The 55395-nt window shown below is 41.4% G+C and carries 40 protein-coding genes and 1 pseudogene; 20 read left to right on the top strand and 21 right to left on the bottom strand.

What is annotated here, in order from left to right; all coding sequences use genetic code 11:
- Positions 1–215: pseudogene (locus tag HPS56_RS10555) on the top strand (xylose isomerase); the annotation flags it as partial.
- Positions 216–424: 209 nt separating this feature from the next.
- Here the strand turns inward: HPS56_RS10555 and HPS56_RS10550 are convergent.
- From HPS56_RS10550 to HPS56_RS10520, 7 genes are all read right to left on the bottom strand, one after another.
- Entirely contained in the window at positions 425–1600 is a 1176-nt protein-coding gene (locus HPS56_RS10550; protein WP_172276279.1) for a GDP-L-fucose synthase family protein, read from the bottom strand.
- A 93-nt stretch (positions 1601–1693) separates the two neighbouring features.
- Positions 1694–2791, bottom strand: a complete 1098-nt coding sequence (gene gmd, locus HPS56_RS10545) for a GDP-mannose 4,6-dehydratase (protein ID WP_172276278.1) — start codon at positions 2789–2791, stop codon at positions 1694–1696.
- A 116-nt stretch (positions 2792–2907) separates the two neighbouring features.
- Positions 2908–3975, bottom strand: a complete 1068-nt coding sequence (locus tag HPS56_RS10540) for a mannose-1-phosphate guanylyltransferase (protein WP_172276277.1) — start codon at positions 3973–3975, stop codon at positions 2908–2910.
- An 85-nt stretch (positions 3976–4060) separates the two neighbouring features.
- Positions 4061–4690, bottom strand: a complete 630-nt coding sequence (locus HPS56_RS10535; protein ID WP_172276276.1) for a DedA family protein — start codon at positions 4688–4690, stop codon at positions 4061–4063.
- Positions 4687–6132, bottom strand: coding sequence for a tetratricopeptide repeat protein (locus HPS56_RS10530; protein ID WP_172276275.1), 1446 nt, complete (start codon positions 6130–6132; stop codon positions 4687–4689). Before HPS56_RS10530 ends, HPS56_RS10535 begins: the two co-directional genes overlap by 4 nt.
- 10 nt (positions 6133–6142) lie before the next feature.
- Positions 6143–7858 carry a glutamine--tRNA ligase/YqeY domain fusion protein gene (locus HPS56_RS10525; RefSeq protein WP_172276274.1) on the bottom strand — a complete coding sequence of 572 codons (1716 nt, stop codon included), beginning with the start codon at positions 7856–7858 and terminating at the stop codon, positions 6143–6145.
- 133 nt (positions 7859–7991) lie between these two features.
- Positions 7992–9230, bottom strand: coding sequence for a clostripain-related cysteine peptidase (locus HPS56_RS10520; protein ID WP_172276273.1), 1239 nt, complete (start codon positions 9228–9230; stop codon positions 7992–7994).
- A gap of 77 nt (positions 9231–9307) precedes the next feature.
- Between HPS56_RS10520 and HPS56_RS10515 the strand changes: the two genes are divergently transcribed.
- The 3 genes from HPS56_RS10515 to HPS56_RS10505 all read left to right on the top strand — a co-directional run bounded on the left by HPS56_RS10515 (position 9308) and on the right by HPS56_RS10505 (position 14250).
- Positions 9308–10015 carry a glycoside hydrolase family 25 protein gene (locus HPS56_RS10515; RefSeq protein WP_172276272.1) on the top strand — a complete coding sequence of 236 codons (708 nt, stop codon included), beginning with the start codon at positions 9308–9310 and terminating at the stop codon, positions 10013–10015.
- Between the two features lie 20 nt (positions 10016–10035).
- Positions 10036–11184: a zinc ribbon domain-containing protein gene (locus HPS56_RS10510; protein ID WP_172276271.1), complete on the top strand. Its 1149-nt coding sequence runs from the start codon at positions 10036–10038 to the stop codon at positions 11182–11184.
- 483 nt (positions 11185–11667) lie between these two features.
- Positions 11668–14250, top strand: a complete 2583-nt coding sequence (locus tag HPS56_RS10505; protein ID WP_172276270.1) for a glycoside hydrolase family 95 protein — start codon at positions 11668–11670, stop codon at positions 14248–14250.
- A 246-nt stretch (positions 14251–14496) separates the two neighbouring features.
- On the opposite strand, the gene HPS56_RS10500 is transcribed toward HPS56_RS10505, so the two are convergent.
- Both HPS56_RS10500 and HPS56_RS10495 read right to left on the bottom strand, forming a co-directional pair.
- Positions 14497–15195 carry a tRNA1(Val) (adenine(37)-N6)-methyltransferase gene (locus HPS56_RS10500; protein ID WP_172276269.1) on the bottom strand — a complete coding sequence of 233 codons (699 nt, stop codon included), beginning with the start codon at positions 15193–15195 and terminating at the stop codon, positions 14497–14499.
- A 54-nt stretch (positions 15196–15249) separates the two neighbouring features.
- Complete coding sequence (locus HPS56_RS10495) at positions 15250–17571, bottom strand: transglycosylase domain-containing protein (protein ID WP_172276268.1); 2322 nt, start codon at positions 17569–17571, stop codon at positions 15250–15252.
- A gap of 151 nt (positions 17572–17722) precedes the next feature.
- Between HPS56_RS10495 and pyrB the strand changes: the two genes are divergently transcribed.
- The 6 genes from pyrB (at position 17723) to HPS56_RS10465 (ending at position 23706) form a co-directional block, all read left to right on the top strand.
- Positions 17723–18670: an aspartate carbamoyltransferase gene (pyrB, locus tag HPS56_RS10490; protein WP_172276267.1), complete on the top strand. Its 948-nt coding sequence runs from the start codon at positions 17723–17725 to the stop codon at positions 18668–18670.
- 71 nt (positions 18671–18741) lie between these two features.
- Complete coding sequence (locus tag HPS56_RS10485; protein ID WP_172276266.1) at positions 18742–19203, top strand: aspartate carbamoyltransferase regulatory subunit; 462 nt, start codon at positions 18742–18744, stop codon at positions 19201–19203.
- Between the two features lie 230 nt (positions 19204–19433).
- The gene (glyA, locus tag HPS56_RS10480; protein ID WP_172276265.1) at positions 19434–20714 is read left to right on the top strand and encodes a serine hydroxymethyltransferase; all 1281 of its coding nucleotides are present in this window, start codon (positions 19434–19436) and stop codon (positions 20712–20714) included.
- A 49-nt stretch (positions 20715–20763) separates the two neighbouring features.
- Positions 20764–22563: a glycoside hydrolase family 10-like protein gene (locus HPS56_RS10475; protein ID WP_285822041.1), complete on the top strand. Its 1800-nt coding sequence runs from the start codon at positions 20764–20766 to the stop codon at positions 22561–22563.
- 30 nt (positions 22564–22593) lie between these two features.
- Positions 22594–23148, top strand: a complete 555-nt coding sequence (ruvC, locus tag HPS56_RS10470) for a crossover junction endodeoxyribonuclease RuvC (RefSeq protein WP_172276264.1) — start codon at positions 22594–22596, stop codon at positions 23146–23148.
- Between the two features lie 69 nt (positions 23149–23217).
- Complete coding sequence (locus HPS56_RS10465) at positions 23218–23706, top strand: hypothetical protein (RefSeq protein ID WP_172276263.1); 489 nt, start codon at positions 23218–23220, stop codon at positions 23704–23706.
- A 72-nt stretch (positions 23707–23778) separates the two neighbouring features.
- Here HPS56_RS10465 and HPS56_RS10460 read toward each other — a convergent pair whose 3' ends face one another.
- From HPS56_RS10460 to HPS56_RS10445, 4 genes are all read right to left on the bottom strand, one after another.
- The gene (locus HPS56_RS10460; protein ID WP_172276262.1) at positions 23779–24939 is read right to left on the bottom strand and encodes a DUF6057 family protein; all 1161 of its coding nucleotides are present in this window, start codon (positions 24937–24939) and stop codon (positions 23779–23781) included.
- A gap of 47 nt (positions 24940–24986) precedes the next feature.
- Positions 24987–27074 carry an alpha amylase C-terminal domain-containing protein gene (locus HPS56_RS10455; protein ID WP_172276260.1) on the bottom strand — a complete coding sequence of 696 codons (2088 nt, stop codon included), beginning with the start codon at positions 27072–27074 and terminating at the stop codon, positions 24987–24989.
- A gap of 93 nt (positions 27075–27167) precedes the next feature.
- Positions 27168–27614 (bottom strand): NanQ anomerase/TabA/YiaL family protein, encoded by a 447-nt coding sequence (locus tag HPS56_RS10450; RefSeq protein WP_172276258.1) that lies wholly within the window; start codon positions 27612–27614, stop codon positions 27168–27170.
- Between the two features lie 66 nt (positions 27615–27680).
- Positions 27681–28769 carry a phosphatidylinositol-4-phosphate 5-kinase gene (locus tag HPS56_RS10445; RefSeq protein WP_172276256.1) on the bottom strand — a complete coding sequence of 363 codons (1089 nt, stop codon included), beginning with the start codon at positions 28767–28769 and terminating at the stop codon, positions 27681–27683.
- A gap of 181 nt (positions 28770–28950) precedes the next feature.
- Here HPS56_RS10445 and kdsB point away from each other — a divergent pair, with 181 nt between their 5' ends.
- On the top strand, positions 28951–29691 hold the full coding sequence (gene kdsB, locus HPS56_RS10440) for a 3-deoxy-manno-octulosonate cytidylyltransferase (protein ID WP_172276254.1): 741 nt from the start codon (positions 28951–28953) through the stop codon (positions 29689–29691).
- 499 nt (positions 29692–30190) lie between these two features.
- Here the strand turns inward: kdsB and tilS are convergent, their stop codons facing one another.
- From tilS to HPS56_RS10425, 3 genes are all read right to left on the bottom strand, one after another.
- Complete coding sequence (tilS, locus tag HPS56_RS10435; RefSeq protein WP_172276252.1) at positions 30191–31591, bottom strand: tRNA lysidine(34) synthetase TilS; 1401 nt, start codon at positions 31589–31591, stop codon at positions 30191–30193.
- 23 nt (positions 31592–31614) lie between these two features.
- The gene (locus tag HPS56_RS10430) at positions 31615–32796 is read right to left on the bottom strand and encodes a class I SAM-dependent rRNA methyltransferase (protein ID WP_172276250.1); all 1182 of its coding nucleotides are present in this window, start codon (positions 32794–32796) and stop codon (positions 31615–31617) included.
- Between the two features lie 118 nt (positions 32797–32914).
- Positions 32915–33547, bottom strand: coding sequence for a 3'-5' exonuclease (locus HPS56_RS10425; RefSeq protein WP_172276248.1), 633 nt, complete (start codon positions 33545–33547; stop codon positions 32915–32917).
- Positions 33548–33660: 113 nt separating this feature from the next.
- On the opposite strand from HPS56_RS10425, the gene HPS56_RS10420 reads away from it, so the two are divergent.
- The 9 genes from HPS56_RS10420 to HPS56_RS10380 all read left to right on the top strand — a co-directional run bounded on the left by HPS56_RS10420 (position 33661) and on the right by HPS56_RS10380 (position 48835).
- Positions 33661–36147, top strand: a complete 2487-nt coding sequence (locus HPS56_RS10420) for an FtsK/SpoIIIE family DNA translocase (protein ID WP_172276246.1) — start codon at positions 33661–33663, stop codon at positions 36145–36147.
- A 67-nt stretch (positions 36148–36214) separates the two neighbouring features.
- Entirely contained in the window at positions 36215–36805 is a 591-nt protein-coding gene (gene lolA1, locus HPS56_RS10415) for an outer membrane lipoprotein periplasmic chaperone LolA1 (protein WP_172276244.1), read from the top strand.
- A gap of 34 nt (positions 36806–36839) precedes the next feature.
- The gene (locus HPS56_RS10410) at positions 36840–37154 is read left to right on the top strand and encodes a DUF4491 family protein (RefSeq protein ID WP_172276242.1); all 315 of its coding nucleotides are present in this window, start codon (positions 36840–36842) and stop codon (positions 37152–37154) included.
- Positions 37151–37621 carry a 23S rRNA (pseudouridine(1915)-N(3))-methyltransferase RlmH gene (gene rlmH, locus HPS56_RS10405; protein ID WP_172276240.1) on the top strand — a complete coding sequence of 157 codons (471 nt, stop codon included), beginning with the start codon at positions 37151–37153 and terminating at the stop codon, positions 37619–37621. Before HPS56_RS10410 ends, rlmH begins: the two co-directional genes overlap by 4 nt.
- Positions 37622–37865: 244 nt before the next feature.
- A complete protein-coding gene (locus HPS56_RS10400) occupies positions 37866–39203 on the top strand; it encodes an NADP-specific glutamate dehydrogenase (protein ID WP_172276238.1) in 1338 nt (445 codons plus the stop codon).
- 268 nt (positions 39204–39471) lie between these two features.
- Positions 39472–40344 carry a sigma-70 family RNA polymerase sigma factor gene (locus tag HPS56_RS10395; RefSeq protein ID WP_172276236.1) on the top strand — a complete coding sequence of 291 codons (873 nt, stop codon included), beginning with the start codon at positions 39472–39474 and terminating at the stop codon, positions 40342–40344.
- Between the two features lie 221 nt (positions 40345–40565).
- Complete coding sequence (locus HPS56_RS10390; RefSeq protein ID WP_172276234.1) at positions 40566–42560, top strand: DUF5686 family C-terminal domain-containing protein; 1995 nt, start codon at positions 40566–40568, stop codon at positions 42558–42560.
- Positions 42561–42612: 52 nt separating this feature from the next.
- The gene (locus HPS56_RS10385; RefSeq protein WP_172276232.1) at positions 42613–45864 is read left to right on the top strand and encodes a UvrD-helicase domain-containing protein; all 3252 of its coding nucleotides are present in this window, start codon (positions 42613–42615) and stop codon (positions 45862–45864) included.
- A gap of 58 nt (positions 45865–45922) precedes the next feature.
- Entirely contained in the window at positions 45923–48835 is a 2913-nt protein-coding gene (locus HPS56_RS10380) for a PD-(D/E)XK nuclease family protein (protein ID WP_172276230.1), read from the top strand.
- A 65-nt stretch (positions 48836–48900) separates the two neighbouring features.
- Here HPS56_RS10380 and HPS56_RS10375 read toward each other — a convergent pair whose 3' ends face one another.
- From HPS56_RS10375 to HPS56_RS10355, 5 genes are all read right to left on the bottom strand, one after another.
- Entirely contained in the window at positions 48901–50541 is a 1641-nt protein-coding gene (locus HPS56_RS10375) for a dipeptidase (protein ID WP_172276228.1), read from the bottom strand.
- An 18-nt stretch (positions 50542–50559) separates the two neighbouring features.
- Positions 50560–52212 carry a M23 family metallopeptidase gene (locus HPS56_RS10370; RefSeq protein ID WP_172276281.1) on the bottom strand — a complete coding sequence of 551 codons (1653 nt, stop codon included), beginning with the start codon at positions 52210–52212 and terminating at the stop codon, positions 50560–50562.
- Positions 52213–52267: 55 nt separating this feature from the next.
- Positions 52268–53116, bottom strand: coding sequence for a carboxylating nicotinate-nucleotide diphosphorylase (gene nadC / locus HPS56_RS10365; RefSeq protein ID WP_172276226.1), 849 nt, complete (start codon positions 53114–53116; stop codon positions 52268–52270).
- A gap of 63 nt (positions 53117–53179) precedes the next feature.
- Positions 53180–53662, bottom strand: a complete 483-nt coding sequence (locus HPS56_RS10360; RefSeq protein WP_172276224.1) for an outer membrane beta-barrel protein — start codon at positions 53660–53662, stop codon at positions 53180–53182.
- A 63-nt stretch (positions 53663–53725) separates the two neighbouring features.
- A complete protein-coding gene (locus tag HPS56_RS10355) occupies positions 53726–55195 on the bottom strand; it encodes a carbon starvation CstA family protein (protein ID WP_172276222.1) in 1470 nt (489 codons plus the stop codon).
- Between the last annotated feature and the right edge of the window lie 200 nt (positions 55196–55395).

Genomic DNA, 55395 nt, shown 5'->3' with positions numbered 1-55395 from the left:
TTCTCAACGCAGCGGCGATACTCGAGGAGAGCGAGCTTCCCGCAATGCTTAAGGAGCGTTATTCAAGCTTTGACAGCGGTATCGGCAAGGACTTTGAGGATGGCCGTCTTAGCCTGGAGCAGATTTACGAGTACGGCAAGAAGGTTGAGGAGCCGAAGCTCACCAGCGGCAAGCAGGAGAAGTATGAGACTATCGTATCTCTGTATACGAAGTAATCAATATTGATATATTAAAGTATCATTATATAATAAAGCAACGCATCTTTGAAAATGCGTTGCTTTATTTTTTCCTACCTTAAAACAAATGGTGTTTCATGGCTCTATTGACGGTTTCTGGTTAAATTAATATGGTCTCCATATTATATTCAATATTACTTGTTTATCAGATGACCAATGCGTTCCCGAAATACCTTTATGTATGACAATTACTTTTCAAGACTTTCCTTATACCAATTGAAAAGTTTTTGCACTCCGTCTTCAATTTCAACTTTGTGAACCCATCCAAGCGAATGCAGTTTCTCGACATCTATAAGCTTACGTGGAGTTCCGTCTGGCTTTGAGGCGTCAAATTCTATTATACCCTCAAATCCTACTGCCTTTACAACCAGTTCGGACAATTCACGAATGGTAAGTTCTTTGCCTGTTCCGACATTTATATGACAGTTTCGTATTTCTCCGAGCTGCGGTATCGCGCCACCTCTTCCTTCACTGTTATTGCGGTCAACGGCACCTGTCGTCCCCTTTCCATAGAAGACAGAAGAATACTTTTCTATTCCTATAATATCCTTGAAATCAACATTCAGCAATACATGTACACTTGCATCTGCCATATCCTCGCTCCACAGGAACTCGCGGAGTGGGGTACCGGTTCCCCAAAGTAAGACTTTATTGTTGCTTATGCCATACTTTTCAAGAACATTGAGAATCTCATCATCAGAATTATTTCCCGTGACGCCCTCCACCGGACGTTTGTTCATGTCTGTCCGTATGGCATTCCAATTATCGTCATGTATTAGTTTTGCAAGATATACCTTTCGCATCATTGCCGGCATTACGTGGCTGTTTTCCAAATGAAAATTATCGTTAGGCCCATAAAGATTTGTCGGCATCACGGCGATATAGTTTGTTCCGTATTGAAGATTATAGCTCTCGCACATTTTCAATCCGGCAATCTTAGCTATTGCATATTCTTCATTGGTATATTCCAATGGTGATGTCAGCAAAGCGTCCTCCTTCATCGGCTGCGATGCATTCTTCGGATAAATGCAGGTGGAACCGAGAAACAGCAGTTTTTTCACTCCGTGTGAATAAGCATTGCCGATAACGTTACACTGCATCATCATATTCTGCATAATGAAATCAGCCCTGTATAGCGAGTTTGCCATTATACCTCCGACAAATGCCGCAGCAAGAACAACGGCATCCGGACGTTCCTCATCAAAAAACTTCTTCACGGCCACTTGGTCTGTAAGGTCGAGTTCTTTGTGTGAGCGTCCGATAAGATTGTTGTATCCTCGTGTTTTAAGATTATTCCATATTGCCGAGCCTACAAGGCCATTATGTCCGGCAATATATATCTTAGAATTTATATCTAATGCCATTTTATGTATATTTTATATGTAGATATTGCCGGACAGCCATTTCTATTCATGCCCGGCAATATCATAACTTATACTATACTGCTATGAAAATAATTATTTTACAATACCTTTTTCAAGGTACTCGGCAAGATTTGTGCGTACCTTCTGAGAGGCATCCTCTGCTGCAACCTTTGCCATATCATTGTCAACCATTATATTTACAAGTTCCTCAAAACTTGTCTTGTTGGGATTCCATCCTAACTTTGCCTTTGCCTTCGTCGGATCACCCCAAAGATTTACAACATCCGTAGGACGGAAGAAATCAGGAGAAACCTCAACAAGCACATTGCCTGTAGCTTTGTCTATACCCTTCTCGTCAATACCCTCACCATGGAACTCAAGTTCTATTCCAACACGTTTGAAGGCGTGATAACAGAATTCACGTACTGAATGCTGTATTCCAGTCGCAATAACAAAGTCTTCCGGCTTTTCGTTCTGGAGGATAAGCCACATACATTCTACATAGTCTTTTGCATATCCCCAGTCACGCAGTGAACCAAGATTGCCAAGATACAGTTTATCCTGCTTGCCTTGCTTGATGCGTGCCGCAGCCAAAGTAATCTTTCGGGTAACAAAAGTCTCACCACGGCGTTCGCTCTCATGATTGAAGAGAATACCCGAACAGCAGAACATGTTATATGCCTCGCGATACTCCTTTACAATCCAAAAACCATATTGCTTTGCTACGGCATAAGGGCTGTATGGATGGAACGGTGTGTTTTCATTCTGCGGAACTTCTTCCACCTTGCCATAAAGTTCTGAAGTGGAAGCCTGATATATTCGGCATGTTTCTGTAAGGCCAAGCAGTCTTACCGCCTCCAATACACGCAATACGCCCGTTGCATCCACATCAGCAGTAAATTCAGGAGAGTCAAAACTTACTTGAACATGACTTTGAGCCGCCAGATTGTAAATCTCTGTAGGCTTTACTTTTGCAATTACTCCAATGATACTCATAGAGTCGCCAAGGTCGGCATAATGAAGATGGAAGTTTGGCTTACCTTCAAGATGAGCGATGCGCTCGCGGAAATCTACAGATGAACGGCGTATGGTTCCATGTACATCATAACCTTTTTCAAGCAATAATTCGGCCAAATACGAACCGTCTTGTCCTGTAACACCTGTGATAAGGGCAACTTTTCTCTTTTCCATTTTCTTCTTTTCTTTAATTGTTTAAAATAATTATCTTTTCTTAATTTCACATTTCCGAGTAACGGTCAAGAATATATCCTGTCTGTAATTGTTTTACGGATTACACAGGCCGTGATTCAATTCTGTCCTGAGAATTGTTTTATTCTCTGCTCTTCCGATAATTTACAGATCAGCAAAGTATTGTCATTTTCCGCCACGATATATCCGTCAAGTCCCTGTATGACAACCTTCTTTTCCTGTGCTGTATGTACAATACAATTGTTGGTTTCAAAAAGATTTATATCATTGCCTATGCAACTGTTTCCATAAAGATCCTTTTTTGTCTGGGCCAAAAGCGAGCCCCATGTGCCGAGATCACTCCATCCGAAATCCGATGGACGCACAAAAATCTCCTCTGCCTTTTCCATAATGGCATAGTCGACAGATATATTTTCACAGTTGGGGAATATACGGTCTATTTCCTCCTGTTCGTGTTCTGTGCCATATACAGGCATGAGCTGTTCAAACAACTTTGCCATTGTGGGCTGGTATACTCTGAATGCATTAACAATAGTATGTATGTTCCAGATAAATATTCCTGCATTCCAAAAATAATTGCTTTTCTTTATATACTGCTCAGCTGTAGCCAGATCCGGTTTTTCCCGGAATGAGTCGACACGGAATATATCCTTATTACGCAATGAGTTGTGTGCAAGATTTGCCTGAATGTAGCCATAGCCCGTCTCAGGACGGTTAGGTCTCATACCTAAGGTAACAATGGCATCAGATTCTTTTGTGAACTTAAGACAATCCGAAACAACTTTCTTGAATTCATCCACATTCATCACTATATGGTCACTTGGAGTAACCACAATATTTGCCTTGGGGTCTTCTTTCTTTATACGCCAACTTACGTAAGCAATGCAAGGAGCCGTATTTCTTCGACATGGCTCACATAAGATGTGGCTTTCTTCAATATCCGGCAACTGTTCCTTTACTATGTCCTTGTATTGGCGGTTGGTCACAATCCATAGATTCTGTGAAGGACATATACTGCAAAACCTTTCTGCAGTAAGCTGAAGCAAAGATTTCCCGACACCCATGACGTCTATAAACTGCTTTGGTTTATCTGAAGTGCTCATCGGCCAAAAACGGCTGCCGACACCTCCGGCCATAATTACCACATGATTGTTATTGTTTACCATAATCAAAACCTAATTTTATTACTATACTAATTTATAATATACACATTCTTCTTATAATCCGGCGAACATGCTTGGCATATTCGTGCTATGCGTCTTTTTTTCTTTTCATTAATGATTTTACGATGAAGCAGCCTACACCTATAAGCAAAATACCCAAAATGAATATTTTGAGATAATCCGCATACTCTGTAATTTTCTCATTGAGCTGTTCCTGTGGTACTATGGTATGCAGATACCATCCCAAACCTGCAAGTACACTGTGCCAGCATCCGGCTCCAATAGTCGTGTAAATGAGAAATTTCCAATAATTCATCTTTGCCAGTCCCGCCGGTATGGAAATCAGATGACGTATCACAGGCACAAGTCTGCCGGTAAGTGTGGCAGTGACTCCATGCTTATTAAAAAAGACCTCGCTCTTTTCTACTTTCTTTTGATTCAGAAGACACATCTTACCCCAGCGGCTGTTGGCAAATTTATAAATAAGCGGCCTGCCGAAGAAATATGCCACCACATAGTTGATAGTGGCTCCTATGTCTGCCCCTATGGTGGCAAACAATATCACAAGCCATATATTCAGATGTCCGGCAGCAGCATGATAAGCAGCCGGAGTCACGACAAATTCAGACGGTACCGGAATGACAGTACTTTCAAGCAACATTAGGAACAGGATTGTTCCATAATTGAGATGTTCCAATAATTGTGTTATAAAATTCACAGTTCTTTATTTTCTATTTTATTCGTTATATATTTAAAAATATCTTTTTCCTGAATGTCATGAGGAAGCATATTATAAAAAGCAATTCTCAGTTCCTCCGGACAAATACGTTCTGCAAGTTTTAGATACTCCTTTGCCTCATCATAGCGTTTCAATTCCATACAGCACATTGCCATATATCCGAATCCGCCTTTCAAGGCACCTTCTTTGTGCCCATTCCGATATTTTGTGAAAATATCATATACAGAATCGTAGCATCCGCAATCAAGCATAGACATCATTATTTTAATTAATGTGTTATGGTAGTCTTCAGACATAGAGAATGCTTTAATAAATTGACTGTGCGACTCATTGACCATACCGTTTGAAAGATATATGTGTCCTTTCATTATCTCTGTCTCGGTATCATCATCGCCATATTTTTTGCTTTCATCTAAAAACCTGATTGCCTCATCCACATTATTCTCGTCATTTAAGATCAATGCCATTTCTTGATAAGCCCGCAAGACATTTTTCGGGTTACATCCGTCCGCATGTTTTATCAGCCAACAGAAAAAATGTTTTGCGGCTTCTGTTTTTCTCAGCGAACAAAAAGATATTGCTATGTTTATAACGGCAAAGTCATCGTCCGGCGCAAACTGAAGATATTTTCTATAATACTTTATTGCCTCTTCAAAATTCTTGGTGGTGAATAAAGTATTCGCCTTGGTGATTAACGCCTCGGGAGTATCAGGATTAATGGCAAGTGCATAATCAATACTTTCAAGTGCCGACTCATAATCCTGATTCATATAGTCTGCCGTTGATTTCATGTTCCAGTAATATTCAGAATAAGGGTCCTCGTCCAAAAGCCGTTGAAAAATATCTGATGCCTCTTTATATCTCTCAAGCAGGAAAGATATCTTTCCCCGCAGTTCCCTTACATCAGTGGCCTCCTGATCATCTATCCTTGCCAACCACTCACTTGCATGCTTTCCTTCATTTCTGTCAAAAAACATCTCCGCAGCACAGAAACAGAAGTCATCTGTCTCAGCATCCATATCCATGTCTTCAAGATTTTCATAGATATGAAGCAATTCCTGCTCAGCCGCAACCATGTCACCGCCACACAGTATAATCTCCGCATGAAGGACATTGGCTTCGAATGCGTTTTTGTCCTTTATTTGTTCATAGTATTCTTCTGCAAGCGAGATATTCTTATTATCCAACGCCTTCCGTGTTTTGAACACCAAAGGGAAAAGACTGCCGGGATATATTCTAAGCGCGAAATCTACAGTGGCTTCAGCACGCCCGTTGTCTCCGGTCATCTGGTAATAGTCAGCAATATCTGTCAGGTCGTCAGCATCCATGAAAGCGGGTGAGCCGCTTTCAAGTGATGCTTCATACTGTTGCAGTAAATTCCTGAATTTATTGCTGTTGAAATAATCGTCGCTTATAAGCATTTACTACATTTTATTTGTTTATCTTTGCCCAAGTATCCTTTAAACCTACCGTACGGTTGAACACAAGATGCATAGGCGTAGAGTCTTTGTCGATTGTAAAATATCCGATACGCTGGAACTGCAGGAAATCTCCAACATTTCTTTCTTTCAGATAGCTCTCCACATAGCAGTTGTTCAGAACCTTAAGAGATTCGGGATTAAGCAACTCATGGAAATCACGTTCATCCGCAGCGGTATTTTCCACATTGAACAAACGGTCGTACAGTCTGACCTCCGCTTTTTCGCAATGTGCAATGCTAAGCCAGTGTAATGTGCCCTTTACCTTTCTGTTTGCCCCTTCCATTCCACTGCGGCTTGTCGGGTCATACTCTGCATAAATCTCCTCGATGTTTCCTTCCGAATCTTTTTTACATCCTGTACACATTATTATATACGAGTTCTTCAGACGTACTTCCTTGCCCGGTGTCAACCGGAAGAATTTCTTTGGAGCATCTTCCATGAAATCGTCACGCTCTATCCACAGTTCACGACTGAATGTTATCGTATGCGTTCCGTCAGCCTCGTTCTCCGGATTGTTTACCGCTTCAAGCTTTTCAGTCTGCCCTTCCGGATAGTTCGTTATTACAAGTTTCACCGGATTAAGCACAGCCGACACACGGCATGCTTTCTTGTTCAGGTCGTCTCTAACAGCAGCTTCAAGAAGGGCATAGTCATTAAGGGCATCAAACTTCGTATATCCGATTGAGTCTATAAAATTACGTATACTCTGTGATGAATATCCTCTGCGTCGCATTCCGCATACGGTAGGCATACGCGGATCATCCCAGCCTTCCACAAGATGCTCGTCTACAAGTGTGTGGAGCTTGCGTTTGCTCATTACGGTATACGTAAGGTTCAGACGGTTGAACTCAATCTGTCGGGGACGGTTGTCTGTGATGTTGCCGGCCTCGCCTTCATACTCTTTCAGCAAATCTATAAATTTGTCGTATAGCGGACGGTGGGGAACAAATTCCAATGTACAGATAGAGTGGGTCACACCTTCAAAGTAGTCGCTTTGTCCGTGAGCGAAATCATACATGGGGTATGCGTGCCACTTCGTTCCGGTACGGTGATGCGGAGTATGGATAATACGGTATATCACCGGATCCCGAAAATGCATGTTGGGATTAGCCATATCCAGTTTCGCACGCAAAACCATCGAGCCTTCCACAGATTCTGCCGTATTCATCTCATTGAATAGTCTGAGGCTTTCTTCCACAGGACGGTTCCTGTACGGACTTTCCGTACCGGGACATGTGGGAGTGCCCTTTTGGGCTGCTATCTGTTCGGAAGTCTGTTCGTCTACATAAGCCAGACCTTTCTGTATCATCCATACGGCAAAATCCCATAACTTTTGGAAATAATCGGAGGCATAATATACATTTGCCCATTTGAATCCCAGCCATTGTATATCATTCAATATTGAATCCACATATTCAGTGTTTTCCTTTGAAGGATTCGTGTCGTCAAATCTTAGATTACATACCCCTCCATATTTTTCCGCCGCACCGAAATCCATACATATTGCCTTGGCGTGGCCTATATGTATATATCCGTTCGGTTCCGGCGGAAATCTTGTCTGTATCTTACCGCCGTTTTTACCTTCAGCCAAATCTCCTTCAATTATTTGTTCAACGAAGCTTATACTTTTCTTTTCTTCGTTATCTCTGCTGGTATTGTCTGCCATAGTGTTTTTAATGTTTATGTTTAGTCTGCAAAGTTAATTGAATTTATGTGAAAAACAAAACAAAGTTGTTTATTTTTAGCAACTTCCGCTTTATAGATAATACATGTCAATTTCAGTCCTGACCGGTTGATAATTATTTGAAAACTTTATCCCACCATTGCATTTGCTTTATCTTTATATTTAGGTCGAGTCCGGCTTCATCGTATTCCTTCATGGGAATGAACATGCTTATTCCACCGTATTTTTCCTCTGTGACAGTAAAGTCTCTGAAGTTTACATAGCCGTTCGTGTCCCATCTGTTGCTGGATTTTCTATGTATTACAGTGCGGCCAAGGACATCTTTCCATTGTCTGTAAGTGCTTTCTGAAGTATTTGCTCTGACAATATCGTTCATGTCATACATAAACCTCTCTCTCTTACTGCTAAAATAATAGATGACATTGTTTGTCGTGAATGTCCCGGTTCCGATTTCAGTGTTTATCTCATGCAGTAAATATCTTGTTGCCATGGCAAGATTTTCCAACTCCTCCGTCTTTATTACGGAAAGCGGGGTGTGCCGGCCATAGTCTGTTGTATGCTCGTTATACCTGTCAACAATACCGAAACAACATTCCTCGATATTCTCACTTTTAAACATTTCCGGCACGACAGTGGAGTAGGGAGCTCCTTCGCCCGGTATCTCGGCAGGTGAACCGACAATATATTTTGCGGTATTTCTCAATTCATAGGCACTTTCAACACATTGAAAACAACAGCAATCGGCAAAAAGGAAATCAAATCTTTCAGGCAGGCGTTCAAGAACTTTTGCCATTTGAGTTATGTTCATCCATCTTGCATTGCTAAAATCAGTGGTATTGTTTCCTGTGTCTATACCGTATGCCTTATTCATGCCGGACACAGATTTATATGTATCTGCTATAGTGTCATTGCTTATGACCCATCCTGTAGCATGTCCCCAAAGCACCAGCCCGTAGCTCGAAGCCGGATAACGTTTCATTGTCCACAAAAGGATTTCATACATTTTTTCCGGATCACATGACAGAAAGTCGGAATCGTTGTTATAGAAAACATCCCTTACAATTTCGCCATTGCTTATTTTCACAATGTATGGAAATTTGTTTTTATCCGCCAAGTCTACGAAGGCGACCAAATTTGTGTTTGGAGATATTTTAGTCGAACCTTCCGCCATTTCCTGCAAGTCATCAAGGGCAATTTGCGACAGGTCGTTTTCTGCGGACATGTAAACGATAACCGTACGGGACACAGAATCGTGGAATTCAGAAGGATACGGTATGGAATCCCCCGTTTCATTTTCGTCAGAGCATGCAACAATAGCGAAAACACAGATTATCAGGGTTAATAAATATTTCATAATCTATAAATTTCCTGCAAAGATACACTTTATTTTATATATAGTTTGTATCTTTGCACCCAAATTTATTTTGACTGATGAAAAAACTGTTACTATTGGCTGCGGCCGCAGTCATTTCAATATATTCCAAAGCTCAGGATATCGATATCAAAGAACAGTGCGAGGATACCTGTACACATGTTCATGGTATAGATCTAAGCCATTATCAGGGCGAGGTATTTTGGGAAACGATAGGAGAGAACGCAAAAATGGCTTATGTCTATCTGAAAGCGACAGAAGGGGGAGACCATATAGACCGGATGTACGAACAAAATATAAATCTTGCAAAAAAATACGGAATAAAGGTCGGAAGTTATCATTTCTATCGTCCAAAGACACCGCAACAGAAACAACTTGAGAATTTTACCACACAGTGTATTGCGGTGCAACAGGACATTATACCAATGATAGATGTTGAGACCCATGCCGGCTTAAAGTCAGAGGAATTCTGTGACTCTCTTCTTAAATTCCTTGATTTGGTAGAACAGGCATACGGACAGAAACCGTTGATCTACACAGGTACAAATTTCTATAACCGGCATCTCTCAGGTATGCTTGACGATTATCTCATCATGATAGCACAATATACAGACCGTGAACCGGAACTGAATGACGGACGTGATATAACCATGTGGCAATATACCGGCAAAGGACGTATAACCGGAGTGAAAGGGTATATAGACAAAAGCCGTTTCATGGGGCGGCACGGCTTGCGCGAGATACGTTTCATACATGAGGAAAAATAGAATAAATATTAAATATCAACATGGCAATAATAAAATGTCCAGAGTGCGGTCATCAGGTAAGTAATCGGGCCGCAACTTGTCCGAGCTGTGGTATTCAGATAGCCGGCAAAGTGATGAAGTGTCCCGAATGCGGAGAATTCGTATTCACAGATCAGGAAATTTGTCCAAACTGTCATTATCCGTTACATAAGGCTTCAATACCGGCGATACATACCGGAGAACCGGCAGATATCATTTCAAAGATACCGTCTCATAAGGCAGACAATAATGAGAATGGCCATAGAAACAGTGCGAAGAAATACCTACCGTATGTCGTTGTATTTATGGTGATATTGATGTCTGTATTTGTATTTCTGTATTTCAGCAAAAAGATAGAGTCACAGAATGAAGCGGATGCTTACCATGCCGCTGTTGAGAGTAACGAGCCAACGCTTCTACAACAGTATCTCGACATGTATCCTGACGCCCCAATAGCTCATCGTGATTCGGTAATGATGAGCCTTGACTTGTTAAAGAAAGCTGATTTGGAATGGACAAATACAGTTGTAAGCAACTCAAAGACTGCTTTCATGAAGTATATTGACGCACATCCGGAAAGCGTACACATAATGGAAGCGGAGTTTAAAATCGACTCTATAGACTGGGCGGAAGCCACACGTAAAAACACCATGGAGGCTTTAAAGGCTTACATCGACACTCATCCTGACGGGGAACACATTGCCGAGGCCCGTCAGATGGCAGATGAACTTGAATCGCAGGAAGTAAGTGCCGCCGACAAGCAAATGATAGCCACATTATTCACCACATTCTTCAATTCGATATCATCAGGTGATGAGGAAACACTTGCATCTACTCTTGCACCGATGATGAAAAGTTTCCTGCATAAGGAAAATGCCACAAAAAACGATGCCGTCACGTATATGCGTAAACTACATTCCTCACAACCGGATCTGAAAAAGATCACAATGCGTGCAAATAACGATTGGAAGATTAATAAGGTGAGGATTGACGAGTCTGCATTTGAATACAATGTGGATTTCTCTGCAGATCAGCATATCGAATGCACAAGCCCGGACAACAGCAGCCTTACAACATTGAAAGTTACTGCAACAGTATCGTCTGACGGGAATATCACTGGCTTGAACATGAAAAAAATGGCTGAGCGGTAAAAAATCAAAATACTTTTACATATTGACACGCTTGTGAAATTCTTCTTTGATGAATAGGCCATTCACGCCCAATGAATGGCCTATTCTCTTTCAATGAACATGCCATTCATTAAGCATGAATGGCATGTTCATTTTTGGCATAGTTTTATCCATATTTAAAGCATTGAGTATCAACATGTTACAAATTCCGCAAAATCACATAGATAATTACGGGAACAATGTATGATTTTTTATTACAAATAATACAAGAAACAGAATGTTTCTACCATATAATATTATGTGTAAATGTGGCTGACACACATTATCTGCATTATCCGGGGAATGCAATTCCCGCAATATACAACAGACAATCACTACGGTTTTATATAAAACAAGAATTATATATGTGATTTCTACATATTCCGACATATTTTATACCTTAGCCATTGCGTTATTTTGTAATTTTGCATTATTAAGAGTAATCCACTAAAACAAATATCTATAATGAATTTCAAGAACAAGACCTTAATCCTGTCGGCAGTACTTTCTGCCGGAATTTCCGTCGCCCGATCAGCTGTGGCCGACACCATCAAAAAACATACTCTATGGTATACGACTCCGGCAAAACACTGGCTTGAGGCATTGCCTTTAGGCAACGGCCGGCTTGGAGCAATGGTATACGGTGGGGTAGAGAGCGACACAATCCAGCTTAATGAAGACACATTCTGGAGCGGTTCACCATATAATAACACCAACCCCAACGCACTTCGGGCCCTTCCTGAAATACGTGCCGCACTTGACAGCGGGAACTATCAGCGTGCACAGTATCTTGCCATGCATAACATAACGGCCGACCGCGGCATTACCGGTCATGGAATGATATATGAGTCTGTAGGCAACCTTATATTGACGTTTCCACACAAGGAAGCAACGGATTATTACCGCTCATTGTCGCTCAATGATGCTGTGGCAACAACACGCTACAGAACTGGAGGAACAGGATATGAGCGGGAGATTTTCACTTCGTTTACCGACAGCGTGACCATGATACGCCTTAAGGCAGACAAAAAAGGGAAACTTGATTTCGAAGTGTCATTTATAGGGCCGTTAAAGAAGCAACGTGTAACCGCACATACATCACTTAGCGAAGGACGTAACGACGAGTTGCGTATTTACAGCCATCCAACGGCATCAAATTCAGAAAACATTCCTAACGGCCTTCATTGCACGACCTTTGTCAGAGTGATTCCACAAGGAGGCACACTCAGAGGGTCCGACGGACGTATATCCGTAAAAGGGGCAACAGAGGCTGTGATAATTGTATCATCGGCAACAAATTTTGTGCGTTTCGACAATATAACAGGCGACAGCGATAACCGTGCCCGCGGAATGCTCAAACGCTTTCTCGCAAATGGAAATCCTGTAAAGACATACGACAAAGCGAAAACCAGGCATAAAGACTATTTTCATAAGCAGTTTAACCGCGTTGCTATTGACCTCGGTCAGAACCCCGTTCAGGAAGCAAAGCCAACCGATGTGCGTATACGTGAGTTTTCCGAGACGTCAGACCCGTCCTTGGCTGCCATGTATTTCCAGTTCGGCCGCTATCTGCTCATCTGTTCATCACAAAAAGGCTCACAGCCGGCCAATCTGCAGGGTATATGGAATCCTGACGCAGACCAGTATCCGGCATGGGACTCTAAATATACGACCAATATAAATGTAGAGATGAACTACTGGCCTGCAGAAATATGTAATCTCAGCGAATGCCATGAACCGTTTCTCAAAATGGTTGAGGACGTGAGTATAACAGGACGTCGCTCTGCTTCTGAAATGTATGGGGCACGTGGATGGACATTGCATCATAACACAGACCTATGGCGTGCCACAGGTGCCGTTGACTATGCATCCTGCAGTGTCTGGCCGACTTGTAATGCCTGGTTCTGCTCACACCTTTGGGACCACTATCTCTTTACCGGTGACCTTGCTTTCCTTGCCCAAAGGGCATATCCTGTAATGGCCGAAGCATGCCGTTTCTACTTCGATTTTCTTGTCCGTGAACCCAAAACCGGCTATCTTGTAGTATCACCGTCCACATCTCCGGAAAACAATCCCGGCTTTGAAAAATACTACGACAATGTATTCGGTAAAGAGCAGAAAACAGCTATATTCGCTGGTGTGGCTATGGACAATCAAATGGTGTACGACCTTCTGCTCTCAACCCGCCGTGCAGCAGATATTCTTGGAATTGACAGGGAATTTGCAGACAGTCTTGATAATCTACGCAATCAACTTCCACCTATGATGATAGGAAAATACGGACAGTTGCAGGAGTGGCTTGAAGACTGGGACAAGGAATTCTCAAGTCATCGCCATGTGTCGCACCTGTGGTGTGCCTATCCCGGTCATCAGGTATCACCGTATACCAATCCTGAGGCAACGGCTGCCGTCCGTAAATCCCTCATTGGGCGTGGCGACGCATCACGTGGATGGTCGATGGGGTGGAAGGTCTGCCTTTGGGCACGTTTGCATGATGGAAACCACGCCTATAAACTGATACGTAACCAGATGAAGTTTAAAGATTCGAACGCTACTATAAAGGACCAGGACGGGGGTACATACACAAACATGTTTGATGCCCATCCGCCATTCCAGATTGACGGTAATTTCGGATGTTGTGCAGGTATTGCAGAGATGCTTGTGCAGAGTCATGACGGCTGCATACATCTTCTTCCCGCACTTCCGGACGTGTGGAAATCGGGAAAAGTATCAGGCTTGAAAACACGCGGAGGATTTGAAATCACAGATATGCAGTGGGCAGACGGCAAATTAAAATCAGTAACAATCCGTTCTTTTATCGGTGGGAACCTGCGTCTGCGTTCGGAGGTGTCATTGAGGTTTTCTGACGGGAAAATTCCAGCAAAAGCTTCAACGGCAGAGAATCCTAATCCGCTTACACGTGCTTATGATATTCCGGCACCATTAATAAAAGATTCATCAAAACTTATTCACGTGTCTTTGCCGAAATGTAATATTTATGATATTCCTACAGATCCGGGAACAGTCATAACACTGACAGCCGAATAACGCTTCAATATCAATCTAAGATGTCACCGGAAAATTCCGAAAGTTTTTTGGTGGCATCTTATTTTTATTACAATCAAAAACAATTAATGTATACAAGATACTTATAAAAAGTAAATATTTGCATATTAGGCAACAAATGCACTTTTTAAATATAACGGGGATTATGATAAATAGAAATTATAAGGAATCCCCCTTTTGCCAATTTTCCCTATATATTTTTATAATGAAATGACTGGATGAAAAATATTATTTTAGATAAAACTCTGATGTAAGCTTTTCATAAGTATCATCACCTATTATTATTTCCGGTTGTTGCTCAAAATCAATCGGTTGTCTGGTATATGACAAAAGAACGCGCTTTGGAGATTTCCTTGGTGATGTTTTTATCGGACATACCTCCGCTGGAAACAATCCGGCAAATATTGCTGCTGTATCGGCATCCGCACGCATTTCATAAGGAAGAATTATTGATATTATTCCATTGGAAGACATCATTCGTAACGCATGGCGCATAAGGTCTATAAGCGGCAGGCTATCAGAATGACGTGCATTCGTGCGTTTTCTGTCGGGACAGTGAAGGCTGTTTTTGAAAAAAGGCGGATTACATACAATTAAATCATAAGTCTTGTCTGGATTATATTTTTGTATCGGACACAAATACACATTTATCCGTGCCCCAAACGGAGAAAGCACGGCATTGGATTTCGCCTCTTCAACAGTCTCCTCGTCAATATCTATTGCATCGATAACTGCATTAGAAAAACGTTGTGACATCATTATTGCAATAAGTCCGGTACCTGTGCCCACATCTAAAATATGAATCGCATCATCGTCTGTACCGCTGCTTAGCGGAGTTGCCCATCCGCCAAGCAACACCCCATCTGTACCGACCTTCATGGCACAATGATTCTGATTTATGGTAAACTGTTTAAATCTGAACTGCATTCCTTTATTTTCTTTAATTATGAAACTTATGAAATACTTTTTAAACAGATATAATCATTCAAACACTTCCTCTATATCAAACTCATCGTCAACATTGGTGCTGTCGGCATCTGCCGAACAAGGATTATAGTCATCTGGGAGCTCAAACTTTGCTTTGTCAGAATATGGCAGAGACTTATCTGAAAATACCTTTTTCATATAATATGCCCAAATTGGCAAGGCCATGGTTGCCCCCTGCCCCATCCGCATTGTGTCAAAATGAATGTCACGATCATCACCGCCAACCCATACACCGCTTACAAGCTCAGGTGTCAACCCCATGAACCAGGCATCGCTATTGTTGTTGGTTGTGCCGGTTTTTCCACCCATGTCACAATGAATATTGTATTTAAAACGTATTCTGCCGCCTGTTCCTCCGTTTATTACACCACGCAGCATATATAGCATTTTAGATGCACCGTCATTACTTATAACCTCATTCATCCGGGGTTGGAACGTTGCAATTATATTACCTTCATTATCTTCTATGCGCGTAACAAACAATGGGGCGCATCTGATACCATGATTGGCAAATGTTGTATATGCACTAACCATTTCTGCCACAGAAATGTCACAAGGTCCGAGACATAAAGCCATAGAAGGATGTATTTCAGGATTATTTATACCATATTTATGAAGCAAATCTACAAATGCCTGCGGACTGAGCTTTGACATAATGTATGCTGAAATCCAGTTGTTTGACTGTGCCAGTCCCCATTTTAACGGAACCATCTGACCATACCGGCTATGGCTGGCGTTACGCGGAGTCCAGTTGCGTCCTGCCACCACATAGGTCTGTTGCACATTCGGAGCAAGGTCACATGGCGACATTCCGTTTTCCATAGCAAGGGAATAGAGAAAAGGCTTAATGGTAGAACCTACCTGACGACGCCCTTCTGTACACATATCATAGTTGAAGTGAACAAAATCCGGCCCTCCTATATATGCTTTGACAGAACCGTCTACAGGACTCATGCTCATGAATCCGCAACGAAGGAATGATTTATAATACCTTATGGAATCAAGAGGGGTCATGGTCGTATCTATCTCTCCATGATACGTAAATATACTCATCTCCACCGGTGTGTCAAAAGCTTTCCTTATATCGCTTTCTTTTATTCCTGCTTCTTTCATACTCCGGTATCGGTCACTCTGATATACAGAACGCGTAAGAATTCTATTTACTTGCGCGGACGTGAGATTGCCGGAAAACGGTGCTGTCTTCTTATGACGGTTTTCACGGTTAAATTCAGGCTGGAGGAATTTAACAAGATGTTCATCAACAGCCAGTTCCGCATAATTTTGCATACGCGAATCAATTGTTGTATATACTTTTAATCCGTCTGTATATATATTATAAGGCTGACCGTCTTTATTCTTGTTTTTATTACACCATCCGCATAACGGATCTGTCTCCCAATTTATGGAGTCCTGTACATATTTGGGATAGTTCCACGAAGCGTAATCACTGCGTATCGGCTGTTTCATCGTCATATACCGGCGCAGGAACTCACGAAAGTATGTCGCAATGCCGTCCTTATGATCTGACACATGAAAGTTTAAGCCGAGAGGCTCCGCACTATATTTCTCATACTCGGATTTCGAAATATATCCAGCCTTGTTCATTTGTGACAATACTACATTACGGCGCTCGAGACAACGTTCAGGATGCCTCACAGGATTAAAATAAGAAGGATTCTTGCATAACCCTACAAGCATTGCGGATTCCGTTACCGTAAGATTGCGTGGGTCTTTTCTAAAATATGTATTTGAAGCCGTCTTGATGCCTACAGCATTATGCAGGAAGTCAAAATAGTTAAGATATAGCGCGATAATCTCGTCTTTGGTATAATTACGTTCCAACTTGACGGCTATCACCCACTCTATCGGCTTCTGCATTAATCTTTCCGTCACATTCGAGGCTTTTGCGGAATATAGTTGCTTGGCAAGCTGTTGGGTTATTGTGGAACCGCCTCCGGCACTGGTCTGTCCCATTATTCCACGTTTTACCACGGCACGTCCAAGAGCAATGAAATCAATTCCGGAATGTTCATAAAACCGCTCATCCTCTGTAGCGATAAGAGCCTGAACAAGTGACTTCGGCAATTCGGAATAGTCAACACATATACGGTTTTCCTTATTGATATTCCATGTTCCCATAAGTTTTCCGTCAGCCGAATAAACTTGTGTGGCAAAACGGTTTATCGGATTCTGTAAATCCTCAAGTGGAGGCATATACCCTATTTTTCCTTCCGAAATGGCCCAAAATATAAATCCTCCGCCAATGAAGATCAAAACAAAAACTGTCCATAAAAGTTTTATGAATATCTTTCTCATATAATTTCTTATTCCTTAAAATTACATGCAAAAATAAATAAATTAAAGCATATATTAAAAATTTATGAAGGTTTTCTATAAGCACACTGCTTAAATATGGGATTTTTGTAGTAACTTAGCAGGCGAAAAGAATATAAACAATAACTATCGGATGGAAAAACATAATTTTGTTACGATTGCCGATATGAGCAGGGAAAAGATTCTCTATATGCTCAATATGGCACAAGAGTTTGAGAAAAGACCCAACAGGGAGATATTGAAGGGAAAGGTAGTTGCCACGTTGTTTTTCGAACCTTCAACACGAACACGCTTAAGTTTTGAGACAGCCGCTAATCGTTTAGGAGCAAGAGTTATCGGCTTTGCCGACCCTAAAGTGACAAGCGGCACAAAAGGAGAGACACTTAAAGACACAATTCTGATGGTCGCCAATTATGCTGATGTAATTGTGATGCGTCACTATATAGAGGGAGCCGCACAATACGCAGGTGAAGTGACAAACGTACCTATAATAAATGCGGGAGACGGGGCACATCAACATCCGTCACAGTGTATGCTTGACCTTTATTCCATATATAAAACCCAAGGGACACTGGAAAATCTGAATCTGTATTTGGTAGGAGACTTGAAATACGGACGTACAGTCCACTCGCTGATAATGGCGATGCGCCATTTTAATCCTACATTTCATTTTGTCGCACCCAAAGAGCTTGCCATGCCGGAAGAATATAAGATTTATTGTCGCGAATATGGAATAAGATTTGAAGAGCACAATGAATTTAATGAGGATATAATTTCCGATGCCGATATTTTATATATGACCAGAGTTCAGAAAGAACGCTTTTCTGATTTGATGGAATACGAAAGAGTGAAAAACGTATATATACTTAAGTCAGATATGCTGTCAAAGGCAAAATCAAACATGAGAATACTGCATCCTCTGCCACGGGTAAATGAAATAGCCTATGATGTGGATCTGAATCCGCATGCATATTATATCCAACAGGCCGGTAATGGTCTTTTTGCACGGGAGGCCATATTCTGTGATGTACTTGGGATAACACTTGATGAAGTCAAAAATGACAAGACAATCATTTTGTGATTTATTGCCATATCTTTTTTGATATACAAAAAACATTAAGGAAGTAATAACAAAAATATACACTCATAACCATGAATGCCAACAAAAAAGAAAGACTGGTTGCGGCAATACAAAACGGAACTGTCATTGATCATATTCCATCAGAGAAGATATTTCAGGTTGTTGCATTATTAGCATTGGAAGATCTTGCCACTCCCGTGACTATCGGATGTAATTACCGTTCAAAAAAACTGAATAAGAAAGGTATAATCAAAGTAGAGGATAAATTCTTCACCGACGAAGAAATTTCACGTCTGTCGGTCGTTGCTCCCAATGTAATATTAAACATCATCAAGGATTTTGAGGTTGTAGAAAAGAAAATGGTGACAACCCCCGACATGTTGAAGGGCATCGTCAGATGTAACAATCCCAAATGTATAACGAATAATGAACCCATGTATACTGTTTTTCATACAGTAGACAAGGAAAAAGGTATTATAAGATGTCATTATTGTGAAAAAGAGCAGTTTATAGACAAAGTTGAGCTTGTATGACATCTGGAAATAAGAAAGATAAAGAAACGTTTATCGGTTCTTAAGTAAAGTTTTATCCGGATTGCTTGCATATCCGGATATTTCTTTTTATTTTTGCATATTATTTAAGTATTTATATTACAGGCCAAGGCAGAATATCTGTTAAACATTACAAAAGAAGTAAAGTTCAGATATGATGTAGGGTTTATTTGTTTAAGGATAATATTAATTCCCAAATATCAATAACCACAATGAAAAGAGATCAGGAAATATTCGACCTAATCGAGAAAGAACATCAGCGCCAGCTGAAAGGAATGGAACTTATTGCGTCTGAGAATTTTGTAAGTGATGAAGTTATGGAGGCAATGGGTTCATATCTTACAAACAAGTACGCAGAAGGATATCCAGGTAAGCGTTATTATGGCGGATGCGGAGTCGTAGATCAGGTTGAACAACTTGCCATAGACAGAGTAAAACAACTCTTTGGTGCTGAATATGCCAATGTACAGCCCCATTCCGGAGCACAGGCCAATGCAGCAGTATTGTTGACGGTATTAAAACCGGGAGATACATTCATGGGACTTAATCTTGACCATGGCGGTCATCTTTCTCACGGTTCTGCTGTTAATACATCTGGAATACTTTATAATGCCATAGGCTATAACCTCGATAAGAATACCGGAAGAGTAGACTATGACGAAATGGAAGCACTCGCCGTTAAACATAATCCGAAGCTTATTATCGGAGGTGGTTCTGCCTATAGCCGTGAATGGGACTACAAACGTATGCGGGAGATTGCCGATAAAACAGGTGCCCTGCTTATGATAGACATGGCACATCCGGCAGGACTTATTGCCGCCGGTTTGCTTGATAATCCGGTCAAATATGCACATATTGTCACTTCGACCACACATAAGACATTGCGTGGCCCACGTGGAGGTATTATACTTATGGGTAAGGATTTTGAAAACCCATGGGGCTTGAAGACACCTAAAGGTGTTGTTAAAATGATGAGTCAATTACTTAATTCCGCAGTCTTCCCCGGAACACAGGGTGGTCCGTTGGAACATGTCATAGCAGCAAAAGCCGTAGCTTTCGGAGAAGCATTGAAACCGGAATTTAAGGAGTGGGCAACACAGGTAAAGAAAAATGCAAAGGTTCTGGCAGACGAACTGACAAAACGTGGCTTTACTATTGTAAGCGGTGGAACTGACAATCATTCAATGTTGGTTGACCTTAGGTCGAAATATCCTGAGCTTACAGGTAAGGTAGCAGAGAACGCACTTGTAGCTGCAGATATAACCGTAAATAAGAATATGGTGCCATTTGATACAAGAAGCGCATTCCAGACCAGCGGTATACGCCTGGGTACTCCTGCTATGACAACACGCGGAGCAAAAGAGGACATGATGATTCTCATCGCAGAATTGATAGAAGAAGTTCTTAATGATCCGGAGAATGAGAATGTTATTGCAAAGGTACGTGCCAAGGTCAATGAAACCATGAAAAACTATCCTTTGTTTGCGTATTAATATTCCATATATTACACACAGTATTATACAATATCTTCAGAAGCATATAGTGAAGAGGTTAGATTTACATGCAACCATTTTATTGGGAAAGCGTTGTCTGACGCTCTTCACTTTTTTTATCGTCCCGACAATTGGAAATGCCGATGACAATTTCTTTGGCGTTTCCAAATCTGTATTGTTCAATCCTGCAAACGAAGTATACCCCAAACATGAGGTAAGGGCTGTATGGCTCACAACAATAGGAGGCATAGACTGGCCTCACACCTACTCAAGAAGTACTGTTTCCAAACAAAAACAACAACAGGAATTGTGTTCGATACTCGACAGTTTAAAATTGGCAGGAGTAAACACCATATTGATGCAGACGCGCATACGTGCCACAACTATTTATCCTTCCGGATTAGAACCATGGGACGGATGTCTGTCTGGAAAACCGGGTATGTCTCCGGGATATGACGCCCTGAAATTCGCCATAGATGAATGCCACCGGCGCGGAATGGAATTTCATGCATGGATAGTGACAATACCTGTTGGCAAATGGAACTCATACGGATGCAGAAAGTTGAGAGAACGACATCCTGGAATACTGACCAAAATAGGTGATGAAGGATATATGAATCCGGAGAAAAAAGGAACCGCCGTATATCTTGCAAAAATATGCCGTGAAATTGCAACCGGCTATGATGTAGACGGTATCCATCTTGACTATATACGTTATCCGGAAACATGGAAAATAAAAATACCTTTATCATCTGCACGTGCAAATATCACCAACATAGTAAGTGCTATAAGCAAGGCTGTCAAAAAGGAGCGGCCATGGATAAAAATCAGTTGCTCGCCAATAGGCAAGTATGACGATCTCTCACGTTACAAAAGTAATGGCTGGAATGCACGCACAAGAGTGGCTCAAGACGCACAACAATGGCTTAAAGACGGACTTATGGACGCTTTGTTTCCAATGATGTACTTCAAGGGAAATAATTTTTATCCGTTTGCCGTTAACTGGAAAGAAAACAGCTACGGAAAAATCCTATCCATAGGTCTGGGTATTTACTTTATGTCACCCAAAGAGAAGAACTGGGATGTTGAAGAAATCAAACGTCAGATAAATGTGTGTCGCGGATACGGATTGGGACACGCTTTTTTCCGTTCCAAATTCTTCACAGACAACCTGAAAGGCATATATGACTATTCCTGCAATGAATGCAATGCTCTTCCTGCACTTATTCCTCCGATGACATGGGTTTGTTCCACCCGTCCTAAATCACCGGCAAAGCTTGACGTATACAGAAACGTTGCCGGAGATTACATTGAATGGGATGAAGGTGTTGATATGTCTGACGGAAATTATCTTACATATAATGTATATGCTTCAGTTAATGGAAAAACGGACATAACAAATCCTGCAAATCTTATTGCCACGAGGCTTATGGACAGGCATATTGCAATAAGCAGCACAAAACATCCGTGCATGCTTACATACGCAGTGACTGCCATGGACAGATATGGAAATGAGAGTGAACCGATAACCGAGGTTATGGCAATATCCGGAAATACTGTTACAGATGATCATTGCAACATTTCATCTGAAACAAAACCTTTCCTGCCGTTTTGTAAGACTGCGATAGAAAACGACGGTAAATGCATGGTTATTCCACAAAAGGAAAACAATCTTGATGCAGAATACCTGACAGTGGAAACACTACAGGGGACAATTATTGCCATAAGAAGCTTTAATGGAGGAACATCTGCAGATATTTCACAAATACCTGATGGAATATATGTAATAAGGTCATTGGGGAAAAAAGGCATTTCCCACAGATTAGGATTCCTTGCAATAAAAAGGTGACAGCCTGGGTATTTAAAGCATAAAGACACAATGGAAAAAATTATATTAGGAATTGATCCTGGAACAAACATAATGGGATATGGAGTCCTGAAAGTTATGGACAACAAGGCTGAGATGGTTGTCATGGGAGTGATAGACCTTAGAAAATTCTCGGATCCCTATATGAAGCTTGGGCATATTTTCGAACGCGTTACCGGGATTATAGATGCTTATCTCCCGGATGAAATGGCAATAGAGGCACCTTTCTTTGGAAAAAACGTGCAGTCTATGCTGAAACTCGGAAGAGCTCAGGGTACAGCAATTGCCGCTGCAATACATCACAGTGTTCCAATACATGAATACGCCCCATTAAAGATAAAGATGGCGATAACGGGCCAGGGACAAGCATCAAAGGAACAGGTGGCAGGCATGTTGCAGCGTATGCTAAAAATAGAAAATAAGAACATGTGCGACTTTATGGATGCTACCGATGCCTTGGCAGCTGCCTATTGCCATTTCCTGCAGATGAACCGACCTGCAACAGAGACACGTTATCGAGGCTGGAAAGACTTTATAAACAAGAACCAGGAAAGGGTGAAAAGATAATGAAAATGCAGTTATCTCCTACTCTGCTTATAGTGTTTATCAAATAGTTAGTAAAAACAATCATTCATTATGAAAAAGATAGTTCTATTTATTGTTATCTTAGCGGCAACAACAGATATTGCCAAATCACAGGATATTTTTAATGAGATAAGAAAAACAGCAAAGGAAAAAACAGAAAATCCTGTTGTTCCTGACATGATTAAACAAGTCAACCGGTTTAAAGTCGACGCCCTTGATTATCTTTTGCTGAAAATGAGAGAACAGATGCCGGATTCAACCACAGCATACCTCGACAAGCAGGCTTATGCAATGAATAATTTTATTAATTTCTATATGAGCAAAATAATAGAAGCTAAAGAACGGCCACAGGCATACCAACTGAAACTGTTGCAGCTTTTTATGGACGCATCTTATTCAAACCCGCTTTTTAATGATACGGATCGTGAACTTACATTAATATACTTCTCCGACAGTGAGTCTCTTACGCGCTTTTCTCTTGATACGGATTGGCGCAGGGCAGCCGCTGCTGTCATGTTTGAAGTGCCAAGGCTAAGGTAAATCTTTCCACTATACAAAAAACGCCCGGATTTCGATTTTCCATCATCGAGTCCGGGCATTTTATATTATTGTCTACATATCTTTCTTATTATAATACCACCAATAAGTACCATAATACTGTTCAAATAAAGCATGTGCCATGGCTCGCTTGTCGCTGTCGTAGCACTTTTCAAGTCTCTGCATGTCCTCATAATCCGTATCCATCACATTGTCATGATATACCACCAACGGATTGGAACGCATGTGGGTATAAAGTATAAGAGCCTCGCGGTAATGTTTGGGAAGAGTATTGTCCACAGAATAAAACATTATCAGATTCTTTACGAAAGAATCAATATCCCTATCTATCAGACAACCGCACAGAATATAGTCCTTAACAGCTTTTGATGCCTTGCCACTGTTTACAAGAGACTGCAAATAAGTTTTTGCGGAACCTTTTGTATAATATGGTATTGCCCCAAGAAAGCGGTAAAGACTGTCTGTGGGATACATCAGAAACTCCACACCGTTTCCTTTCATCGGTATCAGATCCGCAGACGTACCTTTTACAGGATATGTGAAAAGTTCATTGCCAAGTTCACCTTTACGTGCAAGAGCATATACTCTCAACATTGTGAGTGAGGCATTTGTCTCCAGTGACCTTTTTCCTGCAAGCAATGCACCGTCAGGATTTCCTTCAATAAGCATTCTTTCCATTCTTGCACGGTAATGAAATACGGGATTACCATTACCTACAAGCCCTGTAACAATAAACATCATACCCATAGACATCATGTTTACCCACATTTGGCGTGAAAATAAAGTCATGCCGGAAGACATATTGTCAGACTTCAGCTGCGACATGACATATATACATGCCAACCATAAAACAAGAAGCACAACCGAAAGCCACGGCCATATTCCCCATGAAAATCCCTTGCATATATCAGAACTTACAGACGTGATGAAAGCAAGAATCATGAGTGAGGGAAAATATGTCATGGAATGGAATACTCCGGGAAGACGCAATATCGAACTTATGCCGACTTGCAGCAACATCAATATAGCTGTGATCAGAACAGCACCGACAGCTTTGTTATAACTTGTCACACCTCCACTAAGCACATGTTGTGCCACTGCAATAATATCAGCCTGGTAAAAATACAGGAAAACAAAGGAAAAAATGCAAAAGACAACAGCACTCACACCTTTTATGATGCCAGTGCTGTTTGTAATCATATTATTATCAGTCATATTTATATCGCTCAATTCCGGTTTATTATAGGATATCGGCAAAACCTTCAGTTCTTTTTAAGCACGACGGCAGAACGTGCCGGTATATACAGCTTTAACCATTCCTTGCGCTCTTCCATATATAAAGGGTCAAAGTTGGTAAGATGAGTTATTGTATCATCAGCCAATCCGTTGCCCCCGAACTCTTTTGCGTCTGTGTTCAGCACGACATCGTATGAACCCGTAGGTACAAGGAATCCATAATCCGTATATGAGCGGACAGGACTGAAATTGAATACGAACAAAAGGTCACCCCTGCTGAAAGCCAATATCTGATCGCTGTCATTATGCCATATTTCCTGTACCGGTTTGTTTTGGAAACTGCGTATGCTCTTTATTGTTGCAAGCATAGCCTTGTCGAAATCGCCCAGATAATGATAGTCCAGTTCCTTGTTGTCGACAAGATTCCATTGTCTGCGTGCATATTTATGGCTCCATCCGTTACCTTCACGCGGGAAATCTATCCACTCAGGATGCCCGAATTCATTACCCATGAAATTGAGATATCCTCCATTTATTGTTGCAGCAGTAACCAGCCTGATCATTTTGTGCAGTGCTATGCCGCGGTGGGCAGTCTCGTTCTCGTCACCTTTCTTGAAATGCCAATACATGTCAGCATCGATAAGTCTGAAGACGATTGTCTTATCTCCCACCAATGCCTGGTCATGGCTCTCACAATAGCTTATGGTACGTTCATCTGAACGTCTGTTCTTTACTTCCCAGAATATCGAGCTTGGTTTCCAGTCTTCATCCTTAAGTTCCTTTATAGTCTTGATCCAATAGTCCGGAATGTTCATTGCCATACGGTAGTCAAAACCATATCCTCCGTCTTCAAACCTTGCCGCCAGTCCCGGCATGCCGCTCACCTCCTCTGCTATTGTTATTGCATTTGGATTTATTTCATGTATAAGTTTGTTTGCAAGTGTAAGATAGCAAATGGCATTGTCATCCTGTCCACCGTTAAAATAATCTCCATAGTTACAGAACGCCTCGCCCAACCCATGACTGTAGTATAACATTGACGTCACGCCGTCAAATCTGAAACCGTCAAATCTATACTCTTCCATCCAGTATTTGCAGTTTGACAGCAAAAAGTGTATAACCTCGTCTTTTCCATAATCGAAGCACAGGCTGTCCCATGCCGGATGCTCATGTCGCCCGCCGGGGTAAAAGAACTGATTGGGGTCACCGGCAAAATTGCCCAGTCCTTCTATTTCGTTCTTCACCGCATGCGAATGAACAATGTCCATAATCACGGCAATGCCGTTTTTATGTGCAGTGTCAATCAGCTCTTTGAGTTCATCCGGTGTTCCGAAACGACTTGATGGAGCAAAAAAAGAACTTACATGATAACCGAACGAACCATAATAAGGATGTTCCTGTATTGCCATTATCTGTATACAGTTGTATCCGTCTGCAATGACACGTGGCAGTACATTTTCTGTAAATTCACGATACGTGCCTACCTTCTCCGCATCCTGGGCCATGCCCACATGGCACTCATAAATAAGTAGAGGCGATTTACATGGCTTGAAGCTTTTCTTTTTAAACACATAGGGCTCATCAGGATTCCATACCTGAGCCGAGAATATCTTGGTGGAATCGTCCTGAACCACCCGCCGGCACCAGGCCGGGATACGCTCTCCTTCTCCTCCGTTCCACCTGACTTTCATCTTGTAGAGATCACCGTGTTTCAAAGCCTTATTGCTGAGTTTCAGCTCCCAATTGCCGGTTCCTTCTATACGTTTCAGACGGTATTTGTCACTTTCCTGCCAATCATTGAAATCTCCGACAAGGTAAATCTCCGTTGCATTAGGCGCCCATTCACGGAACACCCATCCTTTTAGAGTCTTATGCAATCCGAAGTATTCGTGTCCGTTGGCAAAATCAGACAGTGTTTTCTTTCCTTTCCTTGTAAATTGACTTATTTTTTCCAATGCGTGGTTGTGCCTGCCTTGTATCGCATTCTCAAAAGGCTCAAGCCATTTATCTGCCGCGACCAGCCCTATATGTCTCGGTTTTGCGTTCGCTCCATTCTTCCGTGTGGCCGTCTTGGTGGCGGAAACAGTTTTTGAAGTAGTTTTTTTTCCTGCCATGGTTTATTTATTGCTTTATTTCATTCATTTTACAAAGCCTTTATTTTCTTTGTAAATGAAACTTTATGTTTATTGTCTTTATTTACTATAAGGTCATGCCTTAACCTTGAAAATAGCTTTCCTTATTTCCGCATTCTCAGATATACATGGCGCATGACCGTCTTGAGGAAAGAATAAGGCGAACATTCCCGGACGACATGTCACATAGCTGTCTGCAATTACTCCAGGAAGCTTGGTAATGTCTTTTTCCTCATTATACTCGGCACATGGCAAATCCTCACGTGCAGTATATCCGAATGTCTCGGCCACATCAAGAGGTATCTGTATGTCTATCATCCGGTTATGGGTTTCGATGACAGCCGCTTCCCGTGTTCTTCCTTTGGCTGTTGTTATGTTAACAAATAAATCTTTATCCTTGATGTAGTGTTTCCCCTCTTCCAATGCAGCAAGGTCATTGTTCTCTATAAACTCCACGACATCCTTGAAAAGAGGATTCAAGCTCTCGTAATTCTTCAAATTCTCTAATGTGTCAATAATCATAATCTTTTGTATTTAAAGGTTTTATATTATTTTTCTTTTTTTATTTCACAGCAGGATTGAAGTCTGCTATTTCTTACTTATCTTCTTGCCACGCTCATAGATGCCTTCTGAAGTGACATTCCCGTTGCGGTCCTTTTCTACAAACCTTCCGTCTCTTCTATCATCGGTATAAGAGCCCTCAAAACGGTTTCCGTCCTTGTCAACCTCTATTGCAGGTCCGTTACGCTTGCCGTTTCTAAACGTACCTTTAAATTTTGAGCCGTCGGCATATCTGGCAATTCCCTGCCCCTCAATGCGCCCGTCTTTAAACTGGCCCTCAAACTCATCACCGTTTTTCATTTTGAGCGTGCCGAGTCCGTTGGGTTTGTCTTCATTCCATTGACCTACATACGTATTTCCATTTTTCCATACAAATGTTCCCTGCCCGTTCTTGTCACCGTTAAGGAACTGTCCTGTATAGCGGTCACCATTGGCAAATTTGAAGATACCCGTACCGGTACGTTCTCCCTGCAGATAGTCACCCTCATACACATCACCGTTTTTAAATTTATATATGCCACGGCCGTTCTGAAAGTCTTTCTGCCATTCACCGGTATACACATCACCGTCGGCATAATGGAAAGTGCCTTTGCCGCTACGCAGATTGTTTTCCCATTGTCCGTCATAGTGCGAGCCGTCACCCCAGTCAAAATATCCGCGACCGTTTTTCATGTCATTCTTCCATTCGCCCTTATAGTATGCGCCACCGGCAAAAGTATATGTACCTTTACCGTTGCGGCTGTCCTGATACCAGTAGCCTTCATACTTGTCTCCGTTATAATAATACATTACACCATACCCATGCTGATAATCACGGAACCAAAGCCCTACATATTTATTATTATTGGCAAAATAGTATGTGCCTTTACCATGCTGTTGGTCCTGAAACCATTGGCCCTCATATTTCTCTCCGTCATTAAACATGTAAATACCATGCCCCTGACGCTTTCCTTTTATATAATTGCCCTCATACCAGTTTCCGTTTTTCCAGATTGTCTTACCTTTGCCATGAGGTTTTCCTCCGGCAAGCTCACCTTTATATTCTCCCTTATCCTTTGTGGTGGCTGTACCAAGTTTTATCTGCTGGGCACATAGCGCAACAGGCGTCAGTGCCATAAAAAATGATAATATTATTGATTTCAAGTCTATAATTGAATTTAACGTTTCAACTTCAAAGGTAATAATATTTATCTAAGAAACAAAAAAGATTAGTTTTTTTAACTGAAAGTGCCGCATATTTTATAATTTTGCAGTTCAAAAAAAACAATATAATAACACTGGTTTAAACATTATAACAATGAAATTTGCAGCTATTATTCCGGCAAGATATGCTTCTACCCGCTTTCCCGGCAAACCTCTTGCCATGCTTGGCGACAGGCCTGTCATTGAATGGGTTTACAATACAGCCAAAAACACTATAGGAGAAGCTTATGTCGCTACCGATGATGAACGCATATATGAAACAGTTAAAAACTTTGGAGGCAATGCCGTCATGACGTCTCCGGACCATAAAAGCGGTACGGACCGCATACAGGAGGCCGTCACAAAAATCGGAGAGGATTATGATGTCATCGTCAATATACAAGGGGATGAGCCATTCATACATACCTCACAGATTGAGACTGTATGCCGGTGCTTTGATGATGCCCAAACGCAGATAGCCACACTGGGAATGCCTTTTACCGGTGACATGAGTGCGGTAGACAATCCAAACTCACCTAAAATCGTCACTGACCTGAAAGGCTACGCAATGTATTTCAGCCGTTCTGTCATTCCTTATGTAAGAGGCTGTGAACATAACAGATGGAATGCAGGATTCTGTTATCTTAAACACATCGGACTTTACGCATATCGCTGTGATGTACTTAAAGAAATAACCCGACTGCAGCAAAGCCCACTGGAACTTGCCGAGAGTCTGGAGCAGTTGCGCTGGCTGCAAAACGGATATAGAATAAAAGTAGGACTGACTGATATGGAAACAATAGGCATTGACACTCCTGAAGACCTTATAAAGGCAAATCAGATGCTTGAAAAATAAACCTGGATTTTTTGGCTTTTCATTTTTCCAATTATTATGGATGCTTATGAACAATAAGTATAATTAAGCGTCATTCTTTTGATGGATCTGGTTATGGAAGAGGAATGGAAAGCGACAGAATAAATGAAAAGAGGAAAAATTTCCGGATAAAGAAGGAAACACAAATCTTTTTTTGAAATCTATTTACATTTATCAATGTATATAAAATTCTCTTTCGATGAACATGCTATTCTTGCTCAATGAATAGCATGTTCATCGAAAGAGAATAGCCTATTCATTGAGCAAGAATAGCATGTTTATTTTGGCATACTTTTTATCTATCACTAATCCACTGTATATCAACACGTTACGAATTTCACAAAGAACGGTAAGAAACGACAGGGAAAACTATGTGAATTTTCATTACATATGACACCTTTTACATTCGAATTCCAGACAGAAATACGAATATAAATGGTAGGCGGTGAATATGATTTCCAGCTTGATTATATCTATAGCCTTACAATGAAACGACAGATATTAACAGTCCTGCAGAACTCTTGTCTGTTATACAGACCCTGTTGTCCGGACGTTCACATACAAGCCACAACGGCATACCTGTATTGTCGGTAAGTATCAGCTGACCACGTTTTTCAATAATATTTTTCTTGCGGTCTGTAAGATAATCACTGACAAGTTTTGAACCGCGCATGCCAAAGGGCATGAAACGGTCACCGTCTGCCACTGTACGCAGCACAAGCGGGAAAACCACATTTGCGGCATCAATACAGATGCGATTTTTATCTTTGGGAATTTTGAAGGAACTGTCTATTATGACCGGCTTTATGCTTATTCTCAACCCGTCACGTATGACATAATTACCTGGCTCAGGAATACACAACGGTTTTAACGGCTCCGACTTCCTATATACAATGATACTCCCACGGTTTATCGCAAGTTGAAAACATCCGGATGAGTAATACGCACCCGTCCTTGCATCAAGATTAAGACTGATTTGCTCTGTCTGTGCTGATGAGAATCCATAGTTTCTCAATATCCGATAAAGTACATATTCAGGAGAAGGCGTGGATTTCAGTTTCTCAATATCGATAACCAGGGCACTGTCAGGAATATTATATGCATCTTTACTCTTGACGTTCTGTTCGGATTGACCGTCAGGCGACAACGTGTCCGAGACAATGACTTCTTCCGCATGCCGGCTTATTGCCTCATCAAATATCTTGCAGGCTTCGGTCATCAGTCTGGACGTCCTGTTGATATTCTCTGATGCAGAGGGGGTTATATCATTAAGTAACGGGATTACCTTCAGCCTGTAACGGTTACGTGTGGCATCAAGTTCCAGATTTGTACTGTCCGTAACATATTCCTGCTTTATCGACTGTAGCCAATTCTCTATTTCCACACGGCCAAGGCAAAGCAACGGACGTATGATATATCCGTTTCTCGGGCGTATGCCTGTAAGCCCGTTAATACCTGTTCCACGTACAATGTTCATGAGAACAGTCTCTACATTGTCATCACGGTGGTGAGCCACACATATCGTCTCCGCTCCGATGTCAGCCCGTAATTTTTTAAAATAGGCATATCTTAAATCACGTGCGGCAAGTTCGATGCTTTTATGATGAAGCCCGGCATAAGCCCTTGTATCGAAATGTACAATGTGCAATGGCACATTGTTGTCGTCGCAGAGTTTCTTGACGAAATCTTCATCTCTGTCTGATTCTCTGCCCCGCAGATGGAAATTACAGTGTACGGCTTCCGTCTTATATCCGAGCAGCAGCAATATACGCAGAAGAGCGACACTGTCGGCTCCCCCGCTTAACGCGACCAAATGTAGGGCATCACGTGTGAGCAGGCTGTTGGCAGATATATATTCCGACACGGTCTTAAGAACATCCATATATCTAATGTATCGGAAAGGAATCAGTCAACGTAAAGAACAAGTCCCTTAAGGTATTCACCTTCCGGATGATATATGTTTATCGGATGGTCGGCAGGCTGATGAAGCTGGTGAAGAATCCGCACTTTTCTTCCGGCAACGGCCGCCGCGGTAAATACCGCATTACGGAAATGGTCTTTTGTAACGACCTGGCTGCATGAGAAAGTAAACAGAATCCCGCCATTCTTTATCTTCTCGAACGCCTTTACGTTGAGCCTTGTATATCCTTTCAGGGCATTATGCAACGCGGCGCGGTGCTTGGCAAAGGCCGGAGGATCGAGAATTATCAGGTCGTAATTGTCGCCTGCTTTCTGAAGATAGTCAAAAGCATCCTCACAAAAAGCCTCATGGCGTTTGTCGCCCGGGAAATTCAGCTCCACATTATGACGGGTAAGTTCTACCGCCTTGGCACTGCTGTCCACGGAATGCACGAGTTCAGCCCCTCCACGCATGGCATAGAAAGAAAAGCCACCGGTATAGCAAAACATATTAAGCACTTTCTTGTTTTTGGCGTAATGCTCTAAAAGGGAACGGTTGTCGCGCTGGTCAATAAAGAACCCTGTCTTCTGTCCCTTCAGCCAGTCGACATGAAAGCGCAGGCCGTTTTCCATAGCTGTGTTATCATCACTTCCTCCGTAAATGAAACCATCCTCCTGACCTAATCCGGCCTTAAAGGGCAATGTTGTCTCACTCTTATAATATATATTGGAAATGCGTCCGCCTGCAATCCTTATAAGGTTTTCGGCTATTGTCATACGCGAGTTGTGCATTCCTATACTGTGGGCCTGCATCACGGCGGTATCTCCATAAACGTCTATCACGAGTCCCGGAAGATTGTCGCCCTCACCATGTACAAGACGGTAAGTATTATTTGTCGGGTTACATGCGATGCCGGTAGCCATTCGCATATTTAAGGCAGACTCAAGTCTTGAAGACCAGAAACTGTCGTCAATGACAATATCCCGGAAAGAAAGAACCCTGACGGCTATTGAGCCTATCTGGAAATGTCCTACGGCAATAAAGTGCTTGTCATGAGTAAGTACGCGTACGGTTTCTCCTTCTGCGATTCCTTCGTCCATTCTGTCTATTGCTCCGGAGAACACCCACGGATGAAATCGCTTGAGACTTTCTTCTTTGCCTCTCTTTAATACTACTATTTTATACATTTTAATCTTTGGTTGTTAATTCGGGTCAATACAATCATTTCAAATCTCCGCATCAATAATCACAGGTGCTATTCTTCATGCACTCCATTCAGAAATATAAGGCTTGATGCTTTTTATATCAGTATGTCGAATCAGATTCGTTATATACAAGCTCAAAGTCACCGGTTTGCTTAAGACGGATAAGTTCCTCATACAATACAATGCATGCCCAGGCGTCTGTAGCGGCATATAATTTCTGTCCGTCAGACAACACATCCGCCTCCCAATTTGTCAGACGCTGTGACTTGCTGATTTTCTTTCCGAAGAAATTAGCATAAAGCTTTTGCAGACTCAAATCCTCAACACCTATCTCCTTGACATGGTCTTGAAGGTCTATGAAATATCCCGGAACGAAATCCCCTAATTTATGCAACATCATCAAATCATCATGCCATGACAAGCCTACCTTTGGAACTGTCCTGTCTTCAAGCAACCGCCTTATATCTTCCGTTAAGCCGGTATGGTTCATCCTGAACAGGAAACATATATCATGTGTTGCCACCTGAAGCAATGAAACCTTATGACTGATACCCTTTTTAAATGCAGGACGCGTCTCTGTATCAACACCCAACATGGGCTGGGACAAAAGGAAGTTTACGGCTTTACGTGCTTCTCCCGCAGACACGACAACAATGATCTTTCCGCCAAAGAGTTCTTTAGGCAATGCCTGAATGTGCTTTTTATCAAATCTGTCGTAAATTATTTTCTTCATCCTGATAAAATTTCAAGGTGCAAAATTACAAAAAAAACATGAGTTTATTGTATATTCTGAGTTTTTTCAGCTAATTTTGCAAAGAATTATAGTAAACATTCTACAATATAAAGATGGCACGTAAAAAGAAAGTCTCAACGACATCGTCATTGAATGATGTCATTGGAATCGGCAATATATTTAATAACGAAAAAGCAAACTTTATCGCAGGTCTGACACTTCTCGCACTTGCTGTATATTTCATAATATCCTTTATATCTTATTTTTCCACCGGAGCCTTAGACCAAAGTCTTATAGAACATCCGTTGCCTGGAGAAATAATGAATACCAAAAGGGCGTTCAGCAATAAATGCGGTTCGCTCGGTGCATATTCTGCCTATTTTTTCATAAAGGAGTGTTTCGGACTTGCAGCTTTCATCATTCCGGCATTCATTTTGATAACTGCTGTGAAATTGATGAGAGTCTACAACCTCAGACTTGGAAAATGGTTTCTGTGCTCAACGCTTCTGATGATATGGATGTCTGTAACGTTTGCAAAGTTCCTTGAGCCTTTTTTTGTTGAATGTCACTTCAATCCCGGAGGCGGACATGGGCAGTATATGTGTCAATGGACCGAGAATCTTATAGGTTCTCCCGGACTAACGGCAATCTTAGGGCTGACTGCTATAGTTTTCCTGACGTATGTAAGCACGGAAACTATAATGTTGATACGAAAAATACTAAACCCCACAAAATATTTCACAGACAAAGTGAAATTCGTGATAAGCAACCATACAAAGGAAAGCATTAATGCAGATACAGACGAGGAAATCGAGACAATAGAAGATCCGGAAGTGTTTGACGATCCTGTGGCGCAAATAGTGAATTTTGACGATAACGTGAAAACGGATGCCCCGGCCCAGGAAAGCGCATACAATGTAGAGAATGATCCTATTGTTGGTAATGCTGATAAAAATGAAAAGAAAAGGGGACAGGCAAATAATGATGAAGACTTCGAAATAGAAAAGGCCACAGAAGAAGACAAGGCGAACAACAAGACGCTTGTAAACATAGAAACAGGCGACATGTCTCCATACGACCCGAAACGTGATTTGGAGAATTACCACTATCCCACCCTTGATCTTCTGAAAAAGTATGAAACAGACGGTAGGCCGTTTATAGATATGGAAGAACAAACGGCCAATAAGAACCGCATAATAGAAGTATTGAGGAATTTCGGAGTTGAGATAAGCAGTATTAAAGCAACCGTCGGTCCGACAATTACCCTCTATGAGATAACTCCGGCACAAGGAGTGAGAATTTCCAAAATACGTAATCTTGAAGACGATATAGCCCTAAGTCTTTCGGCACTCGGCATACGTATAATTGCACCGATACCCGGAAAAGGTACGATTGGTATAGAAGTTCCGAACGCCAAGGCGAACATCGTTTCTATGGAAAGCATTCTCAACTCCAAGAAATTTCAGGAAAGCAAAATGGATTTGCCATGTGCAATAGGCAAGACTATCACCAACGAGGTGTTTATGTTTGACCTTGCAAAAATTCCGCATTTGCTTGTGGCCGGTGCTACAGGACAGGGAAAATCCGTCGGTCTGAATGCCATCATAACATCTTTGCTTTATAAAAAGCATCCGGCAGAAATGAAGATTGTGCTTATCGACCCCAAGAAAGTAGAGTTCAGCATTTACGGTCCTATTGCCAATCATTTTCTGGCAAAAGTGCCGGATGAGGATTCCGACCCCATTATAACAGATGTGAAAAAAGTGGTCAATACCCTCAACAGTCTGTGCAAGGAAATGGATACACGATATGACCTGCTGAAACTTGCAGGTACAAGAAATATAAAGGAGTACAACCAAAAGTTCATTGCCCGTCAGCTCAATCCTGAAAAGGGACACAGATATATGCCATATATAGTGGTTATCATTGATGAGTTCGGTGACCTTATAATGACGGCAGGAAAGGAAATAGAGCTTCCCATCGCACGTATCGCACAGCTTGCACGCGCAGTCGGAATACACATGATAATAGCGACGCAACGTCCGACAACGAGTATTATCACAGGTAACATAAAGGCCAACTTCCCCGGGCGCGTCGCGTTTAAGGTCAGTGCTATGATAGACTCCCGAACCATACTTGACCGTCCGGGCGCAAACCAGCTTATAGGTCGCGGAGACATGCTTTTCCTTAACGGCAGTGAACCTGAGCGTGTACAGTGCGCTTTTGTAGACACTCCTGAAGTAGACAGGATAAACAGGTATATTTCGCAGCAACAGGGCTATGTCTCACCATTTGAATTACCGGAACCCGATATCGAAGGAGGTGACGGAATCGGAGGGGCGGCAAATGTAGACCTTCAGCATCTCGACCCGCTATTCGAGGATGCAGCCAGACTTATCGTCCTGAACCAGTCCGGCAGTACAAGTTTGATACAGCGCAAGTTCTCCATAGGTTACAACAGGGCCGGACGCCTTATGGACCAACTTGAGAAAGCAGGAATAGTGGGTGCGGCAATGGGCAGCAAACCACGTGAGGTGCTTATACTCGATGAGGTTTCGCTTGACTCACTTATATGCACGATGCGGAATAGCCCGCAATAATAGCGGTCACAGCGTTGGAAATACAGTTCCTCTAAATACAAATACAATATTATATATAAAAATGAATATGAAGAGAATAGGTATATTGGTCATTGTGTTGGCAACATTTATTGCCGTTGCAAACGCACAGAATGCAAAGAGCATTCTTGACCGCACGGCGGAAATACTTAGCAACAAAGGCGGCATAACAGCAAAATTCAGCATTTCAGGCCAACAGGCCGGTACATTGGCATTCAAGGGCAGAGCATTTCATGCATCTACCCCACAGGCTGTAATATGGTTTGACGGAACCACTCAGTGGACTTACATGAAGAATAATGAAGAAGTGAATATAAGCAAGCCAGACAGGAACAAACAGCAAATGATGAATCCGTATAATTTTATAATGATATATAAAGCAGGGTACAGATATACGGCAAAGGCCATCGGCAACAGTTATCAGGTACATCTCACGTCAACGGATGCAAGACGCAATATAAAAGAAATGTATATAACGGTAGGAAAGAAAACATACATTCCGTCACAGATAAGAATACTCCAGAACAAGACATGGACAACAATAGATATAAGTAATTTTAAAAAAGCCAACCTTAACGCCTCTACATTCAAGTTCAACTCCAAAGAATATCCAAATGCGGAGATAATTGACTTACGATAGTACTACTTAATTATTTTAAACACAAAGAAAAAACATGTATTACACAGGAATTATTATAGGAATAGGGACTTTTCTTATAATAGGAATATTCCATCCTATTGTGATAAAGACAGAGTATTATACCGGCACCCGCTTATGGTGGGTGTTTTTGCTTTTAGGAGTCATCTGTATAATGTCAGCACTATTTGTCTCAGACATTCTGTTTTCATCATTATTAGGAGTGACCGGAGCATCCTTCATTTGGTCAATAGGAGAGTTGTTCGAACAAAAGAAAAGGGTTGAAAAAGGATGGTTTCCTATGAATCCCAAACGCAAGAATGATTATAAAGCCAAAAGGAATATCAAATGAAAACAATCCTTTTACTTGTAGGCAAAACGGCAAACAAACACTTCACTGCCGGAATTAACGACTATTCAGAACGTATATCACACTATATGCCGTTTGAGATACAGTATATCCCGGAACTAAAAAACACCAGAAAACTTACTGAAGAGCAACAAAAGAACATGGAAGGTGAACTTATAATGAAAGTTCTACACCCGTCAGACACTGTTGTACTGCTGGATGAACACGGTAAGGAATTCCGAAGTGTCGAATATGCAGAATGGCTTGAACGTAAACGCAATATATCAAGAAAGCTTGTTTTTGTTATTGGTGGCCCGTATGGATTTTCAGAAGAAATATATAACAGGGCCAATGAGAAAATATCATTATCAAAAATGACGTTTTCCCATCAAATGGTCAGACTGATATTCACAGAACAGCTTTATAGGGCATGCACAATAATAAAAGGCGAGCCATATCATCATGAATGAAACCATTACAGTATGATATTATGTGTATCTAATATGTTATGATATTATTCACTTTTAATACAAAAAGCATTAGATATATAACTTTTTGATAACTTTATTTCTTGTTTTTAATAAAATTGTTTGGTAATTCGATAAAAATGTGTACTTTTGCAAACGGATATGACAAGAGGTTGTTTTTACATTAAAAAACCTCTTTGATAAAACAAGGTAAAAAAGATTTTTAATAAAAGGAAACAAGTTATTTATGAATGCAACACAAGTAATCGAGGACTTGAAAAGAAGATTCCCAAACGAGCCTGAATACATTCAAGCAGTAAGCCAAGTTCTTCCAACCATTGAAGAGGAGTATAACAAACATCCTGAGTTTGAGAAATCCAATTTGATTGAGCGTCTTTGTATTCCGGACCGTGTAATCGAGTTTCGCGTGACATGGGTTGATGACAATGGCAAAGTCAACACCAACATGGGATACCGCATACAACATAATAATGTGATTGGCCCGTATAAAGGAGGATTACGTTTTCACAAATCGGTAAATCTTGGTATACTGAAGTTCCTCGCTTTTGAGCAGACTTTTAAGAATTCGTTGACAACCCTTCCTATGGGAGGCGCAAAAGGCGGTTCGGATTTCTCACCACGCGGAAAAAGCGATTCTGAGGTGATGCGTTTTTGTCAGGCTTTCATGAATGAACTTTACCGCCATATCGGGCCTGACGTTGATGTTCCGGCCGGAGACATTGGTGTAGGCGGCCGCGAAGTCGCTTACCTATTCGGACAATATAAGAAGCTTACTCATGAATGGAGCGGTGTGCTTACCGGTAAGGGACGTGAATTTGGTGGATCTCTTATACGTCCGGAAGCAACAGGTTACGGTACGGTATACTTCCTTTTGTCAATGCTGGAAACCAAAGGAATCGAGCTTAAAGGGAAAAGTGTCCTTATTTCCGGTTCAGGAAATGTCGCACAATATGCCGCCGAGAAATGTATACAACTTGGTGCGAAAGTCCTGACTCTCTCCGATTCTGATGGTTACATCTACGATCCGGACGGTATTGACCGCGAAAAGCTCGACTTTGTCATGGAACTTAAAAATATCGAACGTGGACGTATAAAAGAATATGCGGATGAATATCCTAATGCGGTTTACCATGCCGGTGAACGCCCATGGGGTGAAAAGGCAGACATCGCGTTGCCATGTGCGACACAGAATGAAATCAACGGAGAAGAAGCGGCAATGCTTGTAAGCAATGGAACAATAGCTGTTGCAGAGGGAGCAAACATGCCTTCAACACCGGATGCTGTAAAAGCATTCCAAGATGCCAATATTCTTTATGCTCCGGGAAAAGCCTCAAATGCCGGTGGTGTGTCTGTATCCGGATTGGAAATGAGTCAAAACTCAGAGCGTTTGAGTTGGACTGCAGAAGAAGTGGATAACCGCCTGAAGCTTATAATGAAAGATATACATGACAATTGCGTGAAATACGGAACCCAGCCTGATGGCTATATCAATTATGTAAAAGGTGCGAATGTCGCCGGTTTCATGAAAGTTGCCAAAGCCATGATGGCGCAGGGTATAGTATAAATAATACTGTTTGCACAAAAACATTTCATATAGTAAATAGTTAGACGAGGGAGCAAGCCAGTGATGGTATGCTCCCTTTATATTTTATAATCCCATTTTAATGTGTTTGCATTTTTTAACTACTTAATGTGATAATATATATTTTTTCAAAAAAACACATGGAAAAGGAACAACGTATTGTTATTTTTTGTAATTTTGCATCGTTTTTAGAGATAAATTCAGGTATCTTGTTAAAAACCAAACAGTTATATTAGTTAAGGCAATAAACATGAGACAATTAAAAATTCAGAAGAGTATTACTAATCGTTCAAGTGAGGCACTGGATAAATATCTTGTAGAGATAGGACGTGCACCACTGATTTCCATAGACGAGGAGATAGAACTTGCCCAAAAAATCAGAAAGGGTGGCCCGGAAGGTGAAAAAGCAAAGGACAAATTAGTGACTGCAAATCTGCGTTTTGTCGTATCTGTTGCAAAACAATATCAACATCAGGGCTTGACACTTACCGACCTGATTGACGAAGGTAATATCGGGCTTATCAAGGCTGCCCAGAAATTTGACGAGACACGTGGATTCAAATTTATTTCATACGCAGTATGGTGGATTCGTCAGAGTATATTGCAGGCCATTGCAGAACAAAGCCGTATTGTACGTTTACCGTTGAATCAGGTTGGCTCATTAAACAAGATAAACCACGAAATAAACAAGTTTGAACAGGAAAACCAGCGTCACCCTTCCGTTTCAGAACTCAGTGCGGCCACCAACCTTGATGAGGATAAAATCGGGCAAAGCCTTATGGCTGACGGTCATCACGTATCAATAGACGCTCCTTTCCAAGATGGCGAGGACAACTGTATGCTTGACGTTATGGCAAGTGGTGATGATAGCCGTACAGACAGGTATGTAGACCATGAGTCAATGGCTCAAGAATTAAACTCCGTCCTTTCAAAGGTATTGAAAGAGCGCGAGATAACCATTATCCGTGAGTGTTTCGGTATTGGTTGTCATGAGAAAGGCCTTGAGGAAATAGGTGACCAGCTTGGACTTACACGTGAACGTGTACGCCAGATCAGGGAGAAGAGCATTGCAAAGTTGCGCGACAGCGGCAATGCAAAGATTCTCATGAAATATTTGGGATAATAATATACATTTTAATGTTTGCCTTGCCTATGAGCAACTTTCTGTATAAAGGAAATAAATACATTTAAATTTAAATACATAATTTTGCGGCTCCAAATATTTCTTGTAATTTTGGAGCCGTGAATTTTTTTTATATAGCCATAGTAAGAACCGTTCTTTTGGTATTGCTGATTTGTAATGCTGATTGTTTATATGCAAAATCGCAAAATGATACCACAATCATGACACGCATTTTTGCATTCAGGAGAAACTATGCTTCTCTTCCTGATGGGGAACAGACCAACTTTTACATGAAGTATACCATGAAAACCCAAAGGCGAAACCTTACTCTGTTTCTAATACCGACAATGTATCCAATAGCCAAAGGGGAAAGGAATTATATATCCGAATCATACGGAAAGATACATTTTAATGACATAAACCATTTCCAGATAAAGAGACAGGTCATAAACGGAACAATACCGCGCAACAGACAGGTAATGAGCATAATGAATAAAAGTCTTGTTCCAAATATATATGGAATTACAATATTTGAAGACAAGCTTTTGTCTCCGTTTCATTATAGCAACCGTATTTTCTACAGATATAGAATAAGCCCCGTTGGTGAGAACACAACTATTGTTAATTTCAGACCTAAAATACAAAACACACAGTTAATACGAGGTTTTGCAATTGTAGACAATGCCACAGGAAGAATAATAAGATACAGATTCAGAGGTAGCTATGATTTGCTTAATTTTGAATTTATTGCCTACATGGGATATGACGACAAGGATATTTCACTTATTCCAAAGAAATGCCAGTCTAATATCTCATTTAATTTCATGGGCAACAAGATAAAATCCCGTGTTCTTACATATTTTAATCGTAGTACGGATATTCCTGACTCAATAAACAATCTTGCTGATAGCAAACTCATGGACACATTACGGGCAGACACGCTTGAGCCAATGGAAAAAGAGATATACAATGATGCATATTTACAGAATCATAGGAAAATCTCTGTGCAGGAAAACGACAGCACATATTCCGGAGCGTCAATATCCGACAGTGCCGCATCATGGCAACATGAAAGCAATACGAAAAGCAAGTTCAAGAAAAACAAAGACCGCGTATTGGATGCCATAAATGACAACATGCTCAACAGTATCGGAACAGAATCTTCAAACGCCTCGATAAATCTGTCTCCGCTACTGAACCCTCTGTACCTGAGCTATAGCCAAAGTAAAGGATTGGCATATAAACTGAAAATAAAATCAAAATATAACTTCAACGCACAACAGCAAATATCATTCGACCCAAGATTCGGATATAATTTCAAGATAGAACAGTTCTACTTCAACGCTCCTTTCCGATATACTTTTAATATGAAAAAAAACGGATGGGTAGAATTGAAATGGGCTAACGGCAACAGGATTACCGATTCAGGATTGCTTGACAAGATAAAAAATGAAAACACTGATACAACAGATCTCAATAATTCGGTAACAAATTACTTCAAAGACGAATCTGTTACGCTTATGGGAAATATTTCATTGTTTTCAAATGTAAACGTATCAATTGGCGGAGTATATCACAATAGAGAAGCATCCAATAAAAAAGCTCTGAGAGAATCTGGCAAAACAACATCATACAGAAGTTTTGCCCCTACCCTCACATTCACTGTCCGGCCAATTGCGAACGGCCCTGTTTTCATGTCGAGCTATGAAAGATGCATAAAAGGGTTTCTCGGTTCGAATATGGAATATGAAAAAATAGAATTAGACGCTTCATACAAAAGACAAATGAAACGTCTTCAGCAATATAATATGCGCATAGGAGGAGGATTTTATACAAACCGCTCAACGGATTACTTTGTCGATTTCAACAACTTCCGTGAGAACTTCATCCCCGGAGGCTGGGATGACGACTGGTCCGGTGAGTTTCAGCTACTTAACAGTAGTTGGTATAATTCCTCAAAATATTATGTAAGAGCAAATGCCTCCTATGAGTCTCCACTCCTATTTATCTCAACTGTACCGGCCATAGGAAAGTATATCGAAACAGAACGGCTTTACATAAGCGCGCTTCTCATCGAACATACACGGCCATATTTTGAAATCGGCTATGGATTTACAAATAAATATTTTTCAGTTGGAATATTTGCCAGTATGCTCAATCTGAGCTATAATGAATTTGGATGTAAGTTCTCATTTGAAATGTTCAGGAAGTGGTGAACATATATTATAACAAGAAATTAAAAAACAGCAGAACAGTCAGACATAGATCATGAACAAATCCCTTAAAGTTTATAAGGCCAGTGCCGGCAGTGGAAAAACATTCACGCTTGCCATTGAGTATATAAAACTGCTTATAAAGAATCCGCAGAACTACCGTAATATCCTTGCCGTAACTTTTACCAATAAGGCTACGGAAGAGATGAAACACAGGATTCTGAGTCAGCTATATGGCTTATGGAAGAATCTTGATGACTCGAAAGACTATATGGAAGTACTTACCGGGGATTTGCAACTTACACAGCAATTCATAAGCAGTCGTGCCGGAACCGCATTATATCTGCTTCTGCATAACTACTCATTCTTCCGGGTAGAAACTATCGACTCTTTCTTTCAGTCTGTGTTGAGAAATCTTGCACACGAACTCGATCTTACCCCAAATCTCAGGATAGATCTTAACGACGGACAAGTGGCCGACCAGGCTGTAGACACTTTAATAGAAAGTCTTGACGAAAACAGCAACGTACTCCATTGGATAATGCAGTATATAAATGCAAATATTGAAGACGACAAGAGTTGGAATGTCATAAACAACATAAAGGTATTTGGCAAAACAATATTCGAGGAGTTCTATAAACAAAACAGTGAGGAGCTAAGCGGTAAGCTGGAAAAATCCCGGTTCTTTGAAAACTACATGGCAAGACTTCAAAGCGAAAAGAAGTCTGCCAAGGCCGTAATGAAAGAATTTGCAGACGAATTCTTCAAAAGAATTGAGGATAACGGACTTACCGTGGATGATTTCAGCAACAGAAAATCAGGTGTCGCCGGCCTTTTCATAAAATTACGTAAAGGTATTTTCGACAACTCGATTATCGGAACACGTGTTACAGCATGTCTCGATTCACCGGAAAAATGGTACACTGCTAAAAGCCCAAACAAACAAATCATACACGAACTTGCACTTCAGTATCTGATTCCGCTGCTTAATCACGCAGTCAGCCAACAGCCGGAACAATGGAACAGATACCTGTCGTCGGACATCACTCTAAAGCACCTTAACCAACTACGCCTGCTAAACAAGATTGAGCAGACTGTAAGAGTTTTAAATGACAATGCCAACAGATTTCTGCTTAGCGACACACAGTATTTACTACATTCACTGATAAAAGACAACGACTCTCCGTTTATATTTGAGAAAATAGGTACACGTATTGAAAACGTGATGATAGACGAGTTTCAAGACACCAGTCTTACACAATGGAAAAACTTCAAGGTATTGCTATTGGAATGTATGAGCCATGACGGTTCAGAAAACCTTATAGTGGGAGACGTAAAACAAAGTATTTACAGATGGCGTTCAGGCGACTGGAGACTTTTAAACAACATCGGGAATGAATTTGCCTCACCTGTAAAAGAACAGCTTGACATAAGACCACTTGAAACCAACTACCGCTCAGATAGAAATATCATAGCTTTCAACAACGTTTTTTTCTCTGTCGCATCATACCGGGAGTATACCTGTCATTCAGACACTGAAGATGATGAAATAAAGAATGTGTCCCGACAATTTCTACATGCGTATGAGGATGTTGTACAGAAAGTACCTGAAAAAAAAGGAGATTGCGGATATGTGAATATAAAACTGCTGCCCAAACAGGAATATGAAGGCAATATGTTGTCAGTACTCGAAGATACGGTAGTGTCACTTCTAAAAAGCAATGTACCTATGAATGACATTGCCATTCTGGTAAGAAACAACAAGCAAATACCGGTTATTGCCAATTACTTTATGGAACACGGCAATATAAGGATTGTTTCCGACGAGGCTTTCCGCCTAGACGCCTCATCCACTGTAAACATACTTATCAGCGCACTTTATCTGCTCACACATCCCGATGATATTATTGTAAAGACAAGCCTTGCCGTAGCATATCAGAGGCTTATCGTACACAACACTCAGCCTATCAGTAATATTCTTCTGAAAAATACTGATATAGACAGACTTCTGCCAGACAAGTTCATAAACAATACAGAACAGCTTGCCTCAGAACCACTCTACGATCTTGTCGAACAGCTTTACGGATTATTTTCATTGGGAGAGATTCACGGACAATCGGCATACGTATTTGCATTCTACGATCAGTTAAGATGTTTTATAAATGACAATATTGCCGATATCAATACTTTCATAACCGAATGGAAAAATAAAATATGCAGCAAAACAATACAGTGTAACGAGATAGACGGAATACGAATAATATCCATACATAAAAGCAAAGGACTTGAGTATAAGACCGTCATCATACCGTTTTGCAACTGGACACTCGAACATACCAGGAACAATATTATATGGTGCAGTCCGGAAACAGAACCGTACAATGCAATCCCATTGGTACCGGTCGACTACAGCAGCAGGCTTCTCGACACCGCATATAAATCGCATTACAGCAATGAACATATCCAGAACGGTGTCGATAATCTCAATCTTCTATATGTGGCATTTACCCGTGCACGCAACAATCTGTATGTAATAGGCCAGAAAGGTGCCGATATCAATCACCGTTCCAATATGATAGAGAAATGTCTCGGTGAGGTATCCGACAAACTTGAAGGATCTTTAATAGAAGGAAACAATGATGATGATACAGTCGTTTCATTCTCTTTTGGCAGGAAACCAGAATATGCCAATAAAGATGCTACACAGGAAAGCAATAATAAAACATCAGAAAATGTATTCATGAAAGATTCGGAGACAGAATTTGTGGACATTGAATATTTTGAAAACAAGCCTCAATTCCGTCAAAGCAACAAGAGCCGTGAGTTTACGTCAGAAGACGAAGACACGCAACAAAAAGGATACATAAAAATGGGAAATATCCTGCATAAGGTCTTTTCTTCAATAAAGACGTCTGATGATATAAAAGGAATTATAGACAGAATGCACTTTGAAGGTCTTCTGTTCAACGATGAGATTACTCAGGAAAAACTTGAGCTTATATTGAATAAAAGCTTTGCAAATAAACAGATAGCAGAATGGTTCTCGAACAAATGGACTGTTTTCAACGAATGTTCTGTCGTCACTTACGATGAAATGACACATTCTGTAAAGGAACGTAGGCCCGACCGTGTAATAACAGACGGCAACGAAATGATTGTGATAGACTTTAAGTTCGGCCGCAAGCGTGACAGCTACATAAAACAAGTCGCAGAATATATGACGCTTTTAGTCTCCATGGGATATAAAAACGTTAAGGGATTCCTATGGTTTGTATATCAGAACCAGGTGGACGAAGTGCACATTTAAAGTCATGATAATACGGATAATACCCAAAGTATAACAACATACTTCAAAACTAACATCAATGAGAACTTTCTTAGAGTGCGTAGCACATGATATAATCAGCAAATACGGAACAGATTTATCACGTACCGTCATTGTTTTTCCAAACAAGCGCGCGTCACTGTTCATGAATGAATATCTGGCCAAAATAGCCGGCAAACCTATATGGAGCCCTTTATACACAACTATCAGTGATATGTTTACCAATCATTCCAAACTTCAGCATGGCGATTGCATAAAGCTTATATGCGATTTGCATAAAAGTTTCATGGAATGCACCGGAACATCCGAGTCTTTCGACCATTTCTATGGATGGGGGCAGATTCTTCTTTCTGATTTTGATGACATAGACAAGAACATGGCAGATGCAGACAAGGTTTTTGCAAATGTAAAGGACATACATGAACTTGATGATATATCATACCTCGACGAATCGCAGATAAACATCCTGAAAAAGTTTTTTGCAAACTTCTCTGAAGAAAAAAACACAGAGCTGAAACAGCGTTTTCTTTCCCTGTGGAGTAATCTTTCCGCCATATACCATAATTATAATGATCGTCTGAACAACCAGGGACTTGCATACGAAGGTGCCTTGTATCGTAAGGTTGTAAATGATAAAACCGTTGTTTTTAAAGGAGAAAGATACATATTCGTAGGTTTCAACGTTCTTCAAAAGGTTGAACAAGAACTTTTTACAAGACTCAAAAATGAAGGAAAAGCCAAATTCTATTGGGATTTCGACAACTACTATATGCCCAAAGATAAAAAACATTCCAATGAAGCCGGACATTATATCGCATCATATCTCGAAATGTTTCCCAATGAACTTGACATTTCTGATGAAGGGGTGTACGGTCAGATGCTGATAAATAAAAATATCACGTTTGTATCAGCATCCACGGAAAGTATTCAGGCACGGTATATGAGCAAATGGCTAAAAGAGCCGAGGCGAATAGAGGCCGGAAAGAAGACGGCTGTGGTGATGTGCAACGAGGGGTTGCTTCAAACCATCATACACAGCATTCCTGACGGGACGGGAAATGTAAACATCACCACAGGCTATCCCTTGCATCAGTCGCCGTTCAGCTCACTTCTCAATATATTGATAAGCCTTCAGACTTCAGGATACATTCCAACAGGCGACAAGTTCAGATTACGCCAGGTAAACGCCATTCTGAAACATCCCTATATGAAGTACATTTCTCCGGAATACATTAGGCTTTATAACAGAATAAACGTTGATGCAAAGCTGTATCATCCAAACTTATCCGACCTTAACATGGATGAAGGCACACAGATGCTTTTCCATATATGCGGCCATGAAACCGATAAGAATCTGTCGGCATCAATATGCAAATGGATTATAGACATAATAAGAATTATCGCCTATAACGCAAAAGACGTTGACGAGCCTCTTTTTCAAGAATGTCTTTTCAACACATACACATTAATGAACCGCCTTCTTTCACTGATGATATCCGGAGATCTTCACATTGAAGTAAGCACATTACAGAAACTTATCACTCAGTTGGTTATGTCGGTGTCCATACCTTTCCATGGCGAACCAGCCATAGGCATTCAGATAATGGGAGTTTTGGAAACGAGAAATCTCGACTTTAAAAACCTTCTTATATTATCATGCAACGAAGGGAACATGCCCAAGGGGGTGAACGACACTTCTTTCATCCCATACAGCATACGCAAGGCATACGGTCTTACCACTGTTGAACACAAGGTGGCAATATATTCTTATTACTTTCACCGCCTTATCCAACGTGCCGAAAACGTGACAATTGCATACAATAATTCCACTGAAAACGGCAACAGGGGCGAAATGAGCAGATTCATGATGCAGATTATGGTAGAAAGCGGACTCAATATAAAGAATATAAAGCTGCATTCTGCCTTACAGCCCGGTAATTCTGTTCCAGGGCCGATAGAAAAGACAACAGAAGTAATGGAAAGACTAACCGGAAGATTTGACAAGACATTACGGACCGGCGGAAACAATCCGTTGCTGACACCTACAGCCATCAACCGATACATGCGTTGCCAATTGCAATTCTATTACAGATATGTATGCGGACTTTCAGAAACGGATAATGACGAAGAGGAAATTATGGACAACAGAATGTTCGGAAACATATTCCACGACTCGGCACAGATTCTATATGAGGGGATTATGCGCGACAATTACATATATAGGGAGGATATAGAAAATTTACTTAGATCAAAAACTGCAATACCCCGAGTTGTAGATGAAGTATTCAGGGAACAGGTCTTCAAACTTGGAAAAGGTAATGGCGGCAAACCTGAATACAACGGTCTGCAACTGATTAACCGTGAGGTTATCATCACCTATCTGAGAAAACTGCTTGAGACAGATGCCGGTCTTGCTCCCTTTGAAATCCTCGGGCTTGAAGTGCCTGTAATATCAGATTTCGACATAGCACAAGGAAACAAGATTATCCATACCACTATAGGCGGACGCATAGACCGTCTTGATATTGTAGAGGATGACAGCGGCAGACGACGCATACGTGTTGTCGACTACAAGACGGGAAGCAGGGAAGTAAGGAAAATGAACGATATAAATGCAGTGTTTGACATTTCAAAGGTCAAAGAGCATAACGATTATTTTCTTCAGACCCTTCTATACTCTGTAATAGTCAGCGAATCAGCCGACATAAATCCGCAGAAATATGACGTAAGTCCTTCCCTGCTCTACATTCAGCATGTTTCCGGTGACGACTATGACCCGACACTGAGTTTCGGAAAGGACAGAATAACAGACATAAGGCCGTTTGCAAAGCAGTTTGACGAACTTCTGCATGACACTGTAAACGGTATTTTCAATCCCTCCTTGCCCTTCACTCCAACAGAGGATAAGGATATTTGCAGCACATGCCCATATATGAAACTGTGCAGACAATAAAATTTCGGATGTTGCAGCCTGATTTCAATGCTGCAACATCCGAAACAAATAAAATGCACTATTCATCACTTAACCGGTGATTCATATCTTTTACCTGTCTGACGAACAAGTTCACGGGCGTATTTTTCCGAATATCCCGGACGTGCCACCTTTGCGCCAAGTCCGTATTTCGTACGGGTGAATTTTCCGTCATGTTCGGGCTTCACAATCATGTCGTTATACTTCACTATAAGATGTATGGCAAGCTTTTTCCAGCGGTCGAGCATCTGCATAGCCTTATCACATGTATAACGGGTCAGATATTCCTGTGCCTCTATATCAGATGAGGCATGAAGCTTTATCGCCTTGTCCTCTATCTCTTTTTGGGCGTTCAGATAAGAACTGTCGAGAGAGTCACGCACTTCTTTCAATGAGCCGAACATAAGGCTATATCGCGGATATACCATATTGCTCACCCAGTTTTCCACCCAATAGGCATTATCCATTGAGAATGTCAATGCATCATTTCCTTTCATCTCATAGCACGGGGGCACAATTGTCGTACAACAATATACCGGTGTAAATGCCACCATATTGGCATCGTCATTGCCAAACCACAGCACACCTCCAATCTCACGCGGAAGCCATGAACGCATCTGGCTGACATAAACAAATCCACTCTGCTGCGTGGAAATAGGACGCTCGTTGAAATATTCCTTTCCGTCAACTTTAAATGAAAGAGGTGTCGGACGATAAGGCATATCCCATATTCCTCCCCCTATGTCTGAATCAAGGGCAAACGGGGTACCTTCATAATGGTCACGCATGGCTGCCTCCAAATCGGCGACATCAAGTTTCCTGTTCGGTATGACCCACAAAGGCATCGGCTCTGCATTGTCTGCCTTTCCTGCGGCATAGTCGACATATTTTTCCATTCCATCGGAAAACATGTTGAAGTAACTCCATACGCGGGCATCACAGAACCGTCTTCCTCCGAAATCTGCGGCCGCATAGACATCGCAAAAGCTGAAATCCGCATCCTTACCGCTAAACCATCCTTTGGAACGTGCAAACTTTACGACATTGCGTGAATACATCACATTTGCCTTGTCTTTCATATTAAACTTACGTATGCGGCTCTGATTCGCATGTGCACAGATTGCATCATCAGGTATTCTCTGCGCCACCCATACAACAGCCCGGCTGCCGGGTCCGCAACCCATCATCTCCATTATCCAGGCCTCATCAGGATCGCAGACAGTGAATGTCTCACCTCCACTGTTGAAACCGTAAGTCTCTGCAAGTGTTGTCATGACCTTAATAGCCTCACGTGCGGTTTTTGAGCGTTGCAACGCTATGTAAATCAATGACCCATAATCTATTATACCGGTTGTATCAACCATTTCTTCACGTCCTCCGAATGTTGTTTCGCCTATTGTCACCTGATATTCATTGATATTGCCGACAACGTTATAAGTCTCTGCGGCTTCAGGTATCTCACCGTGATATTCGTTTGTGTCCCAATCGTATATCTTACGCATTGTACCGGGAGCGTGCTTTGCCGCCGGATAATGTGCCAATCCTTGAAACATACCGTAATCATCGGCACTGTATGTACACATCACAGAGCCGTCCTTGCTGGCCTTCTTGCCAACAATAAGATTTGTACATGCCATGGCATATACCGTTGCTGCCATCATGCCGGCAATAAAAAATAGTTTTTTCATATATTCTTGTTTTTATTCTTAATATTCTATATAAGTTTCAAAAGAACTTGTGTTGTCCCTGTTGTCAGTTACAATGAACTTCAGCTTACGCATTGCTCCGGTTTTCCTTACCGGAGTGTCGTCCAGCCTGCACATCACCATGTTGCTTTTGGATATAGGCTCAAACAGTACAAATTCCCCGTCGACAAACCCTTTGTAAGACTTTATACCGCTTTTGCTGTCATATATCCCCAAACGTATGACTTTGGTTCTGTCCCATGAATCACGTCCGACTTCGTTTATTACCGGTGGAGAATCATCATAATCAATTTCGTATGAGGCCCCGAGTTCACGTATATGTGCTGTCACCCATCCGTCATGATACGTTCCTCCCATAAAGCGTTCTTTGTCGAAACGGCTTACTATATATAGTTTGTCAGGATTGGCAACCCTTCCTTTCAGGAATATGCTTATCTCACCCCATTTTTTTAAAGGCATCGAACCCGCATAAAAAGAATATGATGAGGAAAGTCTGTCCGGATACTGTTTCATTCGCGGCCGGATATACACATCATCCGGCAACAGTCCTTGCGGAACGACCAATTGCATCCCGGGGACGGAATACACGTTTATACGGTTCCAACGCATTAGTACACCACCGGCATACGACTGTTTCATTGCAGGATAATCATGCTTCTCACCGGTAACGGTAAATGTATATTCAGACGTATTCCCTTTAATATCGCTTAATGTATACTTGATATGATAATCCCTTTCTTCGTTGAAATCAACCAATCCTCTGTTTTCATCGGTACGGAGTATTTGAAGTGTGTTGCCAGGTTCGGAAAAAGATTTCATATACCATACACCGGTATGGTAGAAATGCTCATAGTCTCCCCATGAGTTTACCATCATATTCTTCTGTACCGGAATATTATCGACAGTGCTTTCAAAAACCACCTTTCCATCGACGGTAAGTAATGTTCTGCGTATTCCATAACGGTTATATGCATTCTCCATATAATCGTCCGCCCAAATACCGAACCCCACCTTTCCCCATGCCGTGAATTTTCTTGAAAGATGATGTGAGGTAAATCCGAAAGTCTGCTTTGAAGAACCTCCGTTGAACACTCCCTTTCCATTCTGTGGATAAGCCATGAAGCCATGAGCTGTCGGAGCCATATTGTCTTTTATACAATGTCCGAGAAAATCAAGCGGATCAAGCATGTTCCATGTCTTCGTGTCATGAAGCTCAAGATGTATATGCGGTGCAAGGCTTGCACCGGTATTGCCACTTACGGCAATGAACATCCCCCTCGACACGGGACAATCATCGGGACGCAGTCTTACGTCTGCCACGTATGACTGATGCATATACTGCCATTTCATCAACAGCCTTTTTATACGCGGTGAAAATGATTTCAAATGACAATATACGCTTGTGCGGCCGTCAGGATGGGTCACATAAAGAGCATTGCCGAAGCCAGCCAACCCTACAGTAATGCGGCTGACATAGCCTTCGGCAATGGAAAATACCGGTTTTCCCTCTACTCCTCCTGTCCTTACATCTATTCCTCCATGAAAATGATTTGGACGAGGCTCCCCGAAATTGCCGGCAAGCGACAATTCATAATTAACGGGAGACACATAACCAAGTGAAAATGCCGAAAGGAGCAATGAGGCAAAAATCATATTCAAAATTTACTCTTACTCTGCAATATAACGCAAGAAAGTCTCCTGACTATAATCAGCAAGCCTTAAAACTCATATCAAGCCCCTTTACGGAATGAGTAAGTGCCCCGACAGACACGAAGTCAACCCCACATTCGGCATACTTGCGGATAGTATCGAAAGTTATTCCTCCGCTTGACTCTGTCTCGTAACGGCCGCCTATCATCTCAACAGCTTTCTTTGTATCGTCAACAGAGAAATTGTCAAACATTATCCGGTCAACACCTCCGTGGTCTATAACCTGCTGAAGTTCATCGAAATTACGCACTTCTATCTCTATCTTAAGATTAAGGCCTTTTTCGTTGAGATAACTATGACATCTGTCTATTGCATTGACAATGCCGCCAGCAAAATCAACATGATTGTCCTTAAGCAGAATCATATCGAAAAGACCTATACGATGATTGCATCCTCCACCGATCTTCACCGCTTGCTTTTCCAGCATACGCATGCCGGGAGTGGTCTTCCTCGTATCAAGAACACGGGTATTGGTGCCGTGAAGCAATTCAACATATCTGTTCGTCATAGTGGCTATGCCGCTCATACGCTGCATTATATTGAGCATGAGGCGCTCGGTCTGCAACAAAGAGCGCACTTTTCCTGTTACAACCATCGCTATATCCCCCTTTTTCACCTTTGTTCCATCACCCACGAGAACTTCCACGCGCATTTCCGGATCAAAGCGTTTGAATACTTCTTTGGCCACTTCAACACCGGCCAATATTCCGTCTTCCTTTATGAGAAGATGCGACTTGCCCATAGCATCATCGGGAATACAACACAGGGTGGTATGATCACCGTCACCAATATCCTCTGCAAAAGAAAGGTCTATAAGACTGTCTGTCAATTCTTCTACACTTAACATAGTATCGTTGTTTATTTTGAATTTAAATATTGAATTTTACTCTTTACTGCAAATTATATCAGGCTACAGATAAACTCCGAGACCTATTCTAAAACCGATTGTACTGTAATCGCCATGATTCTTAAATGACTGGTTATAATATAGTTCCGGTTCAATTGTTACAGTTCTGCTTAAGAAAAAGGCATAACCGACATGGACCGTTGGCATAAAGTCGTCATACAAGTCACCGTTGTGCACGAAATCAACGCCTCCTCCGAGAAACAATCCATTCTGCTCTATATAATATCTTGCCCCTATTCCGGTGGAGAACACCATTGGAACATCCTTTAGCTTGTCATAACCGGCCTTGAGAGTAAGCATGAAATTGTCATCAAACAAATATCCGCCTTTGGCATGTATACCGATTTTAGACTTTTCGGAACCATTATAGCTAAGTCCTATTCCGGACATAGACGCTCCTAAATAATACTTTCCTTTTTCAAACTGTGCATGTCCTGCCATACACACCATCAGTGCCGTTATGGCAACAAGAAGTTTCTTTCGCATTTGTATATAATTTATTTGTTTGACATAAATCCCCACAATGAATTTCATGCAGGAGGACTTCTTTTATTTCACCTTGATATTATTCTTCCTATATCTGTAAAGCCACACAGAAAACCATATAACAGCCAGAACCAACACTGCGGCTCCAAGCATATAGCCGACATGCGCATCAAACCCGAAAGCCTGTTTGGATACAAAGAGGAATGTGGAACACACCGTCGTCATAAACAGTGCCGGAACAAGCGTTATAAGATAAGGCCGTCCGTTTTTCACCAGATATACGGTAAGGGTCCATAATGTGAATACGGCCAATGTCTGATTCGCCCATCCGAAATACTGCCATATCACATTAAACCCGTCAGGGTTCTCTATTTGCCAAAGAAGCATGGCCATGGATATGACGAACAAAGGAATGCTTATTATCAGCCGGCTTCTTACAGACCGCTGACTGATCTTTATAAAGTCGGCAACAATCAGGCGTGCGGAACGGAATGCCGTGTCACCGCTTGTTACCGGAGCCGCTACGACACCAAGCATGGCAAGTATGCCGCCGACGATTCCGAGCCAGTCATTGCAGACAATGTTTACCACAGACGGGGCGGAAGTGTGAAAACCGCCGGAAGAAGCTCCGCACAATTCATATCCGGGATTTGGTGAACCATAGAAGAAATACATGGCAACGGTTGCCCATATCAATGCGACAATACCTTCCGTTATCATAGATCCATAGAATATCGGACGCCCCATCTTTTCACTTGTTACGCAACGGGCCATCAGCGGACTTTGCGTGGCATGAAACCCGCTTATGGCTCCGCAGGCTATAGTGATGAAAAGACAAGGGAATATATTGTCTGTGAATGAGTTGTCATGCGCATAAGCCATATTGCCTATTCCTTCCCACAGCTCAGGTATGTCGGGCATCCTGACATAAAGGCCTATCATGAGGGCAAGGGCCATGAACAGAAGTGAAAAAGCAAACAACGGATAGACCTTTCCTATTATTTTGTCTATCGGCAACATCGTGGCTATTATGTAATAAATGAATATAGCGATTATCCATATTGCAGAACTTCCCCAAATGCCTCCAAGAATCTCTGCCGGACTGTATACAAATACGGTGCCGACCATAACCAGCAGCAAAACGGAAAAAACGAGCATGACTCTTTTTGTTGTAAGTCCGAGATATTGCCCCACTAACTCAGGAAGTCCGACGCCCCCGCTCCTCATCGACAGCATTCCGCTGAGATAATCATGCACAGCTCCGGCAAAGATACATCCGAACACTATCCAAAGATATGCCGAGACACCGAACTTGGCTCCCATTATGGCTCCGAATATCGGGCCGGTGCCGGCAATGTTGAGAAACTGAATCATGAATACTTTCCAGTTTGGCATCGCCACGTAGTCCACACCGTCTGCCTTTGATATTGCAGGGGTCTTTCTATCATCCGGACCAAATACTTTTTCTACAAAACGCCCATAGATGAAATATCCCAAAACAAGAGCCGCAAGACTCAGCGTAAAAGTAATCATTTTCTATTGTGATTTTGTTTGTTTCCTATATATTTTGATATTGAAATGTCTGTACTTTATATTTATACAAATATATGCAAAGGTAATGTTTTTTTTTCAAACAACGCAGACGTCACATATATAATATTGTTAAAAAGCATAAGGCAAAAAACAAATATATAATTTGGACGGATGTTTTATTCTTTGTAATTTTGCACTAT

It is taken from the genome of Xylanibacter muris, from assembly GCF_013166605.1.
Taxonomy (GTDB): Bacteria; Bacteroidota; Bacteroidia; order Bacteroidales; family Bacteroidaceae; genus Prevotella; species Prevotella muris.
Note: the sequence above shows the minus strand (reverse complement) of the source record. Positions and strands in the feature narration are given on the sequence as shown.

Bases quoted from the DNA above. Each gene is read 5' to 3' on its own strand.
- HPS56_RS10550 (WP_172276279.1), bottom strand. From the start codon at position 1,600: ATGGCATTAGATATAAATTCTAAGATATATATTGCCGGACATAATGGC.
- gmd (WP_172276278.1), bottom strand. From the start codon at position 2,791: ATGGAAAAGAGAAAAGTTGCCCTTATCACAGGTGTTACAGGACAAGAC.
- HPS56_RS10540 (WP_172276277.1), bottom strand. From the start codon at position 3,975: ATGGTAAACAATAACAATCATGTGGTAATTATGGCCGGAGGTGTCGGC.
- HPS56_RS10530 (WP_172276275.1), bottom strand. From the start codon at position 6,132: ATGCTTATAAGCGACGATTATTTCAACAGCAATAAATTCAGGAATTTA.
- HPS56_RS10525 (WP_172276274.1), bottom strand. From the start codon at position 7,858: ATGGCAGACAATACCAGCAGAGATAACGAAGAAAAGAAAAGTATAAGC.
- HPS56_RS10520 (WP_172276273.1), bottom strand. From the start codon at position 9,230: ATGAAATATTTATTAACCCTGATAATCTGTGTTTTCGCTATTGTTGCA.
- HPS56_RS10515 (WP_172276272.1), top strand. From the start codon at position 9,308: ATGAAAAAACTGTTACTATTGGCTGCGGCCGCAGTCATTTCAATATAT.
- HPS56_RS10510 (WP_172276271.1), top strand. From the start codon at position 10,036: ATGGCAATAATAAAATGTCCAGAGTGCGGTCATCAGGTAAGTAATCGG.
- HPS56_RS10505 (WP_172276270.1), top strand. From the start codon at position 11,668: ATGAATTTCAAGAACAAGACCTTAATCCTGTCGGCAGTACTTTCTGCC.
- HPS56_RS10500 (WP_172276269.1), bottom strand. From the start codon at position 15,195: ATGCAGTTCAGATTTAAACAGTTTACCATAAATCAGAATCATTGTGCC.
- HPS56_RS10495 (WP_172276268.1), bottom strand. From the start codon at position 17,571: ATGAGAAAGATATTCATAAAACTTTTATGGACAGTTTTTGTTTTGATC.
- pyrB (WP_172276267.1), top strand. From the start codon at position 17,723: ATGGAAAAACATAATTTTGTTACGATTGCCGATATGAGCAGGGAAAAG.
- HPS56_RS10485 (WP_172276266.1), top strand. From the start codon at position 18,742: ATGAATGCCAACAAAAAAGAAAGACTGGTTGCGGCAATACAAAACGGA.
- glyA (WP_172276265.1), top strand. From the start codon at position 19,434: ATGAAAAGAGATCAGGAAATATTCGACCTAATCGAGAAAGAACATCAG.
- ruvC (WP_172276264.1), top strand. From the start codon at position 22,594: ATGGAAAAAATTATATTAGGAATTGATCCTGGAACAAACATAATGGGA.
- HPS56_RS10465 (WP_172276263.1), top strand. From the start codon at position 23,218: ATGAAAAAGATAGTTCTATTTATTGTTATCTTAGCGGCAACAACAGAT.
- HPS56_RS10460 (WP_172276262.1), bottom strand. From the start codon at position 24,939: ATGACTGATAATAATATGATTACAAACAGCACTGGCATCATAAAAGGT.
- HPS56_RS10455 (WP_172276260.1), bottom strand. From the start codon at position 27,074: ATGGCAGGAAAAAAAACTACTTCAAAAACTGTTTCCGCCACCAAGACG.
- HPS56_RS10450 (WP_172276258.1), bottom strand. From the start codon at position 27,614: ATGATTATTGACACATTAGAGAATTTGAAGAATTACGAGAGCTTGAAT.
- HPS56_RS10445 (WP_172276256.1), bottom strand. From the start codon at position 28,769: ATGGCACTGACGCCTGTTGCGCTATGTGCCCAGCAGATAAAACTTGGT.
- kdsB (WP_172276254.1), top strand. From the start codon at position 28,951: ATGAAATTTGCAGCTATTATTCCGGCAAGATATGCTTCTACCCGCTTT.
- tilS (WP_172276252.1), bottom strand. From the start codon at position 31,591: ATGGATGTTCTTAAGACCGTGTCGGAATATATATCTGCCAACAGCCTG.
- HPS56_RS10430 (WP_172276250.1), bottom strand. From the start codon at position 32,796: ATGTATAAAATAGTAGTATTAAAGAGAGGCAAAGAAGAAAGTCTCAAG.
- HPS56_RS10425 (WP_172276248.1), bottom strand. From the start codon at position 33,547: ATGAAGAAAATAATTTACGACAGATTTGATAAAAAGCACATTCAGGCA.
- HPS56_RS10420 (WP_172276246.1), top strand. From the start codon at position 33,661: ATGGCACGTAAAAAGAAAGTCTCAACGACATCGTCATTGAATGATGTC.
- lolA1 (WP_172276244.1), top strand. From the start codon at position 36,215: ATGAAGAGAATAGGTATATTGGTCATTGTGTTGGCAACATTTATTGCC.
- HPS56_RS10410 (WP_172276242.1), top strand. From the start codon at position 36,840: ATGTATTACACAGGAATTATTATAGGAATAGGGACTTTTCTTATAATA.
- rlmH (WP_172276240.1), top strand. From the start codon at position 37,151: ATGAAAACAATCCTTTTACTTGTAGGCAAAACGGCAAACAAACACTTC.
- HPS56_RS10400 (WP_172276238.1), top strand. From the start codon at position 37,866: ATGAATGCAACACAAGTAATCGAGGACTTGAAAAGAAGATTCCCAAAC.
- HPS56_RS10395 (WP_172276236.1), top strand. From the start codon at position 39,472: ATGAGACAATTAAAAATTCAGAAGAGTATTACTAATCGTTCAAGTGAG.
- HPS56_RS10390 (WP_172276234.1), top strand. From the start codon at position 40,566: ATGACACGCATTTTTGCATTCAGGAGAAACTATGCTTCTCTTCCTGAT.
- HPS56_RS10385 (WP_172276232.1), top strand. From the start codon at position 42,613: ATGAACAAATCCCTTAAAGTTTATAAGGCCAGTGCCGGCAGTGGAAAA.
- HPS56_RS10380 (WP_172276230.1), top strand. From the start codon at position 45,923: ATGAGAACTTTCTTAGAGTGCGTAGCACATGATATAATCAGCAAATAC.
- HPS56_RS10375 (WP_172276228.1), bottom strand. From the start codon at position 50,541: ATGAAAAAACTATTTTTTATTGCCGGCATGATGGCAGCAACGGTATAT.
- HPS56_RS10370 (WP_172276281.1), bottom strand. From the start codon at position 52,212: ATGATTTTTGCCTCATTGCTCCTTTCGGCATTTTCACTTGGTTATGTG.
- nadC (WP_172276226.1), bottom strand. From the start codon at position 53,116: ATGTTAAGTGTAGAAGAATTGACAGACAGTCTTATAGACCTTTCTTTT.
- HPS56_RS10360 (WP_172276224.1), bottom strand. From the start codon at position 53,662: ATGCGAAAGAAACTTCTTGTTGCCATAACGGCACTGATGGTGTGTATG.
- HPS56_RS10355 (WP_172276222.1), bottom strand. From the start codon at position 55,195: ATGATTACTTTTACGCTGAGTCTTGCGGCTCTTGTTTTGGGATATTTC.